Genomic DNA, 56635 nt, shown 5'->3' with positions numbered 1-56635 from the left:
AAAAGATTCTCACCCTGCTGTTCGTATTCTGCGGCCTGCTGCTAGCCGGCCAGACCATGGCCCAGGCTAAAAAGCCCGAAGACAAGAGCAAGCGCCCCAGCCCGCCGGCCACCGTCACGGGCCCCAACTTCACGATTGAGTATAGCCGCCCGTCCCTGAAGGGTCGCAAAGCCTTCGGTGGCTTGGAGCCTTACGGCAAAGTATGGCGCACCGGCGCCAACGAGGCTACCACCTTCACGACCACCAAAGACGTAAAAGTCAACGGTCAGGCCCTGGCCGCCGGCACCTACGCCCTGTTCACCATCCCCGGCGAGCAGGAGTGGACCATCATCTTCAACAAAACCGCCAAGCAGTGGGGGGCCTACGAGTACAAGCAGGCCGACGACGCCCTGCGTGTGCAGGCGAAGCCCACCAAAACCGCCGCTCCCGTAGAAGTATTCACCATTGCCGCCGACAAGGCCGGTGTGGTAACGCTGATGTGGGACAACACGCAAGTTACTTTCACAGTGAAGTAAAGCCATTCCCGGCCTAGCAGCCGAATATAAACCGGCCGCCGTTTCTGCTTTTCAGGGCAGAGGCGGCGGCCGGTTTTGGTCGGGGGGCTGAGCTGGATTATCGAATCTGAAACTTGACGGGTACTGCCATCAAAGCGGCTACCGGCTGGCCGGCCAGCATGCCGGGCAGCCATTCAGCGGGCAACTGCTGCACAGCCCGCAACGCTTCCTCGTCGCAGCCCAGGCCGATGCCGGACTTCACGCGGTGCCCGCTGGCGCGGCCGTGCTCATCCACCAGAAACTCAATCACTACCTCGCCGCCGGTGCGGTTGCGCAACGCCTGCGGCGGATAGCGCACCGAAGTGCCAATGGCCTGGTTCATGGCCTGCGGGCCTCCGATGTAGAGCGGCGGCCGGTCGAGAGTAACCTGCCGGGAGCTGGCGCCCTCCACAACGGTGTATTGCTTCTGCTGGTCGGCGGGCCGGATGCGCGCAAATTCCAGGAGGCGGGTGGAGTGGTTGTAGCGCTGCTCCAAGGTGTCGCCGAAAGCATAGTAGCTCCAGACGCCGGTTTTCTGGTCGTTGCGGTACTGCCCGGTGCCTTGGGGCCGGCCGTTCCAGCCATATTCTACCCAGGTGCTGTCGCGCTGGCCCTGCTTGTAGAAGCCCTGCTGAATAGGCTGGGCGCGTAAGCTGTTGCTTTGCTGCAGGTAGGGTCCGTGCTTCACATTTTTGTTGTCCTGCAGCACATAGTAAGTTTCCTGGCTCCAAGGATTAGACTGTTTGACTACCACTTTAGTGGTTTTCTGAGCGGTGGCCGCCAGCGGCAGCAGTGCGGCCGCCAGCAATAAGGTGTTGCGCATGGGTATGAATAGGGGATGAGGCAATGATTTAGAAAGATGATGGCCGCTGCGGGCTACTCAATCGTCAGCTGATACACCACGAAGTGCCGGATGCCGAACTTTTTGAACCACTCGGCGGGTGGCACTTTGCTCTGGGCCAGGTCGCAGTAGTACAGAAATCCGTCCTTGACGTAGGGCAGCGTGTACACCAGCAGCGGAAATTTCCGGCCCACCGGTACGCTGGCTTTCTGCTTTTTGTAGGCCTGAATGTCGGCGCGCAGACTGTAATCGGACGCTATAGCGCCGATTAGCGGTTGAAACTGCTGCCGCTTGCCAATGGTCGGGAAGAAGAACCGCACCTCCAGCCGCGCGTCGGTGGCGGCGCGGGCGTAGACGTTGAACGCCAGCCGGCCGGCTGAGTCCAGCTGAAACCGGCTCCGGTCTTTGCCCAGCAGGTCCTGCTCCGGCTGCGCCACGCCCTCCCGAAATTCCTAGTAGGTGAGGTGCAGCACCCGCCCGGCCAGCCGTGGGTCGGCTAGTTCAAAGTGCTGCTTTTCCACGCCCAGCATACTGTTCAGCTCCATGGCATCCGGGCCGATAAACCCGGTCTGGTTGGTGAGCAACGTGGTGCCGGCCTCGGAAGTTTGGGCGTAAGCAGGGGCTAGGAGCAGCCACAATAAAGCAGTCAGAATGACGCGCATACGGTAATAGCGGAAGGTAGAATAGGACACGATAAAGCCGTGAAAATGCAGCTGTCTGCGCTTTCACGGCTCTAGTATACAACCAATCTGCAATTACGCTCGCTCGGCTTCGCCCAGCACGCTTTCCACCCAGCCTTTGCCCCAGTCTTCGAGCTCCTGCGCGGTCCAGAGCTGGGGGTAGAAGATGCGGCGCTGGAACTTGGGAGGCAGGTACTTCTTCCAGTTGGTGCCGCCCGTGGCGGCCACGGCCGTGGGGTGCCGCTCCAGGTAGCGCACCGCCGACTTGAAGTGCATCAGCGGCCAGTTCACGTTCACGTTGATGTCGAGCTGCTTGAGCTGGCGTAGTAGGCGCGGGTGCTGCTGGTCTTCCAGGGGCAGGCGCTGCACCACGCTCCACGCGTTGCGGTGCTGGTAGTGGGCGGCGTGGGCGGTAAGCTGCTGGGTGTACTTCTGCTCGAACTGAATGAGGGTAAGGGCCTTTGCGCCAGTATCTTCTATGGTAGCACCGGCCTTCCAATAGATGCAGCCCATCAGCTCATCATGGGCAGCAGCTTCGCCCAGCAGGCGGCGCTTTTCCTTGTCGAGCAGGTTGCTCAGGTCGGTGCTGGCAATTTCGATCATGCGGTATTGCACGCTCTGGAAGCCCGAGGCCGGCATCAGCGCCATACGGAACTGCAGAAACTGCTGCTTGTCCATGCCGTCCACCATCACGTCGAACGAGTCGATCAGGTTCTCGAAGTAGCGGTTGATGCGGCCCAGGCGCAGCACCAGCTCCTGCAGCGTGGGCTGCTGCAGCTCCCCAATCTGCTCGTACTCGCAGAGGCAGAGCTTGAAATACAGCTCCGTAATCTGGTGGTACATGATGAAGATGCGCTCATCGGGAATGAGCGTGAGCGGACGCTGCAAGCTCAGCAGCGTGTCCAGGCTGATGTAATCCCAGTAGTTGATATACTTAGCGTGGAGCAGGCCTTCCAGGTAGGCGGCCAGGTCCTGGTGGTCAGCAGCGTACTTCTGCTGCAACAGGCGCAGCTGCTCGAAAACTGCGGGCGAAAATTCGTCCTCGGGGGTGGGCATGGGCTGGGGGAGTGGGAAAGGAAACGGGGTGGGAATCCGGCCACAAGGAACGAAAAAGCCGCCGAAACTGCCAGCTGCAGGCAACCCCAGCCCTATTGCCGGTATCCTTGTGAGCTGACGCGGCGCGTCAGGCAGCGGGCCTTGCTCGCAAACCGGCCGCTGCCCAACTCACAGTTGTGCTGGCGAGCCAAAACACCAGTCCACAAATCCGCCAATACTTCTACCTTTACCCCGTATATGGCCGAGAAAAGCAGCATCTTCGACATGATTGGGCCGGTAATGATCGGGCCCAGCTCGTCGCACACCGCCGGCGTAGTGCGCATTGCCCGCGCCGCCATCCGCATCCTGGGCAGCACGCCCACGCATGCCGTCATCACCTTCTACAACTCGTTTGCCCGCACCTATGAGGGCCACGGCTCCGACCGCGCCATTGTGGCCGGTCTGCTGGACATGCCCACCGACGACGTGCGCATTCGGGAGGCTTTCGACCATGCGGCCGCTGCCGGGCTACAGTACACATTTCAGGGCGTCGGCAATGCCTCGACCATGCACCCCAACACCATCCGGCTGCAACTGCGCGATGAGCGCACGGGCCACGCGGTGGAAGTCATTGGGCAGAGCCGGGGCGGAGGCGTTATCCGGATTGTAGAGGTCGATGGTTTTCCGTCGGACTTCTCCGGCAGCCTGCACACGCTCATCCTCGATGCCGACGATGCAAAGGGTTCTATTGCCTTCATTGCCTCGGTTATTGCCCACGACGACTGCAACATTGCCACTATGCTCGTGTCGCGGAAAGGCAAAAACGACGTGGCCCGGCAGTTCATTGAAATCGACTCGGAAATCAAGAAAATCACGCTGGAATACCTGCGTCAGTTAAGCTGGGTGCACCGCGTTACCTACATTCCGACCATCGATTAACGCACATCGGTCTTTAATTCGAGTTTCTGCATATTTGGCCTGAAATACCTGCGCAGGTCTATCGTTCTGTTTTTCGTTTCCTCTACTTACTCTATGAAATCACCTGCTACTCTGCCCCGGGCGCTGGCGCTGGCTGGTTCTACGGCCCTGCTGCTAGTTGCGGCCCGCCCTGCAGCGGCCCAGACTACGCCGCCCGCCCAGCCACCGGGCACGGCCCTGGCCCAGGCGCCTGCGGCGCCCGGCACGCCCTTTACATTGCAGCAGGCCGTGGATTACGCCGTAAAAAACAACCTCAACGTGCGCCAGAGCCAGCTCAATGCCGAGCTCAGCGACGTGACGCAGCGCGCCGGCCGCGGGGCGCTGCTGCCTACGGCCAACTTGAGCGGCAGCCAGACCTGGAACTACGGTACCGGCCTCGACCCGCTCACCAACGACTTCGTGAGCCAGACCATCCGGTCCAACAACTTCTCGGCCTTTTCGCAGCTGACCTTGTTCTCGGGTTTTCAGCTGCGCAACACCGTGAAGCGCAACGCCCTCGACTATCAGGCGGCGCTGATTGATATCGAGCAGGCCCGCAACGACTTATCGTTGAACGTGGCGTCGGTGTACCTGCAGTATGTGCTGGCCGAAGAGCTGATCCGGGCCAACCAAGCCCGCGTAAACAGCAGCCAGCAGCAGATTTCGCGCACCGAAAAGCTGCTCAAGGCCGGCGCTGTGGCCGAAAGCCAGCTGCTCGACAGCCGCGCCCAGCTGGCCTCCGACGAGCTGAACGTGGTGACAGCCCAGAACCAGCGCGACATTGCGCGCCTGCAGCTTGTTCAGCTGCTCAATCTGGATGCCGCCGGCGCGGCCGCATTCCAGATTGACATGCCCCAGGTGCCTGACCCCGACGAAAACGCCAACTTCAACGACGATCCGGCCGCCATTTTCGAGACGGCGCAGAGTGTGATGCCGGAAATCCGGGCTGCCGATCTGCGTGTGCGCTCCAACCAGCTGGGCGTTGAGGTAGCCCGCGGAGCTTACCTGCCGCGCCTGACGTTCGGGGCGGGTGTGTTCACCGGCTTTTCATCGTCGCGGCTGGCGCGCGTATTTAGCGGTGACTCCACGGCGGCCATTCCTATTCCGGTGGTGCAGTACGTGAACGGCCGGCCGGTGCCCACTACGTTTGCAGTGCTGCAGCCCCGGCAGGCCATTCCGGAGTTTCTGCCCGCTAAGTTCTCCAGCCAAATCAAGGATAACATTGGCCGGCAGCTGCAGTTCAACCTCAACATTCCGATTCTCAACGGATTCCAGGCCCGTACCACGGTGCAGCGGGCCCAGGTAGCCACCCGCCAGGCCGAGCTGCGCGCCGAGCAAACCCGCCTCACGCTGCGCCAGAACATTCAGCAGGCCGCTGCCGACGCACTGGCTGCCCAGCGGAAGTTCGCCTCGGCCAAGCGCCAGACCGAAGCCCTGACCACTGCCTACCGCAACGCCGAAATTCGCTTCAACAACGGCCTGCTCAACGGTACCGAGTTCAACATCGCCAAAAACAACCTCGCCGCCGCCGAATCGACCATGATTCAGGCCAAGTACGAGTACACGTTCCGCCGCAAGGTGCTGGACTTCTACCAGGGCCGCCCGCTGGCGCTCTAGCCGGTTGCCACGTTTCCAAGTCCGACAAGAATCCAAGACATAACTATGAAAAACAACCGCTTACTCTACATCCTTCTGGCCGTCGTGGTGGTGCTGATTGGAGGCTACGCTATCGGCAAAAAACAAGGCTGGGTGGGCAAGCCGGCTGGCACCGAGGTAACGGCAGCCAAAGCCGGTACCGTCAATATTGTGGAGCAGGTGAGTGCCTCGGGTAAGGTGCAGCCGGAAACGGAGGTGAAAATCTCGCCCGATGTATCCGGCGAAATTACCGAGCTGTATGTGCAGGAAGGCGACTCGGTCAAGAAAGGCCAGCTGCTGCTGCGCATCCGCCCCGACAACTACCAGGCGTTGGTAAACCAGCAGTCGGCCGTGGTGAACTCGCAACGCGCCAACGTGGGCCAGACCCAGGCCCGCCTGCAGCAGCTGATTGCCAACGCCAAGCAAACCGAGCTGACCTACCGCCGCAACGCCTCGCTGTACAAGCAAAAGGTGATTTCGCAGGCCGAGTACGAGGCCGCCAAAGCCGCTTACGACGCTTCGCAGGAAGAGCTCAACAGCGCCCGGGCCAGCATCCGCTCGGCGCAGAGCAGCGTGCAGAGCGCCCAGGCCGGCCTCGACGATGCCCGCCGCAACCTCAACAAAACCACCATTTATGCGCCCGTGAGCGGCACCATCAGCAAGCTCAACGTAGAGAAAGGCGAGCGGGTGGTGGGCACGTCGCAGATGTCGGGCACCGAAATCATGCGCATTGCCAACCTTAACTCCATGGAAGTGCGGGTGAATGTCAATGAAAACGACATCATCAACGTGCACCTCGGCGACTCGGTGGTGGTGGAAGTGGACTCGTATGCCAGCAAAGACGAGAAGTTCCGCGGCCTCGTGACCAGCATTGCCAACACCGCCAAAGACGCTCTCACGGCTGAAGCCGTTACCGAATTTGAAGTACGCATCCGCCTGCTGCCCGACTCGTACCGCCACCTGCTGCGCACCGTCAATGGCCGCACGGTAGTGCCTTTCCGCCCCGGCATGACGGCTTCCGTGGATATTATTACCGACCGCAAAACCGGCGTGCTGAGCGTGCCGCTGGCCGCCGTCACGACCCGTTCCGACAGCGCCATGACGGCCGCCGCCGGTGCCGGCAGCAGCAGCGGCCCCCGCGTGCGGGTGGGTGGTGTAGGAGGCCGCGGACGTAGCGGCGCCACGGAGGCTGCCAGCGCCAAGAAAACCACCGACGTGCAGGAAGTGGTGTTTGTCATCCGTGACGGCAAGGCTGTGATTACGCCCGTAAAAACCGGCATCAGCGACTTTCAGAACATCGAGATTCTGAGCGGCCTGAAAGTCGGCGACGAAGTAGTGAGCGGGCCGTTCCGGGCCGTGGCCAAAACGCTGAAGCCGGGCGAGGCCGTAGTGGTGAAAGATGCCAAAAGCCTCAACAAGGAGGCGCTGAAAGAAGGCCCCGAGGAGGCGAAGTAGCGTACAAGGCTCTGAAAAGCGAAATGCGGAGGCATTGCCACCCTATTTCGTTGGAACGTCATTCCGAGCGGAGCCGAGGAATCTTGCTAGTGGGGTACTCATTGAGCACCACGACCTCAGCACGCGAGATTCCTCGGCTTCGCTCGGAATGACGTTCTACTTTTTTACAAATTCCTTCTTAAAATTCCCCTGATTTGGAAAAAATAGCCATGCTCGGCGGCGGCTCCTGGGCCACTGCTCTCACCAAAATTCTGGCCGAAAACGGGTCCCGGGTAGGCTGGTGGCTGCGCTCCAAAGACGACGTGCAGCACCTGCGCACCACGCGCCACAACCCGCGCTACCTCTCGTCGGTGGCCCACGACCTTACGCGTGTGTTTCCGTCTACGGACCTGCAGGAAGTGGTGGAGGAAGCTGACTGGCTGGTGCTGGGTGTGCCGGCCGCCTTTGTGCAGGGCGTGCTCGATAAGCTGGACCGCGACTCATTGAAGAACAAGCGGGTGATTTCGGCCATCAAGGGCATGATTCCGGGCAAAAACGTGCTGGTGACCGACTACGTAGCCGACCGGTTTCGTCTGCCGCCTTCGCGCCTGGGCGTGGTGGCGGGCCCGTGCCACGCCGAGGAAGTGGCGCTAGAAAAGCAGAGCTACCTCACCATCGGCTCGCCCGACTCCACGCTGGCCGAGGACTTCTGCCGCTTGCTGCGCAACCGCTACGTGAAGGCCAATCCCGCCCAGGACCTCGACGGCATCGAGTACTTCGCCGTCATGAAAAACATCATTGCCCTCACCAGCGGCATTGCCCACGGCCTCGGCTACGGCGACAACTTCCAGGCGGTGCTGGTAAGCAACGCGGTGCAGGAGATGCGCCGTTTCGTGCACGCCCTCAACCCCACGCCCCGCGACCTGTCGGGCTCGGCCTACCTCGGCGACCTGCTCGTAACGGCCTACTCGCAGTTTTCGCGTAATCGCACCTTCGGCAATATGGTGGGCCGCGGCTACTCGGTGAAGTCGGCGCAGATGGAGATGAACATGGTGGCTGAGGGCTACTACGCCGTGAAGAGCATCTACGAGATAAATAAGCGCCTGCAGGTGCCCATGCCCATCACCTCAGCCGCGTACCATATCCTCTACGAGAAGATTTCGCCGGCCGTGGAAATCGAGCTGCTGAAGGAGAAGTTCCGGTAGGGCTTTATGTGGAACATTATAGCCAATCAAGTCGATGTTGATAATCTGATGCTAGCATATCGGAGTTTTCACGACAGCTGCATCAAAGAAATAGCAGTGCAAAATCGGGAGTTTGTGAGCGAACGTCTGGCTATGTCTTTTCATAATCAGACGTTTGTTAGAATGTTGTTTCAAAGCCAATTTCGCAGTACATCTGTTATTGAAATTCTATTTGAGGACGTTCAAACATTCAATTGGGTACAGGATGAAAGAAATGCCGATACTGGCTTAACTATCTTATTTGAGGCAGCCTGCTTTTGGCAGGGTGATATTCTGTACTGGGCCGAAGATCATGCATGGAATTTAGAATCAGATGACAAGAATGATTATCGCTGGATTGCCGCTAAGCAGGCTCGCTGGCGAATTGTAGAATCTGGTTTAGGACCTGCTACGATGCTTATGCAGCCAAGCGAGTCGTAGATTATTAGCATTTGCTGTTCTCTAAAAATAACATTCATGAGCACCTGGGACTACCACAACTTCGACAATGACGCCGCCGCTGACCTCGGCGAGAGTTTCCGCGAAACGCCTAATGAAGCTGCGCTCTACGAGGCGCTGGCCACGGCGGCCGAGGAAGAAGGCTATTTGGAGCTGGACGAAGCCAGCGAGGCGCTGGCCGCGGCCGAAATCGTAGCCGCCATCCTGGGCAAGCCCGCCGCCGACTTCCCGCCTGGCCTGCTGCCCGCTGTGGCTCACCTTGATGCCGCCGACAGCGAGGACTTGCGCGAGCTGGCCGAAGACGCCGTAGCGGCCGTGCTAAAGAACTCGGAGCTGCAGGAGCGGTGGGCAGAATCGGAAGACTATGCCAGCTGGCAGCAGCTGCAGCAAGACCTGCTGGCCCGCCTCCACGACGAGGCCGGTGAAGCCGATGATGAATCATAGCGGCAAATGAACTGGCTGTTGCTGGCGGCCTGCGCCGCCTTGTGCATGGCGCTCTACAACCTGCTGATCAAGGCCTCGGCCGGGCAGGTGCACGAAATGGTGGGCGCCGTGGTGCTGCAGGTGGTAGCCGCGCTGGTAGGAGCAGGTCTGCTGCTGGTGCTTTATCTGCGCGGCGCGCTGCCGTCGGTGCTGGCCACCAGCCGTGGCCTCACCCTGGCGGCTCTGGCCGGCGTGGGTATCGGGCTGGCCGAAATTCTGACGTTTGCGGTGTACAGCCGGGGGGCGCCTGCTTCAGTGGGTACGCCGCTGATTGTAGGCGGCTCGGTGCTGCTAACGGCGCTGCTGGGTGTGCTGGTGCTGCGCGAAACGCTGGGCTGGTCCCAGGCACTGGGCATGCTGCTTATCGTGGGCGGCATTGCGCTGCTGGCCCGTGGGCACTAGCGCAAGAAGGAAGGGTTGATTCTTATCGGTTAGCTAATAAATTAGAGTCGGTCAGGCGCGAAAGTTCTTCCCACACACGGTGCACCGGCAGGCCCATCACATTGAAGTAAGAACCTTCCAGCCGCGTCACGGCCACCATCCCAATCCAGTCCTGCGCGCCGTAGGCCCCGGCCTTATCCAGTGGTTGATGCTGATGAACGTAGTGCTCTATTTCTGAGTGGGATAATGCCCTAAATGTAACCCGCGTCTGGTCAGAAAAAACTACTTGCCGGCCGTCGCCACTGAGCAGGCAGACGCCGGTGAAGACGTCGTGGGTGCGGCCCTGCAGGCGCTGCAGCATCCGGATGGCTTCGGCCTCGTCGGCGGGTTTGTTGAGCACATCGTCGTCGAGGCACACGATGGTGTCGGCCGTCAGCACCACCTCGTCGGGGGCCAGGCCGGCGCGGTAGGCAGCCGCTTTGTGGGCAGCCAGGTACTCGGCTACTTCGGCCCGGCGCAGGTGCGCCGGAAACGACTCGTCTACTTCCTGCAAACGCACAGTATAGGCCAGGCCCAGGTCGGAGAGCAGCTGCCGGCGGCGCGGCGAATTGGAGGCCAGAATCAGCTTCATCTAGAGTGGGGCAGAAAACTCCCGCATAAACGGGTGCTGGGTTTCCTCGGCGCGGATACTGCTAAACAGAAAGCCGCCGATGGTTTTGGGGTAGAAAAACGTGGACTTGGGCGGCATCACGGCGCCCGAGTGGCACACCCGCTCCACTTCGTCCATGGTCACTTCGCTGGTAATAAAGGCGGCGCGGGCCTCGCCGTGGTCCACACGCTGCAGGCACTCGGGGAAGTTGCGCACGTACGCCACGCCCGGCCACTGCCGCTGCGCATCGGGCCCCATAATGCCGAGCACCTTTTCCAGCACGAAGAAGTGCAGCACCGTCAGATCCAGCGCTTTCACCTCGGGCGTGGTGTCCCAGTCGAGCTGAGCGTGCACCTCGGGCCGCAGCCGCAGCTTGTAGGTTTGGCCCTCGCCCAGATACAGCCCGAAAGCCCAGGGCTTGCCGGCAATCAGCTCGGGCAAGTCGTAGGGGTCTTCCTTGGGCATCACCAGAAAGTAGGCTTCCAGCCGCGCCAGTAGTTCCTCATTGCTGAGGCCATTGGGCAGTTCCAGTAGCAGCCGGTGCGTGGGCAGAATACGCAGGTCGTCGGCGGCCGCGTTGGTGAGGTACATCAGGTGGAAGTTCCAGCCTTCCTGGCCGGTGGCGGTGGGCTCGGCCGCCTGCCGCGCCTGCCGATACGCCAACGAGCCTTCATAACGGTGGTGGCCATCGGCCAGAATCACCTGCCGCGAAGCCAGCACCTGCTGAAACCGCTTGATAACGGCCGCATCCTGAATTACGGCCAGCACATCGCGGGCGCCCTGGTAGTCTTCCTCGGTCTGGTAGAGCGGCGTCAGGATGGCCTCGTCGAGGTAGCGCTCCAGCTCGAAGTCATCGTCGCGGTAGAGGCCGTGAGTGGCGCTGGTCTGAAATTCGGTGCAGGCCAGCAGCTCGGCCCGGTCGTTGACGGCCACAGGCAGCGTATTTTCGTGGCGCAGCACCACATCCTCAACCCAGTCGTAGGCCCGGATATGGCACATGAAGCCCTTGCGGCAGTACTCGCGGGTACTGCCCGGTAGCCGGAAATACTGGTAGTAAGCGTAGATGCCCGGCAGTTCATCCTGGCGCAGTACGCCGGTTTGCTGCCACTCCTGCAGCCGGATTCGGGCTGCTTCGGCTGGCGTGTCGCCGCGCGGCACTGAGAGGTGGATGCTGTTGAGCGGGTTGCGGTATAGCGCCTCCCGTTGCCGGGCCGATACTACATCAAAGAGTGGCGAAACAAAGTCATCGATGTTCTGGCTCAGCGTTGCATTGTAGCGCCAGCCACGGAGGGGTTGAATTTCAGCCAAATCTGTTTGGAGTGATGAGGTGATGAGGTAAACGGGGATGAGGTGAAGAGGCAAATGGTGATGGGGGATTGATAAAGAAGCAGGCTTCAAGGTGAGTGGCAAAGTGCCTACTATTCACCTGTTACCTGTCACCATTTACCTCATCACCTCATCACAATTAAGGCGCCAAGCGGCTCAGTCGCCAGCCGTTGCCCTCCAGTTCGTATACTATCCGGTCGTGGAGGCGGCTGGGGCGGCCCTGCCAGAATTCCACGCGGTGCGGCCGCAGAATGTAGCCGCCCCAGTTTTCGGGGCGCGGCAACGGATCCTGGTCGGCAAACTCGTCCAGCAAAGCTGCCTCACGCTGCTCCAACTGCTCGCGGCTCTCAATCGTCTGGCTTTGGGGCGAGGCCCAGGCTCCAATCTGGCTAGCACGGGGGCGGCTCTGGAAGTATTCGTCGGAAAGGGTAGCGGGCGCTTTTTCCACTCGGCCTTCCACGCGCACCTGCCGCTCCAGGCCTGGCCAGAAGAATGTGAGAGCCGCCAGCGGCCGCGCCGCCAGCTCCTGGCCCTTCCGCGACTCATAATTCGTATAGAACAGAAAGCCGTTTTCTTCGGGCAACCCTTTCAGCAGCACCACCCGTGCCGAGGGCTGGCCGGTTTCGCTGACGGTAGCCAGCGTCATGGCCGTAGGCTCGTCGAGCTGAGCGGCCAGGGCCTCATCCAGCCAGCGCCGGAACTGCGGCACAGCCAGCGGCAGAACATCAGTTTCCGAAAGGGTGCGCTGGGCGTAGGTTTTGCGCAAATCGGCCAGGTGCGGATCGAGCATGGTAAGCTAGGGAGAGAAAACGAGTATTGAGGATGCGGACAGCTATTTCAGGCCCAAATCGGGCGCAAGGTAGCATAATGTGGGCTTGGCGGAACCTGAGTTAGGGCAGCTCACGTACTGCAGGTAGTTTAGCAGGGCACCAACTGGTGCTGGCCGTTTGGTCGGCAACGGGTTGGGCGTTGCTTTTGTTTGCCAAGACCTGTTGCCATGCCTCGCCTACAACCCGGTAGTCTTCTGATTTCCCAGCCCTTTCTGGGTGACCCTAACTTCGAGCGTACCGTGGTGCTGCTGTGCCGCCACGACGACGACGACGGGACTTTTGGACTGGTCTTGAACCGCCCAACCGCCCTGCGCCTCGGCGATGTACTGGAGCTGCCCACACCGGCCGATGCTGGCTCACTTGGCCGCGCCCCACTGCTAATGGGCGGCCCCGTGCAACCCGATACGCTCCACTTTCTGCACCAGAGCCCCACTATTCCCGGTGCTATAGATTTAGGGCAGAATGTGTACTGGGGGGGCGACTTTGGCGTTTTGCTGGAACACCTGCTTAGTGGTGAGCTACTACCCGAAACCGTGCGCTTCTACGCCGGTTATTCCGGCTGGACTGCCGGGCAGCTGGCCGCCGAAGTCAACGAAAATGTTTGGATTGTGCACCCGAATGATGCCGGGAAAGTCTTTACTTTGGACCATGATGCCTTCTGGCAGGCCATTCTGCGCGAGAAAGGTGGCCGCTACCGTGCCCTGTCCAACTACCCGCTGGACCCCCGCCTCAACTGACCTTTTTTCTTCCCCTGCCGCCCGTGCCGTTGGTTTTCAACTGCCGGCCGGGCCTTTTCTCCTGAACTATGCTACCCGAAAACGATAACGCCACCCCCGCCGGCTCTGCTGCCGACTCTGAGTCGCCGATGAGCATCCTGGAGCGCCGGCTGGCTGAAATCCGCTCCCAGCAGCCCGACGCCCCAGCTACTTCCGGCAGCGCCCCGGCACCCGCCACGCCGCCGGCCGCCGATGACGATATAACTGAACGCCCCGCCACTGAAACTCACCCGCAGCCCGGCCAGCCCCAGGAAGCAGGTACTGCCGAAACGCCGTCCGAAGTGCCCGTTACGCCGGTTTCGGTAGCGCCTCCCGCGCACAGCCCTGCCATTTCCGACACCCAGGCGCGTGCCGAAAACCACTATGGCTCCTCCAACCCGGGCGTAGCAAGTGCCCAGGCCCAGGAATCCGGCGCCAGCGTTTCCGCCCCCGGTTATGTGGTAACTGCCGAATCGGTGCCCGTAACGCCAGAGCCGGAAGCCCTGACCGGCGACCTGCCGGAAGCTGCCGCCACGCTGGTTTCGCCGGAAACGGAAGCCCTGACTGGCGCAGGCACTGCGCAGGAGTCAGCTGAGTCGCCGGACCCCGAGCTGCCGGTTGCTGACATTCACGCCGCAGCCGAGCTGGAAACGGCTCCCGAGGAGCTGGCCACGCTGCCAACCTCATCGGAGACGCCACCACCGGCTACGGGCGCAACCCACGAAGAAGAAGAGGAGTTCGTGCCCGAAACGCCGGCCCTCGATTTCTCCACCCTGGACCTGCCCGCCCAGACGACGCACCTGCTGAGCTTGTTGCGCCGCCCTGATGCCCGCCAGAACCGCAAGCAAATCACCGACCTGTACCGGCAGTACGACACCGCCGTGCAGGCTGACCGCGCTGCGGCCCGCCAGCGCTTCACCGAAGCCGGCAACGAAGGCGACGACTTCACCTACTCCGGCCCCGAAGGCTACCAGGAACTCAGCAAGAGCATGCAGGAATTCCGCGAGAGCCGCGTGCGTGATGCTAAAGCCGAGGATGAGCAGCGCGCCCGCAACCTGCTGCATAAGCAGCACTTACTGTCGCAGCTGCGTCTGTTGGTAGAGTCGGCCGAAACCAAGGACAGCTCAGCCCGCATCAAGGCGCTACAAAACGACTGGAAGGCCACCGGCCCGGTGCCGCAAAAAGACACCCAGGAGTTGTGGAATTCCTACCACGCGCTGCTCGATATCTTTTACAACAACCGCGGTTTGTTCTTTGAGATGAAGGAACTGGACCGCCGCCGCAACCTGGAAGCCAAAGAAGCTCTGATTGTGCGGGCCGAGGCCCTGGCCGGGCAGTCGAGCATCAATAAGGCGCTAACGGATTTGCGTCAGCTCCACGAAGAGTGGAAGCATATCGGGCCAGTGCCTAATGAGCAGCGCGAGCCGCTGTGGCAGCGTTTCCTGCAGGCGTCGGAGCTGGTGCACGGCCGCAAGAAAGAATTCCTGGACACTCGTTCGGCCCAGGAAAATGCCAACATGACCCGTAAAGCGGCATTGCTGGAGCAGTTGCGTCCGTTTGGTGATTTTCAGACGGAGCGCGTGAATGAGTGGCGCGCCAAAACCGATGAGTTGCAGAAGCTCAAGGAAGAATGGGATGCCGCCGGCCTCGTTCCTCGCGACAAGGCTGAGAACATGAATAAGCAGTTCTGGAGCGCTTATAAAGGCTTTTTTCAGCGCAAGAATCAATACTTTAAGGCCCTCGACGAAGAGAAAAACGGCAACCTTAAGCGCAAGCTGGAACTGATAGAGCAGGCCGAAGCTGCCTTGGCTAATCCTGATTGGGAGCAAGGGCGTGAAGTTGTTATCCGGCTGCAGAAAGACTGGAAAACCATTGGTCGCGTGCCGGAAAAGCAGTCTGATAAGGTGTGGAACCGTTTCCGCACTGCCTGCGACTCATTCTTCGACCGCAAAAACCAAGAGCAGAAGCAGCGCCAGGAGCGTGTACAGCAGCTCAGCCAGGAACAGGCTGCCTACCTCGACCAACTGGCGGCCAGCACCGCCGCATTGTCAGCCGATCAGCCGGGTAGCCTCGACGGTTTCCGACTGCACGTACAGGAATGGCAAGCTTTTGGGGCTGATAGCCGCGCCGACGAACGTTTCCAGAGCGTGATGGGAAAATACCTCGACACGGTACCGGGCCTGGCCTATGAGGAGCGAACCGACCTGTTGTTCAATCTGCAAGTCGAGCGCTTGAAGTCCAGCCCTGATGCTCAGCAGCAGCTGTATAAAAAGGAGCAGACGTTGCGTCGGGAAATTAATGAGCTGGAAAATGACATTTCCACGCTGAAAACGAACCTGGAGTTTTTTGCCCGTTCTAAAAATGCTGCCCAATTACGCGAAGAATATCAGGGGCGTATTGATGAGGCACAACGCCGCATTGAAGGGTTGAAAAAGCAGTTGCGCGTTGTGCGCAGCTAGCCTGAATTAGGCTATTTAGGCTAGGTAGAAAAAGGGGCGAATCCGGCTAATTACCGGGTTCGTCCCTTTTTTATGCAGTCTGAATTACTAGAATTCATGGGAGTCAGTTAACGTATACATGAGCTGCTGGTAGTGCTTTAGTTGTCTGTAACTTGAACTTGTATAAAGGAAAGTCGAACGTATCTGGTATGGGGCTTTAAGATGTAGCCGATCCTGGAGTGCAGGTTGTGGCGTGGCTTAGTGCAGATTTTTTGCTGTCAATAATTCTCGCTACCCACACGGAATAGTGTAGCTGCTGGTAGCAAAGCAGTGATAGCAGAAAACAGAAAAGCTCCACGCTAGTGGAGCTTTTCTGTTTTCTGCCAGGTAGTAATTAGTTATTCACTGGCTGGTACAGCGTTTTTAGGCTTACGGCCACGCTTAGCGCCACCTGGTGTTACAGTGCGTGGCTTACGCTCTTTAGCTACCGGTTGGTAGTTATCAGCTAGAATAGCGTCCATATCTTCAACCGCCTGGTTAAGCGTACGAATAGCAGCCGTAACACCGCGGAGCGCCTTACGCAGGTCCTTCTTTACAATGTCGCTATTTTTAGCGTTTTTAATTACTTCTTCAAGTTGGCTGATGTCTAGGGCCATGGTGCGAGGATTTTAAAATGAACGTGAGCAGGGAGAATGAATGGTACAAACCTACCAGAATAATTCTCACTACGCTAAACGAATGCAGTAAGCTGCAGAAATTATTAAATAATCTTTCTCGCAGAATTAAGGTGGACACAAGTAAAATTAAATTAGCTGTTCATTTGAACGTCCTTGAATGATGACAATGAAGAACCATAACGTGTTGATAGTGTAAGGCTGGAATGAGGGGAAACTATGAAGCTGCAGTGAATTACTATTATCAGGTCGCTAATTACTGAACCTGTATTTAAATCAGGGATGACTTATCAGCTATCGGCTAAAACAAAAAACAGCAAGAAAGCCTGTTGTACCCCACGGACCCGACACAGTAGCGGAGTTTTTTAGGCGTTGAAAAACTTGTCGGGGGTTAGAGGCAGGGAGCGGAAGCGCCGGCCAGTAGCGTGGAATACGGCGTTGGTGATGGCCGCCGGAGTACCCACGCAGCCGATTTCGCCAATGCCGCGGGCGCCCAGCTCACTGATGAGCGGGTCAGGAATATTGAGCCATTCCACTTGGATGTCGGGTGTGTCGGCCATGCTGGGCACGTGGTAGTCGGCGAAGTTGCGCACCACGGCGCGGCCATTGCGCGGGTCGTAGGTGGTTTCCTCCATCAGCGTAGCTCCCAGCCCCATGGTCATGCCCCCGATAATCTGGGAGTGCGCCGTTTTGGGGTTCATCAGCCGGCCTACGTCGTAGACGCCACAGAGCCGGGCCACCCGAATTGTACCACTCTCTTCATTGACCCGCACCTGGGCAAATACTGCCCCGAAGGAATAGAACGAGAACTGTTCCCGCTCCGTACCCGGCTCGGCTTCGTTGGTGCCGACGATGGAAGGCAGCTTGGCCCGTCTCAGAATGGCAGCGTAAGTTTCGCCGGTAGCAGGCGTAACCTTGAGCTGCAGCCGGCCGTTGCGGGCCTCCACTGCTTCCGGAGCCGATCCGTACAGTGGCGACTTCGTGTCGCGGGCCGCCAGTTGCTGCAGGGCGCGCACCGCGGCCCGGCTGGCCTGCAGTACGGCTGGGCCCACGGTGGCCGTCGTGACAGAGCCGCCCGAGGTGGGCGTAGGAGGCAGGGCAGAGTCGCCCAGCTCAAACCGCACCTGCTCCACCGGCAAACCCAGCCCGTCGGCCCCGATCTGGCGGAAGATGGTATAGGCACCGTTTCCCAGCTCGTGGGTGGCGCTCTGCACCAGCGCGCGGCCATCGGCGAAGATAGTGGCCTTGGCAGCGGCCTTGCGACGCCCGGCCGGATACATAGTGGTGGCCATGCCGTAGCCGATTAGCTCGCGGCCTTCGCGCATGGAGCGCGGCTTGGGGTTGCGTGCATCCCAGCCGATCAGGGCCTTGCCGCGGGTGTAGCACTCGCGCAGGTTTTTGCTCGACCAAGGCTTGCCGGTTTCAGGATTTTTCTCGGCGTAGTTGCGCAGGCGCAGCTCCACCGGGTCCAGGCTCAACTCGGTGGCCAGCTCGTCGAGGGCGCACTCCAGAGCCCAGCCGCCCACAGTTTCGCCGGGGCCGCGCATGGGGCACGGCGAGGGCAGGTGCAGGTGGGCCAGCTGGTGCGAGAAGCCCAGGTTGGGCACGGCGTACATCATCCGCGACACGCGCGCGCACGGCTCCGTAAACCCGCTCGACTGCGAGGAGTGCGTGTGCGTGTCGTGCTGCAGCGCCGTTAGCTTACCGTCGCGGGTGGCGCCCAAAGCCAGGGTTTGATGCGTGGCGGCACGCTGGCCGGCTACCGTAAACATCTCCTGCCGGCGCCATTCCAGCTTCACGGGTCGTTTCACCACGCGGGCCGCCATGGCCGCCAGCAGCACCGGCGCAAACAGCCAGCCTTTGGCCCCAAACGCCCCGCCCACGAATGGGCAGATAACGTGCACCCGCTCCTTGGGCAGCCCCAACGACAGCGCCGCCACGGCCTGGGTGTTTTCCAGGCCGCGGGTAGTATCATAAAGCGTCAGAAAATCGGTGCCGCCGCGCAGCTCCCAGTGGGCAATGGTGGCTACCTGCTCAATGGGGCTGTGGTGGGTGATGCCGGACTCGTAGACCTGCTGAATCTTCACCGGAGCAGATGCCAGCGCGGACTTAGGGTCGCCGAGGGTTACCTGTAGCTTTTCTTCCTTGTTGCCGAGAAACGACTCCGGCTTGCTCTGCTGAGGAGCAGTCTGCTGGTTGAGCTGGGGCGGGCGCTCCTCATAAGCCACGCGCACGAGCGTAGCTGCGTGGCGGGCCTGTTCGTGCGTGTCGGCTACTACCAGGGCCAGGGGCTGACCGGCGTATTCTACGGTAGCATCCTGCAAGGGCTGGCGCGTTTCCGTGATGCCGCCTTCGCCCCGAAACAACGTTTCGCCCACCTTTTCGGGAATGGGCTGCAAACGAGGAGCATTTTCGTGGGTGAGTACTGCCCGCACGCCCGGAGCGCGCAGGGCCGCCGCCGTATCCAGCATACGCACGGTACCGTGGGCAATGGTACTGACCACTACCGCACCGTATACCAGGCCCGGCACGTCCCATTCAGCAGTGTAGCGGGCGTCGCCCATCACCTTCAGCCGACCATCTACCCGGTCGAGGGGTTGGCCAGTGGCTTCGGTCATTGTCATAGCAGTCTGAATAAATTAGCGGGGAGAAGAAATAAGGCCGCCCATGCCGCCCACACTGGCGGCAAAGGCCGTTCCGGCCGGCCCGGCCAGCGGCTGCAGGCCGCTGGTTTCCAGCAGGGCTCGCACCAACAGGTTGCGGCCCATCGGAATCTTATACGCGTTATGCTCCAGTGGCTTGGCATCGGCAAAAGCCTGCTCAGCGGCGGCCTGAAACAGCTTTTCGGTGGGCTTGCGGCCGGCTAGCAGGGCTTCAGCGGCTGGAACCCGCCAAGGCTTGTGCGCCACGCCGCCCAGCGCCACCCGAGCCCGCCGAATACGGGAGCCATCCATTTCCAGCGCCACCGCGCACGACACCAGCGCATAAGCGTAGGAAGCCCGGTCACGTATTTTGAGGTAGTGCGAGCGGCCCGCGAAGGTCGGTAGGTCGATGGCCGTAATCAGCTCGCCGTGCTCCAGTATTGTGTCCAGTTGCGGAGTGTTGCCGGGCAGGCGGTGCAGGTCGGGGAAGGCAATGGTGCGGTTGCCGCGGGGGCCAGTGGTTTGCACCTGCGCATCGAGGGCGGCCAGCGCAACGGCCAGGTCGCTGGGTTGGGTGGCCACGCAGCTGGCCGAGGCACCGAATATGGCGTGCACCCGGTTGAGGCCTTCGAGAGCGGCGCAGCCGCTGCCAGGAGTGCGCTTGTTGCAGGGCTGGCCCGGGTCGCGGAAATACGGGCAGCGGGTGCGCTGCAGCGGGTTGCCGGCCATGGTAGCCACGTTGCGGATCTGGGTGGAGGCGCCTGCCAGTAGGGCTTCACTCACGGCCGTGTAGCGCTGCCGGATTTCGGGGTGCGTGGCCGCTGCGCTGTTGCTCACGCCGGCCCCAAAGCGCAGCCCACCGCCACTGAGCGGGGCAATAGTGCCGGCCGGGAGTCCGGCCAGGTCTACCAAGCGGCTGGGCTGGTGCACGCCTTCTTTCAATAAATCAACTTCGGAGGTGCCGCCGGCAATAAACGTAGCGGCCGGGTCCTGGGCAACCAGAGCCACGGCATCGGCAGCGCTGCCGGCCCGCTGGTATTGGAAAGGAGTCATAAGCAGAAGTTAGGCACGCTGAGCGTCTTCGATGGCGGCAATAATGTTGGGGTAAGCGGCGCAGCGGCACAGGTTGCCGCTCATAGCCTCCCTGATTTCCACGGCCGAGCGCGGCTGCTTGTCCTGGACCAGGGCGGTGGCGGCCATAATCTGGCCCGGTGTGCAGTAGCCGCACTGAAACGCGTCGTGCTTCACAAAAGCAGCCTGCATTGGGTGCAGCGTTTCGCCGGCGGCCAAGCCTTCGATGGTGGTGATTTGCTGGCCCTGGCTCATCACGGCCAGCCGCAGGCAGGACAGCGCGCTTTGGCCGTCGAGATGCACGGTGCAGGCGCCGCACTGGCCATGGTCGCAGCCTTTCTTGGTGCCCGTGAGGTGTAGATTTTCACGCAAGGCGTCCAGTAGCACTACGCGAGGTTCCAGCTGCAATTGGTGCGTTTTGCCGTTGATATTCAGCGTGACAGGTACGGTGTCGGCGGTGGCGCTGGGGGTAGGTGCGTCGGGGCCGGCCGGGGCCGATTCGGCGGCAGCGGCGGCGTCCGTGTTGGGCAGCAGGAGCAGGGCCACCGTAGCCAGTAGGGCCGTCACGAAGGTGCGCCGCGACACTCCGCTGACGGTGGAGGTATCAGCTGTGGGAGCGGCTGTAGATTTGAGCTCCTCCAGCGCCGCCAGTAGCTGGCCGGGCCGGATACTTACGTTGGCATCTACTACCGTCTGCCAGCGTACTACGCCTTGCTCATCAAGTAAAAACAACGCCCGCTGGCCGCTCACACCAAACTGCTCTGCCAGCATCCCACACCAGTTCAAGGAATGCCAGTTCGCGCCGGCTGTATCCACAAAGGTTACCTCGCTATTGAACTCGCGCAGCAAGCGCGCAAACAGTGCACTTTGGTAGGCATGGCTAGGGTTCCACTCATCGGGAGAAAAAGCCAGCACCACAGGCTGGCCGCGCAAAGCAGAAAGGGGAGTGCCGTCGGGCAATAAGCCGTTTGGGGCAGGTGCGCCGGCTTGTAGAGGACAGGTTAAAGAGTGTTTCATCTGCGACAGATATACAACTAAGAGGCAGTAGGGAATACGCATTTGCCTGCTCATCGTTGGCCGAATGGCTTGCCTCTGCACTTACGCACTTAGAGGATTGGGTGCGTCGCCTTGTCTGCTCGCCTGTAGCCGTCGCGTACTAGCTGCAAGCGGGCAGAGCATAGAAAGAGTAGCAAACGGGGTTCACACTGGCCTATACACCGATTTCTGAGCAGGGCCTAGCGCTTAAGGCATGTTCGATGATGCGCATGTAATCCTTTTGGGCCAATAGCAAGCAACAATGAGCTGGCCTGACTTAAGCTTCACATATGCTACAAGTGGAAAATAGCTCACATACTACGAGAAGCTCTTATCAATGCTTCAGGAATAATGGCCGTAGACCGGCCTGCTCTCGTAGCTCTTAGTCTAACAAAATCACATTTATTCCTTTAAACGGGCACTTTCCAGGAAAGAAACAGGTTGTGTCAAAACCGGAAATAAAAAAATACCCGGAAAAATTGTTGTTGTAATTTTGGCAACATATATTTGGATTAAATATAGTGAATGAGGTATGCAGAATTAAACATGCATTCTATTCACTCACTTTCTGCTTCTTCTGCCTCTCTGTTTTTTGCTTTATTATGAAAACCATCGTCTTTACTCTCCTGCTGATGATCGGTCTGGTTGGTGTTGCGGCTGCGCAGAAGCAGGACCGTCATGCTGAGTTGCCGGGAATCGGCGAACCACCGGCTGCCTTAGTTGATGAAATGACCCGCCAGATGTCAAATTCACTGCATTTGAATGAGGCGCAGTTTATCCGTCTGCGGGCGGTCAATCAGATCAAGCTCACGCGCATGGACGAAATCAGCTGGCAATACAAAGATGACGTTGCGCAGCAGCGGGCCAAACTTGGTGAGTTGGAGGCCCAGTACGAGGTAGAATGCAGCCGCATTCTGACTCCTTCGCAGTTGAGCCTCTATCGTGCCGAACAGCATCAGGACACCGTTCCAGTGAAAACGGACCCCCAGGAAGGTGGCCTCGGCTAGTAGCCAGTTGGCATCTGGTCTTGTATGAAAAAACAAGCGGCATCTCCATTCAGGGGATGCCGCTTCTCGTTGGTGCCAGTGAGTTTGAGGACGTGTAAATGTGGGGGTGAAGCTTGCAAATAAAAAGTAAATATTGAATAAATTATATTTATAGTGTACTTGGGCGAGTTGTTATTACTTCAGTTACCGTTCCTAACGGGCCAAACCGAATGCTGAGCTTGTTGGCTGCTGAGCGTTGGTGCGGTGGCAGGCAATGGGGGCCCGATTCCAGATAATAGTTATAGATTTTTTCGGTCTGTTCGGCAAGTTCCTCCTCGTCGGGGCGGCCCAGTAGTTGCTCGATAACAGGAGTGCGGAGGCCATATAGCATTTCTTTGCTTTGCAACAGGCTTTTTAGCTGTGCAGGCCGTGAATCCTGGCAGCCGTAGGTGTCACGGCGCCAGACGGTGGCATCAAAGCCGGGCAAGTCGGGAACAGTGGGAGTACAGGCGGCCATAAGTGGCACGATAATGAAGGTGTAGGCAAATCTGCGGAAGTACATAAGCGGAAGGTACGGAACTGACTGCCTGCTAAAAAGGGTTGGCATCAGCAGGATTGAATGCGCTAAAATACTATTTTTGTAAACCCCAATCCGGGCCCGGAGTTTTTGCTTGCCTTCCCGACTTATTCTGCCTGTTCAGCCGATGACCTTTGCACCGACTGCCGTAGCCACGCTACTTCTTGCTGCCAGCCTCTTTACTGCTTCACCGGTTGCAGGCTCCCGTACCGATTCTGGGCCTGTAGGCGACATCAATAGCCGTGCTCTGCGCGTCCATTATCTGGCAGCTTTCGAGCAGTATACATTAAGTAGCTACACCGGGGCTCGGCTTACCAGCTATGGGCTTTCCCCGAATGTTTACCGAGAAGCCTTGCTTGGCTATTATAGCCTGCACCGCAGGGGCGTAGCCAAGCAGCCAGTGGTTACCATCATCGATTTTTCGTTGCCCAGCACCCAAAAACGGCTATGGGTGATTGATCTGAAGCAGCAGAAGGTGTTGTTTCATACGCTGGTAGCGCACGGCAAAAATACCGGCGACAACATGGCCCAACGCTTTTCCAATGTGGAGGGCTCGGAAATGAGCAGCCTCGGGTTCTACGTAACCGGCCAGACCTATCAGGGCAAGCATGGCCTGTCGTTGAAGCTGCACGGCCAAGACGCCCGCCACAACACTAACGCGGCCAGTCGGGCAGTGGTCGTGCATGGGGCTGAGTATGTGAGTGAGCAGTTTGTGCGTCAGCATGGCCGCCTGGGCCGGAGCCAGGGCTGTCCGGCGCTGCCGGTTACGCAGGCGCCCACCATCATTCGGGCTATCCGCAATGGGTCGGTGGTGTTTGCGCACGGGCCTAGTAGTGCTTCCTACACCTCAAGCTGGCTGCAGCTCGATCCGGCCTTGCTGGCTTTTGCGCAGTGGCGTGGCCTGCCGGGAGCATAATCCTGCCAAATTCTCTAATAAAATAATAGAAAGGGCCCGTCTGAATCCAGACGGGCCCTTTCTGCGGAGTAGCTATGGCGCTACGCCCGGTCGCCGGTTGCTTTCACCAGGTTGATGCCTGCAAAGAAGAAAATCAGGCCCACGGCAAACGGCACGATGGAATTGACTTTGCTCAGCGATACGCCAGCCATGTGCAGGAAGCCCAGTGCGCCATAAATGATACCGACGATACCCAGTATGGTGAGGATAGCGCCGAAAGTGCGTTTCTGATTCATGGGAGAGGAGGAATAGTGGTGAAAGAAGAGAAGGGAGAGGGGCCAGCCGGCCTGATGGGGACACATACGACGAAGCCAGCCTTTTGGGTATATAGGGTAGGCAACCCTGCCTGCTAGGGCCCGTTACAAGCCCAAATAGCCGTTAGAACGGCATATTCTCTCTTTCGCTCCCTTTTCAACTAACTCCAACCATGAGAGGAAATCTTCGCTTCATTATTGCCCTGCTGATGGCTGGCGTAACCCTTCTAACCTACTACTGCAAACGATCTGTGAATGAGGTGACTGGAGAGGTTCAGCACGTGGATATGACAGCCGAGCAGGAAATTGCGCTGGGTCTGCAGGCTGCTCCCGAAATGGCCCAGCAGTACGGCGGCCTGCACCCCGACCGCCAGGCCAGTGCCCGCGTCGAGCAGATTGGGCAGGATATCGTCCGGAACACCAAGGCGGGCCAGAGCCCCTACAAGTTTCAGTTTCATTTGCTGGCCGATGAAAACACCATCAACGCCTTTGCTCTGCCCGGCGGCCAGGTATTCATAACGGCTGGTTTGCTGAAAAACCTGCGGAGCGAAGGCCAGGTGGCTGGTGTGCTGGCCCACGAAGTTGGTCACGTAGTCGGCCGCCACTCTGCCGAGCAGATTGCCAAGTCGCAGCTGACGCAGGGATTAAGTGGCGCTGCCGCTATTGGCATGTACGACCCTGACCGCCCCGCTACAGCTGCCGGTGCTGCTGCCGCCGCCATGGTAGGCAAGCTAATGACGCTGCGCTTTGGCCGGGAAGATGAGTTGGAATCTGACCGGCTGGCTGTTTCCTACACTGCCAAGGCTGGCTACGACCCCCGGGCCATGATTCAGGTAATGCAAGTGCTGGAAAAGGCCGGTGGTGGCGGTGGCCAGCCGGAGTTTATGAGCACGCACCCCAACCCCGGCAACCGGATCGGCGAGCTGGAGCAGGCCATTGCTACCGAGTATCCGCAAGGGGTGCCGACCGGCCTGAAGCCCTAGCCACTCCTGATGTTCTTGCGTTACTGTCCTGTGAGGCCGGCCCTGTGGTCGGCCTCTGTGGTTTGGTAGATGTATATCTTTGTTTTCGCACACGCATTACCTTCCTTTGACATGTCTGTTCCTGTTTCAGTGCCACTACGCACCTTACTGTTTGTGTTGAACCCGGTGTCGGGGGATATCAGCAAGGCGGAACTGGAAAGCTCTATCACGGCCTATTGTACTGAGCGAGGCCGCACGGCTCATTTCCACCATACCACTGGCAAAAACGACCTGGAACACCTGCAGCAACACCTGCAGCAGCACACCTACGATGCCGTGTTTGCTGCCGGCGGCGACGGAACCGTAAGTCTGGTGGCGGAGGCCCTACTTGATGGAAGGATACCGCTGGGCATACTGCCGCTTGGCTCTGGCAATGGCTTGTCCAAGGATCTGGGAATTCCGCAGGACACGCAGGAGGCCCTGAAACTGACATGGCAGCACCAGATACACGCCATCGATACGCTGCAGATCAATGGCCGGTTTGCGGCGCATTTAGCTGATCTGGGCTTCAATGCTTTGATTGTGGAGCGGTTCAACCAAGGCGACACCCGCGGGCCTGGTGCATATGTGCGCATTGCCACGCAGGAGTATCTGAGCTACACGCCAGCCATTTACCAGATTGCAACCGAGCACGACCAGTGGGAGGGCCCGGCGTTCATGCTCACGATTGCCAACGCCCGCACGTTCGGCAGCAACGTCATCATCAACCCCGACAGCCACCTCGATGATGGCGAATTTGAGGTTTGTCTGATCGAACCTTTCCCTGGTACTGCTGCCCCCGGAATCCTGTATAACCTCTATACGGCTGGGTTTGACGCTTCAGAATATACTCGGCGGCTGCGGGGCCGGCAGGTTTGCATTACGGTTCCTGGTGCCACGCAGGTGCTGTGCCAGATAGATGGTGAGCCCTGCTACCTTACTACGCCCATTGAAGTGCAGATCCGGCCGCGTAGCCTTCGAGTGCTGGTGCCGGAGGCCCCGGTGCTATAAGGGCAGTTCTGCCGCCAGCGGCACCACCACCACCGACGGCACCAAGGGTGCTGCTACCATTGGGCTAGGGTAGAGGCGCTGGCGAAACACTTCGGGCAGCGGCGCGCCGGTAGCGTCAGGCTCCAGCGTACGCAGCCACGTTTCGCCGTTGGTATAATAGTCCAGGCTGAAAAATCCTTTGTTTTCGTGCACGAAAGTAGCTTGCCCGCCTTTCTGCACGAATGCCGTTTTGCTGCCAGCGCCACTCACGAGGTAGTGGCTGCCATGCTGCTCGAAATACTGCAGATTATGGTCGTGGCCGGCAGCGTACACCAAGTGCCGATGCTGATGCAGCACCCGTAGCAGGCGGCGGCGCATTTTTCGGTAGCGGGGGTGGGCCATATCTTCGGCGGCACCTACCAGCTTGCGGTACAGCGGCAGCAAAGAACCAATAAACGGCAGCGGTACATAGGCACGTTTATGCACGGTTGTGAGCGGAAACACGTGCTGCTTGGCCGTGAACTTGCCGCCGTGCAGGGCGTTGGAGTACAAGGGGTGATGCCCGGCCACCACAATGCGCTGGTGCTGGTTCTCTACCAGTAATTGCTGCAGCTGCCGGAACGGCTGCTTGGTATCAGACATCGGGCGCGGGCCCTGCTGCACCCACCATTGCGTGTTGAGCACCAGCAGCAGCACACCATCGGCTAGCTGCAGCGCCACGGGGCCGGGTGTGCCGCCCGCCGGCAAGTACTGCGCTGTCGGAAGCTTTTCGCGGATGTAGGCTTCCTGGCGCAGCAGGTACTCGTAGCCGTCCGGGCGGCCTTTGTTCCAGTCGTGGTTGCCGCTAAGAAATACCACCCGGCCAGGAAAAGGCCGGAGCACGTCCAGCAGCGCGTTCAGGTGCTTTTCGGCGGCGGCGCGGCCGATGTGCTCCGGTGCCGGCAGCCCTGTAGGGTAGACATTGTCGCCGAGGATGATGACGGTGCCGGCCGGGCCGGTTTCCTGCTGCCAGTGCTGCAGTAGTTTCAGTAAGTTGTCGGTGCCGTCAGTGGCCACGGCTCCCGGGTCGCCGAGCAAGGCCACGCGGTGCAGTAGCGGAGTTGCCGGGTCAGGCAGATGAAGCAGCCAGTCGTTGTGAGCCGGCGCCACATAAGGCCGCCGCCGATAGTGCCGTTCCTGGCGGTAGCGAACCAGCAGCCAGGCCGTGAGAGCCGCTGCCAGCGCCGCCAGCAAATACAAAAACAAGGTTGAGAAAGAAGCCACAGGCATGCCAATAGAACGCTACTTGCTATACGTAGGAAGGCCGCCTTATCGTTCGGGCCAGAACCAGTGGCTTTCGTGTCAGATCAGAAATTCGGCGGGGTCAGGTTTTTAAAATGCCCATTGAGGCGCACCCGTTCTTTAAGCCGCTCGGTTTCAAGCAATACCGGCAGAATGTGCTCTAAATGCTCCAGCACCAGTTCCTGACGCTCAATTTCAGTTTCGGCCTCCAGCAGTTGAAACTCCTGCTCGGTGCTTAGCCCCAGATGATGCGCAATGTCATACACCCGGTAGTTGGCCGGCAACTCTTGCATGAGCTTGCGCAGCCCCAGAATATCATATAGCTGCTCTACTTGTGCCGTGATACGCGCCTGCAGCAGTATATCGGGCGTGTTGTCGTCGGCTACTTCTTCTATCAGGCCACCGGCGTAGAGCTTGCCCGGTGCCTGCCGGTAAAACTCCTCGATGCGAAACACGCCAACGGCACGGGTGCGAATATCCAGCTCCCCGCTGTCGTAGCTTTTCTCGACGCCAATCAGCTGCATTTCAGTGCCCAGCATGCTCACGGCCTCGTTGCGGTAAGGTGGGATGCCGAAGGTAATGCCCTCACTCAGGCAGTCGCGCACCAACTGGCGGTAGCGAGGCTCGAAGATGTGCAGATTGAGCTTTTCCCCAGGAAAAACAACCAGATTAAGCGGAAATAAGGCTAGCAGACGCGACATGGCTTGTAAACAAAAGAACAGTGAAAAGGTAGTCGAAAACCAGAAACATGCCGGCCAATGGTCCCCAACATGCTACTTTTGCGCCAGATGAGGCCATTTTGGCTCCAGCAATTCTGCTAGATATTTTCAGCGAGGCGCCTGTGGCAACGGATTATAGCAAAGTGTGGCGGCAAACACGGCAAGTGGCATTACAGGTACTGGCAGCCCTTTTTCTGACCTCGGTGGCTTGGGTGCTCATCTACCGGTGGGTGGCGCCGCCGGCCACTTGGCTGATGCTGGACCGCCGCGCCCACGCGCCCGTGGGCTTCGGCTACTACGGCATTCAGGAACACGACCGGCGCATCAAATACCATTTTAAAAGCCTAGATGAAGTATCGGCGGAAGTGCCGCTGGCGCTTATTGCGGCCGAAGATCAACGCTTTCTGCTACACCATGGCTTCGATGGCAATGCTCTGTGGAAAGCGGCCAAAAACAACTTCGGTGGAGGCAAGCAGCTGCGTGGTGGCAGCACTATCACGCAGCAGGTAGCCAAAAATGTGTTTTTGTGGCACGGCCGCAGCTATATCCGCAAGGCGGCTGAAGCCTACTTCACGGTGCTCATTGAGCTGCTCTGGGACAAACGGCGCATCATGGAAATGTACTTGAGCGTGGCGGAAATGGGCGACTGCACCTTTGGGGTGGAAGCTGCCTCACAGCGCTATTTCCGCAAGCCGGCCAGCCGCCTCAACCGCCAGGAAGCTGCCCTGCTAGCAGGTGTGCTGCCCAACCCGCTGCGGTTCCGGGCCAGTAATCCTGGGCCCCAGGCTCGCGCCAAGCAGCGCCGGGTAGTGCGCAACATGCGCCGCCTGGGAGGTACCGCCTACGTGCGCGAACTGCTCAACTAATACTGCTGTCAGTCGGCCTGCTGGTAAACTCGGCGGGAGTCTTCATCTTCGTGACTTCTGCACGAGGGCGGCCACTGCTGGCCTGCTACGCTCCACTCACACTTCCTGTAATTACCTGTTTTATATGAATCGATTTGCAGTTCTGCCCCTGGGTTTGCTGCTGGCTTGTACTGCCAGCCGGTCTGGTACCTTGGTTGAGACTACCGCCGAAACGCCCGCTGAAGCGCGCCGGGCCATTGGGCAGCTGCTAACCACGCAGACTGCCGCCTGGAACCGTGGCGACGTGGCGGGGTTTATGCAGGGGTACTGGCAGAACGATTCGCTGGTATTTATCGGGAAAAGCGGCCTCACCTATGGCTGGCAGCGCACCCTCGACAACTACCGCCGCAGCTACCCCAGCGCCGAAGCCATGGGCCAGCTCCGCTTCGATGGCCTGCGCATCACGCCGCTCACTCCGGAAACGGCACAGGTGGTTGGCCGCTGGCACCTTACCCGCCCCACCGCCGGCAACCTGCAAGGCCATTACCTGCTAGTGCTGCGCCGCCTGAACGGCCAGTGGGTTATTGTCGCCGACCATTCGAGCTAGAGAGTGCAAGGAAAGGCTGCCCTCCCGAGTAGAGCAAGACACCTTATCATCTTGTAACGAGGACCTTCGGTGGCAGTCCTGGCGTGATAAGGTGTTTTGCGTTGTTCGGGAGGGCAGATTTAACTGAGTAAGATGCCCTAGCTCATCACCGGCTCGCCGGTGCCTTCGCCATCCAGGTCGTCCTCGGTATCAGCGGCTTCGTCTTTCTGCTTTTCCTGTTCTATGGCCGAAACAGCCTCCTGGAAGATAAACCCGGCCTTAACCGCATGCTCAGCGGCCTGCACAGTATCCTGCACCAGCAGCATTTCCACTTTTTCTCCGCGCAACTCTTCGGATACGCGCTCTACCAGGCTTGCGCGGTCGGGCAGGTTCACGTCGCGGATGTAGATGGCCAGTACGCGGCCCGGGTGGCGGCGCACCACTTCCCGATAGATATTGGCGTCTTCCTGGCCTGAGTCGCCGATGAGGATGAACGGTAAGGTAGGGTAGGTGAGCAGTAGATTGTCGATTTCCTTGAGCTTGTGGCCGTGGTGGGCTGAGGCATCACTGGATTTCTTGCCGGCTAGAGCCATATCCCGTAACAACAGCGGGCCGGGCGGAATGTCGTTGAGATTCAGAAAGTCTTCCAGCAGATCATACAGGTTCCAGGGAGAACTGCTGACGTAGAAGAAGGGGTTGTTGCGCTTGCCGTTGCGGCCCACCTGTAACTGCCGGTAAAACTCAGCCACACCCTTAAACGGCAAGCGTGAGCGAGCATTACGCACCAGCACCGTGCGCGCCATGCGCAGCAGATTGGTGGCTGAAGTCTGAATAACAGTATCGTCGATGTCGGAAATAATGCCGTATTCCGCATCGGCGGGCGGAATAAGCACCGGCGCCATAGTCTGCAGTTCGGCGGCAGTGTAGGGGTGAGGCACCTGCTGCAGCAGCACTTCCACCGGATACCAGAGGTAGTCGATTGGCTCCGGCAGGCTCCTGGGCTCCAGATTCAAACTGAAATACCCTTCCTCATCGGTCACAACCGGGTGCTGCGACCCATCGGCGGGCCGCACCAGCAGTTGCGCGCCGCCGATTTCGTTGCTGTCGAAACGGCGGTACATGTTCAGCAGGTTGTGCAGGCGCGAATCAGTGTCGTCAGGCTCGGTAATGCCTTTGTCTGTGAGCAGGCGGCCTTTCACGTAGAGCCGGGTGGGGGTGCCATAGCTGCGGTAAGGTATCAGCTGCAGCGGGTGCAGCAAGCCAAGCCGGGCCCGGGCACGGGTCAGCAGAGAATCGGCGCGTTCGGCCAGGTTGCCGAGATGGTTGAGCAGGGACATGCAGCCAAGTACGCGGAAATCCTCGGAATTGATACCTGATAGGTTGGCTGAACACATTTGCGCATAAAATAAGCCGGCCGCATGGGCGGCCGGCTTATGAAGTAAGCTTGCTGGTGCAACTCAAGCTAAATGATGCGCTTCAGCTCTTCGAAGTTGGTGTTGGATACTGAGCGGCTGCGGCAATTCAGTTGGTCGGCTTTGGCTTGGATTTCCTGGATGCGGGTGGCCGGGGCAGGGTGCGTGCTTAGGAAGGCGGGTGGGTTGCCGCTCTGGTTTTGGGCTTCCGCCTTTATAAAGAAGCCCGCCGCGCCGTCGCAGGCATACTGGGTTTTGTTGAGGTAAGTCACCGAATACTGGTCGGCCTCGCTCTCGTCGTCGCGGCTGAACTTGAGCTGGCTAAGGCCGGCAGCAATCTGCACCAACTGGTTGGGATTGTCGCCGCTTAGTAAACTCAGCAGCAAGCTGATGCCATACTGCTGCTGCAGCTGCTTGGATGTGTGGCGGCGGTCGGCGTGCGCAATTTCGTGGCCCAGGATGCCAGCCAGCTCGCTTTCATTATCCAGAAACTTAATCAAACCCGAAAACACGTAGATGTGGCCGCCGGGCGTGGCAAAGGCATTCTGCACGGCGTCATCTTTAATGATTTTCACGTCCCAGGGAAACTCGTTGCGGTAGCGCACCTCGCCGGAGTTCAGCACCTTATTCACTACGCCATCGAGCAGCTGGTAGGCGCGGGCGTTTTGGGTGTTGCGCTCCAGCAATTGCCTTTTGGCGCGGTACGTGGAGTCGGTCTGGTCGGCCACCTGCTGGCCTAAGGTTTTGTCGTCTTCCACGGAAAACAATACCACACCATCGCCGCCGTCAGAAGAGCAGGCTGCTGTGCCGCCAAGGGTAGCAGCCAGCGAGAAAAGAAGCCAGGGTTTAAGCAAGAATCGACGCATCGAAGCTGGAGTTAAGAGAAGAAAGGAAACAATAGGGTTGCTGACTGCCGAATGAAAAAACGGTGCCAGAATCACGCAGTCCGGTACGCTTTTGGCCAGCGGGTGTTGTAGCAGGCCGGAAAAGTGGCTGCATATGGCTGCAGATCAGGTATAAAAAACACTGCGTATATTGGTTGTCCTGGCAATATGCTGGTGGAAAAGCGCTTCATCTTTTCGGGTGATTTTGCGTACATGCAGCCTACCCGCGCTGTTTTGGCCGGGAATTACTCCGGCCATTTTATGTCTGCTACCGCTGCCCGCCCCAAAACCAAAAAAAAGCACTTGCCACCGCTTCAGGAGGCCCATGAGCTCTACAAGGACCCCGCCCGCCAGGCCGAGCTGGCCGGCCTGCGCTACTTTACGGACACCAAGCCGGGCCTGACCCGCAAAGCCACTCGGGCCGGCAAATTCAGCTACCACACAGCATCGGGCGAAAAAATCACAGACGAAAAAGTGCTGACCCGCATCCAGGGGTTTGTAATTCCACCGGCCTGGACCGAGGTCTGGATTTCGCCTTCGGCCAACACGCATCTGCAAGTCACGGGACGCGACGCCAAAGGCCGCAAGCAGTACCTCTATCACGCGGCCTGGGACCAGGCCCGCAGTCTCACCAAATTCAGCCGCCTGCGCGCTTTCGGGGAAAAGCTGGCCGACCTGCGCGCCCAGATGCATAAGGATCTGGCCCGCCCTGCACTCGACAAACCGAAAGTAGTGGCGCTGGTGCTTACCCTGATGGACAAGTCATTTATCCGGGTTGGCAACCGCGAGTACGCCGAGAAAAATAAAACCTATGGCCTTACCACGCTACGCGACAAGCACGTGCAGGTAAGCGGCAACGATGTGCGGTTTGCGTTTGTCGGGAAAAAAGGTGTGGCCCACGACCTCACGCTACACGACCGGAAGCTGGCTAAGCTGGTGCAGAAGTGCAAGGAAATTCCGGGCCAGCACCTGTTTCAATACTACACCCCGGACGGCCAGCGCCAGGAGCTGGAATCCGGCGACGTAAACGAATACCTGCAGCAGGTAACGGGCCTCAAGCTTTCGGCCAAGGATTTTCGTACCTGGGGCGGTACCGTGAAGATGGTGGAGTGCCTGGAGCGGGTGCTCGATGAAGAACCCGACTTCCCGAAGCCCAAAACGCTGAAGCGCGCCCTCAAGGATGTGGCTCACGACCTGGGAAATACCCCCACCGTTTGCTCGAAATATTATGTCCATCCGCAGGTGGTAGAGCTATTCAATTCCGATAAGCTCATTGACTACTTGCGCCGCCACGATGCCAACCCCGCCAAAAACGATTTGCTGACTCCCATCGAGCACATGGTGCTGGATATGCTGGCCGAACTGGAAGCCGCCAGCTAAGACTAGCTAACCTAAGTTGCGGAGAAGCCGCGTAGCGGCAGTAGGTGTGTAGTCCATCCATCGACCGCCGGCGAAAGCCGCGTAGCGGCGACAGATTTGCCGGCAGATAGTCTTACAACCTGCAGCCGCTATGCGGCTTGTTGCAGGTAACCGCTGATTTGCTACAACCCTGTCGCCGCTATGCGGCTCTTCCGCAACTTGGGTTTGCGAGTGCAATTACGAGCGTCCGGATTCCTGCTAAGTCAGCAGTAGTCCGGACGCCCTTATTTTATGGGAAGCTTCTTGTGTTGAATTAATTAAAAATATTATATATTTAATTATGTATTTGGTGCCGCTGTAGTGACCACCCGGGTAGGGCCACCCCCGCGAGTAGCTAAATGCATCATCCTGCAGACGGAAGCCGGCCGCGTGGCCGCGCTGTGTATGTCCGCTTTTCTGCACCATGGCCAGCCACCGCCGTGCTGCCTAGCCGCCGTATGCTCACCGACTTCCGGTAAGCTGGCGGTGCTCCCGCAGCATGGTGCCGACGTGGCTGGGGGCCCGCAGAAGCTGGCATTGTGCCAATCCAATTGGCGGTTACTACGGACCAGGAACGCCCGGTACTTCGGAGAAGCAGCGCTTGATAGTGCGGCGCACAGGTACGCAAATGGGCTGCACCCTGCCGAAGTATTCTCACTTCCTAACTCCCTCAATTCAATGAAAAAGCTCACATATGTACCAGTAGTGCTTGCGCGGCTTGTGACGGCTGTAGGCCTAATGTCTCTGGTGCCAGCCTGTTCTGAGCAAGATGCTATAGAGCCGGCTGCCAGTGTTACGGCCACAGCTGATTCCCGAGAAGAGCGAAATACCACGTTTTATGGCCCGGCCGTACCCATGGGCCAAGGCGTAGGCCGCGCCTGGGTGATAATGGGCAGCCGAAAGCAGCCTCTGGCTTTTGGTGTCGACATATCGGCCCGCGCGGCTCTCAACCAGGGCTCTGAGCCCCGAGAATATATATTTCAGCTGCCACGTCAGATACAGGTACCTCCCTTCGACCATATCGAGTTAGGGTGGAACCCACAGGGGCATGAGCCGGATGGAATCTATACTTTGCCACATTTTGATTTGCACGCCTACATGATCAGCTCGGCCGCTCAGGCTACCATTCCGTTTCTGGCGCCGCCAGCTTTCGATCTGCCGCTGGCTCCCCGCTACGTTGCCCCGGCGTATATCCAAACGCCGGGGTTGGTGCCAAATATGGGAGCTCACTGGGTGGATGTATTATCGGATGAGTTTCAACCTGGCGGCGTATTCACCAAGACCTTCATTTACGGGTCTTACAATGGCAACCTGACCTTTATGGAGCCTATGTTTACGGAGGCGTACCTGCGTCGTCGTCGCGTCGAAACCACGCCTATCCGGCAGCCGCAGGCCTTTCAGCGGGCGGGGTACTATCCCGCCAGTTATACCATTGGCTATGAAGAGTCTCCCCAGACCTTTCGGATTTCACTGGATAACCTAGCGTATCGTACAGCACAGTAGTCCAGCCCCAACTACCGCGCAGATCTGAAAAAAGCGCGAAAGCCGGCCGCCAACACTCCTGGGATAATGTGTTTTTATCCAAGAGTGTTGGCGGTTGTGTGCTGATAGATTAATAGATTAAGTTAAAGATCGGCTCACCTGCCCGAGCCGTCCCGGTCGAAGGCGTGGCTTTCGACGCCGTGCGAGGTTTTGTCCTTGAGTTCGGGGGCGGGCTCGAAATCGTTGTTGCGGCCAGTGTCGTAGAAGCGGGTTTTGCGGCGCAGGCCGGCTACGCGGGAGTTGTCGCGCACTTGGTCTTCGCCGGGGCCACCATAAATGTCAATGAAAGGGCTGCGGCGTACGGTGCCGCGTAGCTCAAAAACGTCGTCGCCCTGGAGGCCGTGCAGTAGCACTTGGTGAGTTTCGGCCGGGTTAAACACGCGGCGGTAGAGCAACGAATCGGGGCGCTTGGCCGGCGGTTCGAGTTCGTACACGGACACCACGGTAGTCGAGTCAGTAAGCCGCTCCACCACAAACCGTTCCTCTGCATCAGTGCCCGCCACCAGCACGGACTCAGCCCGCAGGTTATAGTAGTCGGCGGCGGCCTGGAGCAGCTGGTCGCGGCGGGCACGGAGGGCGGCTACCATCTCGGTGCCTTCCTGCTGATACACCTCCCGAGGCAGCCCCTGGCGGACCGCCTGCTCGATAACGGTATCTGTCAGGCGGCGCTGCAGGTCGCGGGCCGTACGCAGATAGGTGGCGCGGTCCAGCTCGGTCAGCACGTGCTCGTCGATGTAGCGGGAATTGCGAGTGTAGCCCTCAATACTCTGGTAACGCGGCCCGAAGGTGCGGAACTTGGCTACTGCTTTGCTGGCCAGCCACGAAATCAAGCCATCATCAAACCGAAAAAACACTTGGTCACGGTCTTGCGGGACGGGCACCCAGCGCGTACGGCCATCCACCTGTGGGTATGCCGCCCAGCTCCATTGGCCTTCGTGCCGGTCCCAGTCGCCGAGCAGAAGGTCAAGTAAACGAGCCCGTAAAAAGGCGGCCTCATCAACCCGGTGTTTTGGTGATTGGTAGCGCTCCGCCAGCATGCTGCCGCTTTCTTCCAGCTCGGTAGCGCCCGGCAGGCGGCCGGCAATGTTCTGCTTCCCTTCCAGCTTTTCTTCCAGCAGTACTACCCGGCCCCGGTAACGCTCCGAAGCTTCGCCCAACCCAGACTCGTCGGGGCGAATATAATAGGGCTTTGGGTTGGTGTGCGGCAGGCCGGCAGCCTCAGCCAGCGGGGGCACCACAAAAGCGCCATAGGGGTGGCCGGCGGCTGTGGCATCACGCACTAGGCCCAGCACAAACCCTTGGCGTAGCACTTTGGGAAGGGTGCGGTACGGGTCTTTATCCACGGACCGCAAGGCATAGCCACGGCCATCAGCGCCCACCACGGTCATGCTGATGGTTTGAAAGCCGCCACCTACCTTGCCGGCGCGCAGCCCGCCCGGCACAGTGGTAGCCAGGTCCAGCACGGGGACCATAACAGGCTGCACCCAGGCCGGCCGATGATGTCGGCCTAAAAAAAACCGGCCAAGAGTTCCGCGCTGGTAGTGGCGGCCAGCCGTAACCCGGGCACTGTCAGCCCCCGGCTGAAGCGAGGTAGTATCCAGCCGGGCATCGGCCTGAAAAAAGGGGTGGCGGGTGCAGCTAACGGCAGTCAGCAAAAGAACAGGAAGGGCGTAGCGAGAAATCATGCGGAGCGGAAAGCGCGGCTGGAGTCCTTGAACGTAGAGACTCGGCAGTAGTTAGGCAAGACCTTGGATAGGCAGTGGCCGGAGGTGGCAGCCAACCCCTACACCCGGGTTTACGCTATAAGGGCGGCTGTCTGTTCGGCTATCATCTTATTCGGTTTACCGCGTGTCGTTTTTTGTCTTGAATTTCCGCAGCCGAATTGCTGGGGGGGTGTGCACCGCTTCCTTGCTCTGCCATGCCTGCTCGGCTCCTGCAGCGCCGCCCGCTAAGCTCCCGGTACGGGTGCTGTCAGACTCCACGGTACAGGTGGCCGCCGGCCCACAATACGAACGCTCGGGCCTGCATAATTTCTTTTGGGGCAAGCACTACCGCGAACTGTGGGCATTGCCCGTTACGGTGCCCATCGTGCAGTTGCGCAAGGCTGTGCCCGGGGGCCTGAAACCGGTGCAGGAGGGCGGGTCTTTTCAAACCAAAAACCTGCGCCTAGTAGACCGAAACGGTGTGCAGTACGTGTTGCGCTCCGTAGACAAAGATGCCACCAAAGCCTTACCAGAGGGCTTGCAGAACGGTCCTGTAGGCCGGCTGATGAAAGACCAGACCAGTGTCATCAATCCGTATGGGGCGTATATCGTGCCTCGGTTGGCACAGGCTGCTGGTGTGTACCACACCAATCCACGCCTAGTATATATAGCCGACGACCCGGACCTGGGTGAGTTTCGCAAGAGCTTCGCCAATGCGCTGTACTTGCTGGAAGAGCGGCCCGAAGGCGACCAGCGTATGGTAGCCAGCTTCGGCAATTCCAGCCATGTGGAAAGCTCCCGTAAAGTGTTTGTCAATCTGCTCAATAATCCTCGTTTTCAAGTGGATGCCCGGCGCTACTTGCGGGCCCGCCTGTTTGACATGTGGCTCGGCGACTGGAGCCGCCGCGAAGACCAGTGGCGCTGGGCCAGCTTTGCGGTATCGGGCGGCGACATCCGCTACCGGCCTATTCCGCGTGACCGGGACCACGCGTTTTTCAAATTCAACGACGGTTTTTTCACGCATATTATTGGCTGGGTGAAGTCCAACTACCAGACGTTTGACAAGCAGATTCGGCTCTCCGATGTAGAAGGCCTCAACCGGGCCGCTCAGCCAATGGATAAATCGTTGCTGGTGTATCTCTCCCGCGAAGACTTTCGCCAAGTTGCCGATTCGCTGCAGCAGCAGCTTTCGCCGGCAGTCGTGAAGCAGGCATTGAGTGTGTGGCCCAGGGAAGTATATGGACTGGTAGGGCAGGAGTTCGAGCAGAAGCTCAACAGCCGAAGAGCCCAACTGCCGGCCGTAGCCGATAAGTTCTATACCCTATTGGCGCGCAATGTGGAGCTGCCAGGCACCGACCAGCCGGAGCGGTTTGTGATTGACGTTCCGAAACCAGCGCAGGTACGGGTACAGGTATATCAGCGCTTTTCGGCCCGGCCCGATAGTTTGATAGGCCAGCGTACTTTTCAGGTAGGAGAAACAGGCACTTTGAAACTCTTTGGGTTGGGTGGCAACGACGTATTTGAGCTGCAAGCGCTACCACCGACAGGTATAAGCGTCGGAATTTATGACGGCGCCGGGCAGGACGTGGTACGCAACTCCGTTTTATCTCCTTCCTCACACACCCGTACTACCGTTTTCGATAGTGGCGACGGTAGCACACTGTCTTTGCCGCGCGCGGTAAAAGTGGAAAAATACCGCCCGGCAGCCAACGAGTTTGACGCGGCCGGCTGGCTGCTCCGCCACCGGCTATACTAGCTGCCCGGCTTGGGCACTACGTACGCCTGCTTCCCCGCAGGCCACTTTTTCATCCTGCCCTGTGCTGTGCGCTACTTCAACAACGTTGGTATGATGCAGTGGCCGTGAGGGGCGCGCATAGTCGGAAGCCTTTAGCTTTTTTCAGATGCGCTGCTGAGCAACCACCGCGTTGCTGAATCAGGATCCGGAAAGTGGGACACGAGCAGAGGAGAATTGCGCTGAACACGGCGTGCCACCTCACTTGTGCTTAAATGGTTATATACATCATGGGAATCTATGATAGCGCAGTAGCGGTAGCTGCTTTCCCGCACCGCGCGCGGTGCCCAGTCGGCCGCCAGCCATTCCTGGTCGAGGGGCATAATAGCCGGCATCATCTGGTGGTCAGACAATACTTTACTTAGCTGCGACTCCTTCAGCAGCTGCAGCAGCTGCTCATACGCCTCGCGCAGGCCACTGCTGATCATGGGAACTGGCTGCCATTCTATTTGCACATAATGCCCGGGGTATTCTGTGATGATGGCCAGATTGCTGTGAAAATATAAGGATTTCTGGAATGGGTATAGCAGCTTGTCCATAGTAACAGGCATCAATAAAAAATCAGGCCATTTCCTGCGTATGGGTACTTATAAGAATAGGCAGATTGAATGCAAAGCCGACAGTAACTGAATATACAGGTTCTATCCTGACGAGCTTTGCACGAGGTGATTTTTATTTTCTGCGTTGCTTGAAAAGGCTACCTGTTATGGCTGCTAAGCAGGTGCTAGGCACAAAAAAGCCCCGCCTGTAAGACGGAGCTAAGGAAGTATCTGAAGTGAGCCTATTTATTTGAAAACTTTCACTTTGTCTTTGTGCTTGGTGCGCAGGTACTGGCGGATAATCTGTTGCGCATCCTTATTGTCGTTGTAGCGGGTAATCACCTGTTTAAAGTCTTCCAGACGCCTTGCCGAGAAGGTTTCGGTATCCACGTAGCCGAAGCCGAGGTAGCGGCCATGTTCCACCAGCACTACCGTTTTCTCGTCGTCGCGGCGGCCTGGCCCAATCACCACAAACGAGCCGTGCTCATACGTGAAACTCTCAATGGCCTCTTCTACGCGCTTATTGTACTCTTCTGCGGGCTCCAACCCCAGGCAGGCACCCTTACAGCGGTGCACTTGGTAGTCGAAACACGAACCATTGGTTTTGTACAGGTCGCAGAGCTTCTGGCAGAGGTTGAACTTAGACACCTTATGAAACAGAAAGCCTTTTGCCTTAAACTGATTGCCAAGAGCAATCAGCGGATGCGAGCCACTATGGTCGTCGGCACGGCCGTAGTACAGGCGTTTGTAGCCTTGCTCGTCGGTGCGCAGAAAGATGCCGGCCGGAAACACCGAGCGGCGCAGCTTGCGGTTGTAGAGCGGCTTGAGACGCTTGATTTCGTGCGACTCATACAGCAGCGCCACCAGCTCCGAGCCGGTTAGCTCCCAGGTAATATCCGAAATGGAATTCTTGAACTCAATGCTCTTGCGCGACTTGTAGTCGATGGCAAAGTGCTGCTGAATCCGCTTGTAGATATTGATGCTCTTGCCCACATAAATCACCTCGCCCTTTTCGTCGTGGAAGTAGTACACGCCCGCTGTGTGGGGCAGCGAAGCTACTTTCTCGGGCGTGATATTGGGCGGCAGCAGTGCCGTGCGAATAGCTTCCTGCACGGCTTTTACTTTGCGGGCCGAAGGCTGCTTGGTAGGTACTGCTACCACTGTTTCCGGCGTGGCGGCACTGCCCGTAGCACTCGTGCTGCGGGCCGGCACCGGACGGCGGCCCGCGGGGGCATTGGCATCTACAGCGGCCAGCGTATCAGCAGGCGACAGGCCAGGCTGCGTTAAGGCCTCTTCCTGCTGGCTGATTTTCAGTAGCCGGTCAAACAGAATGGCCGTGGCCGCCGCGTCGCCGGCGGCACGGTGGCGCCCGTGCAGTGGAATGCCAATATTCTGGCACAATTTGCCAAGACTATAGCTGGGCTGGCCCGGCATAAGTGAGCGGCTCAGGCGCACGGTGCAGAGCGTCTTGCGTGAGTAAGTATAACCCAAGTCGCCGAACTCCTTCTTCAAAAACGAGTAATCGAACCGCACGTTGTGGGCCACAAACACGCACCCTTCTGTCATTTCTACTACTTTGCGGGCCACCTCATGAAATTTAGGCGCGTCCCGTACCATCTCGTCGCTGATGCCCGTGAGCTGGGTGATAAAAAACGGTATGGGCCGCCCTGGGTTGAGCAACGTGTCGAACTGGTCCACCACTTTTTCCCCATCATGAATAAAGATGGCTATTTCAGTGATTCGGTCCTGCGTGGGCTGGCCCCCAGTGGTTTCAAGGTCAATGATGGCGTACAAAAGCGGCGCGATATCAGGTAAAAAACGATGCTAAGCTGATTGGTAACAAAGATACACGGCCGGAAGGTTGCACGCGCCACCTTACCGGGCTCTGCCCGGCAGCCTGCACAAAAAAAGCCCGCACAAGGCGGGCTTTTTTTGTGCTATGCAAGCAAGTTGTTAGCGGCTTGCCTTCTGCTGCGTTACCCAATTCTTGTCTGACAGAATTGCGCCGTGCTGTTTCTGGATTACCTCGCGGGCATCCGCGGGTAGTTCGTTGGACTTCAACGCTGTTTCGTACGACTGCAGTGCCACCGAGTCGCCGGTTTCACACTCGCCCAGAATAGCCGAATCATCCTGGCCTGTTACGGCCGACTTGATATTGATCCAGCCACGGTGTACGGCAGCGGCGGCTTCGGCAACTACACCTTCAATGGTGCTTTCCTGGTCGGGCTGAATACCTAATTGCTGGGCGTGCTGTGTGAGTTCAGCGGCAAACTGGGCGCGGTGCTGGCTCATCTGGCTTAGCTTGGACTTCAGCTCAGCGTTGGATACGCCTTCGGAAGCTTCTTGATAGCCTTTGGCAGCCGTTTTATTGATTTCTACGAGGTCGTTGTATGCGCGTGCGGTTTCGCCGGTAATAGCAGCCATGTTGGTTTGAATTTAGGTGGGAGAAAATTTCGAGCCCTGCCCAAGCAGGTCAAGCAGGTGGAAACTGAGTAAGTATACTAGGGTGCCGGGAGAGGAGTTGTGCGTAAGCTGAACAAAATTCTGGCCTGCTGTGCCAGTTAGTAGGCAAGCAGTGCCTGCGTTACCCAGCTACGTGCGTGGCATAACAAAGACAGAAGCACTACTTTTGGCTGATTAGTTTGCTGGTACTGCCGGCAGTTTTGCCTTTCCGCTTTTATGCTCCCGACGCCCGCCGTCTATTCAGTACCGTGTCTGCTGCCGCTGCCGCGCATCGGCAGCGCCGAAAGCGGCTTCACGGTTAGCGTGGCGTCTGCTGGCCTATTGCCTTTTACCGTTGCGCGGTCTTACTGGATTTATCACACTCCCAACCAAGTGCAGCGTGGCCACCATGCCCACCATACCTTGCAGCAGCTACTGGTGGCTGTTGGTGGCCGCCTGGACATAACGCTGGAAACTCCTGCCGGCCAGCAGCAGCATTTCGTGCTCGACCGCCCCGACTTCGGCCTCTATCTGCCCGGCCTTTACTGGCGCACGGTGCGTTTTCATGAGCAGGCAGTGTTGCTATGTTTGGTATCAGAGCCTTACTCTGAAGCCAGCTACATCCGCGACTATGCCACGTTCCGGGCGCTGGCACCCACGGCCACTCTAATTCCGCAACCCCGATGAGCGGCCTGCTGCCGGCGGCCATCCGGGTAGAGCAGTATCACCCCGGCCACACTGCTGCCTGGGACGCGTTTATTGGTGCTTCCACCAACGGTCCGTTTCTGTTTCGCCGCTCTTATCTAAACTATCACCAGGACCGGTTCGAGGATTGCTCGTGGCTGGTGTGGCAGGGTTCGCGGCTGCAGGCCGTATTTGTGGCTGGCCGGCCCCGCGATACAGCCACTCCGGCCTTGTTGATAGCGCACCCAGGCCTGGCCTACGGCGGACTCGTAACCACTGAATCAGTAAAGACCCTCGATATTCTGGCGTGGCTGGATGCGCTGCGAGGGGCCTGGCAGGCGGCAGGATATCGGCAGTTGCTGCTGAAGCCCGTGCCCCGCGTGTTCTGCCGGCAGCCCTCCGATGCCGTGCTGTTCTGGCTGCACCAGCAAGGCGCCCACCTAGCCGCCCGCGAGCTGAACTCGGTCATCGACCTGACCCGCCCGTTCCGGATTGGCACCTGGCGCCGCGGCAACCTGCGCAAGGCCCGCCACCACGGCGTAGCCGTAAGCTGCACCACTGCCGACGTCGACTACGCAGCCTTCTGGGAACTGCTGACTGATAATCTGGCGCAAAACCACAACCGCCGGCCAGTGCACACCCTGGCCGAAATCTGCCGGCTGCGCGACCAGAATCCGGCGAACCTGGAGTTGTGGGTGGCCCGCCTGGCCGAAACAGTGGTAGGTGGCGTGCTGGTGTTTGAGGATACCCGGCAGGGGTTTGTGCATACGCAGTACATTGCAGGCAGCCCTACTGGCAAACAGGTAGGAGCTGTAGATGCCGTGCTGGCGGCCGTGCTACGCCTCAAGCAGCCCACTTATCAGCGCCTGTCATTCGGCATATCTACGGTGCAGGGCGTGCTGAATTCGGGGCTTTTAAATCAAAAAGAGGGCTTCGGTGCTACGGCCGAAACCACAGACACCTACACCCTCGATTTGTAACACAAACAACTTTTATCTGGCTAAACTGGCTGCTTCGGCCAGAGGCGCGTCAGGTTTGGTTGGTGACGCGGTTCCAGATTTTGCGCAGGCCGCCGGGTTCCTGGTTGCCAGGCTTGGCGGAGTCCTCGCCGTCGGCGGTGTCGCCGAGCAGGAAGCCCCAGGGCTCGGTGGTTTTGTTGGCGTCCAGCACCACTTTAATCACGGCCATCAGCGGAATACTCAGAATCATGCCCGGCGTGCCCCACAGCTCGTTGCCCAGAATCAGGGCCAGAATGGCGGCTAGTGGGTTGATGCTCACCTGGGAGCCCGTAATCATGGGCGTAATAAAGTTGCCTTCCAGAAACTGTACTACCACAAATACCCCAATTACCAGCGCTGCCTGCACCGGCGAGCCGGTTTCTACCAGCGTAATAATGGCCGGAATGGTAGCCCCGATCAGGATGCCGATATAGGGGATGATGGCCAGCACCGAGGCAAAAATGGCGAAGAAGATGGCGAATTTCACGCCCAGCACCAGCAGACCGATGCCATTGAGCACGGCCACAATGATAATCACCTTGATCAGACCCGAAATGTAAGCTTGCACTACCGTCTGAATATTATCGACGGTATGCAGCACCGACGTGCGCTTGTCTGGCGCCACGAAGCGGAACATAAACTGCCGCAGATGGTCGCGGTAGAGCAGTAAGCAGAAGATATAGATAAGCACCTGCGCCAGGTTGCCAAGCACCGCCGAGGTAGTGTTGAGTGTAGTACCCAGGTAGGAGCCGCCCGACTTTTTGAGGGCTTTGATGGAGGTTTCCTTTACCTCCTCAATGCTCATGGGCTGGTAGCCGAACTTGGAATGCGCCCATTCCTGCGCGTTGTTGAAGAACTCCATCATCTTCACCTGCAGCTTCGGAATCTCGCTCTGGAACTGCGTGAGCTGCGAGCCAAACCCAATAATAAAGCCGGCAAAAATGGCTAGCAGCAGCAGCAAACACAGAATGATGGCCAGAATACGGTGTACGCCACGCGCTTCCAGCCACCGGCAAATCGGCAGCAAAAGCAGCGTGAAAACCGCCGAGAACAGTAGCGGCAGCAGAATATCATCCAATACTTTCAGCGAATACACCAACAGTACTGCCCCCAGAATAAAAAAGGCAAACTGAACAACGGGAGTCTGCCGGACTTCCTGGCTGGGTTTGTGGCCGGAAGGTGGTAAATGATGTTGAGTAGCGGGAGGAAACATTTGCTAAAGAAAATGGGAATGAGAGAAGCGGATAACGGCCAAACAGACCGCTTATTGGCAAGTTAGCCGGGAACGAACAGGCTCCGGGCTGGGTTTTGAAACAAGTATTTGCTAACTTCGCTAGCGAAATAAGCGCGCGGAAACCGCCGGTTTTCTGTGTTATTTTACCTCAAATTTCGATTTCCAGATTTCATGGCTGAAGAACTAGTACCCGCCACTACCCCCGACCACGGCTACACCGAGGACAGCATTCGTTCCCTGGACTGGCGTGAGCACATCCGGCTGCGGCCAGGCATGTACATCGGCAAGCTCGGGGATGGCTCGTCCTACGACGATGGTATCTACGTGCTGGTCAAGGAGGTGATTGACAACTCCATCGACGAATACGTGATGGGCCACGGCCGCACCATCGAAATCAAGATATCCGACCAGCGCGTGCAGGTGCGCGACTACGGCCGCGGCATTCCGCTGGGAAAGGTGGTGGAAGTGGTGAGCAAAATCAATACGGGTGGCAAATACGACTCCAAGGTCTTCCAGAAATCTGTGGGCTTAAACGGGGTTGGTACCAAAGCGGTTAATGCGCTCAGCAATTACTTTCTGGTACAGAGCGTGCGCGAAGGGCTGATGAAGTCGGCGGAGTTCACTCAGGGCATGCTCACCAGCGACCCTAAGCCGGTGAAAACCAGCCAGCGCAACGGTACGCTGATGACCTTTCAGCCCGATGATTCCATCTTCCGCAACTACCGTTTCATTCCGGAATACCTGGAAAACCAGATCTGGAACTACGTGTATTTGAACGCGGGCCTGACCATCAACTTCAACGGCCAGAAGTACTATTCCGAGAACGGCCTGCTGGATTTGCTGGCCCGCAAAATCGACCAGGACAGCCGCCGCTACGACATCATTCATCTCAAGGGCGAGGATATCGAACTGGCCCTGACGCACGGCAACGACTACGGCGAAGAGTATTACTCGTTCGTGAACGGGCAGTACACCACGCAGGGCGGCACGCACCTGGCGGCCTTCCGCGAGGCCGTGGTGAAGACGTTGCGCGAGTTCTACAAAAAGGAGTACGACGCCACCGACATCCGCGGCTCCATTGTGGCCGCTATTTCGGTGCGGGTGCAGGAGCCGGTGTTCGAGAGCCAGACCAAAACCAAGCTGGGCTCGATGAATATGGGTCCCGACGGCCCCACGGTGCGCGGCTTCATCCTGGACTTTGTAAAAGAGCACCTCGACAACTACCTGCACAAAAACCCGGCGGCCGCCGAAGCCCTCAAGAAGCGCATCGAGCAGAACGAGCGGGAGCGAAAGGACATGGCCGGCGTGAAAAAGCTGGCCAACCAGCGCGCCAAAAAAGCCAACCTGCACAACCGCAAGCTCCGCGACTGCCGCTTCCACTTCGGCGAAGGCAAGCAGGACGCCGAAGCCCTGACGACGCTGTTCATCACCGAGGGTGACTCGGCGTCGGGCAGCATCACTAAGAGCCGCAACGTGGAAACCGAGGCCGTATTCAGCTTGCGCGGCAAGCCGCTGAACTGCTTCGGGCTGAAGAAAAAGATTGTGTATGAAAACGAGGAGCTAAATCTGCTGCAGCACGCCCTCAATATTGAGGAAGGCATTGAAGGGCTGCGCTACAACCGCGTGGTTATTGCCACCGATGCCGACGTGGACGGCATGCACATCCGGCTGCTGCTGCTCACGTTCTTCCTGCAGTTCTTCCCCGACTTGGTGCGCAACGGCCACGTGTTCATCCTGGAAACGCCGCTGTTCCGGGTGCGCAACAAGAAAACCACCATCTACTGCTACACCGAGCAGGAAAAGCAGGCCGCCATGCGCCAGTTGGGCCGCAACCCCGAAATCACGCGCTTCAAAGGTCTAGGCGAGATTTCGCCCGATGAGTTTGGCAAGTTCATCGGCGACAACATCAAGCTGGAACCTGTCATTCTGCAGTCTGACCGCTCTATTCAGCAGGTGCTCACCTACTACATGGGCAAGAATACGCCGGCCCGCCAGGAGTTCATCATCGACAACCTGCGCCTGGAAAAAGACCTGATTACGTCTGACGTGCTGCCGCTGGCCGAAGTGGCCGAGGAAGACCTGGCGTAATCGTAGAACGTCCTGCTGAGCTTGTCAATGCAATTCTACCGCTGGCTAACCAATGCTTCTGCAACTAAGCGGTAGAGGTACTTCGATAAGCTCAGCATGACGCGCATCTCTGAAAAATTTAACCTTCGGGCGTTTGCCTGAGCCCCGGAGAGAGGTACAAGAACAACAATTCCCATGTCAGAAGAAACCAACCCCCAGACCCCTGATTCCGAAGAGCAGCCGGAAAACCTGTTCGGTGCCGGCGACTCGCTGGAATTTGGGGCCACGCCGGCCGAGGAGGCCGCGCCTTCGGTCGTGAACGAAGCCGGCGAGCTGTTGCTGGCTGAGTCCTCGGCCGATGTGCACGCCGTGACCGAGCCGGAGCCGATTGCGCCAGCTGAGGAAGCCGAGGAAGAGCCCAAGTTTGCCCCCGGCGAAACCATCCACGACGTGGCCACCGTGAATGGCATGTATCAGAACTGGTTTCTGGACTATGCCAGCTACGTGATTCTGGAGCGCGCCGTACCGGCCATCGAGGACGGCCTCAAGCCGGTGCAGCGCCGCATTCTGCACGCCATGAAGGAAATGGACGACGGTCGCTTCAACAAAGTGGCCAACGTCATCGGGCAAACCATGCAGTACCACCCGCACGGCGACGCCAGCATCGGCGACGCCATGGTGAACCTGGGCCAGAAAGACCTGCTGATTGAAACCCAGGGCAACTGGGGCGACATCCGGACCGGCGACGGCGCGGCTGCCCCGCGTTACATTGAGGCCCGCCTAAGCAAGTTTGCGCTGGACGTGGTGTTCAATCCCGACATCACGGAGTGGCAGATGAGCTACGACGGCCGCAAGCGCGAGCCCACCACGCTGCCCGTGAAGTTTCCGCTGCTGCTGGCGCAGGGCGTGGAGGGCATTGCCGTGGGCCTGAGCACCAAGATCATGCCCCACAACTTCCGCGAGCTGTGCAAGGCCAGTATTGATGTGCTGCGGGGCCGGGAAATCCAGCTGTTTCCGGACTTCCCAACCGGCGGCCTCTGCGACGTAACCAACTATAATGGCGGCTTGCGTGGCGCCAAAATCCGGCTGCGTGCCACCATCGAGAAGGCCGACAAGACCATGTTGGTCATCCGCGACATTCCGTACGGCACCACCACCACGGCGCTAATGGAAAGCATCGTGAAAGCCTCGGAGGCCAATAAAATCAAGATCCGGAAGGTGGTCGACAACACGGCCGCCGAGGTGGAAATCCAGGTGCACTTGCCTACCGGTGTGAGCCCCGACCTCACCATGGATGCGCTCTACGCCTTCACCGACTGCGAAATCAGCATTTCGCCCAACACCTGCGTGATTATCGAAGACAAGCCGCGCTTTGTGGGGGTGGAGGATATGCTCAAGCTCAGCACCCAGAAAACGGTGCGGCTGCTGGAGCGGGAGCTGGAAATCCGGCAGGACGAACTGCAGGAAAAGTGGCATTCGGCCTCGTTGGAGAAGATTTTCATTGAAAACCGCATCTACCGCAAAATCGAGGAGTGCGAAACCTGGGAAGACATTCTGGCTACCATTGACGCCGGGCTGCGCAAGTTTGTGCGCATCGAAGGGGAGAAGGAGAAAGCCAATGACGCGCGCATTGTGCTGCGCCGCGCCATCACCGAGGACGACCTCACGCGCCTCACCGAAATCCGCATCAAGCGCATCAGCAAGTTCGACGGCTTCAAGGCCGAGGAGTACATCCAGCGCCTGGAAACCGAGCTGGCTGAGGTAGCTGACCACCTGGTGAACCTCACGCGCTATGCCGTCAACTATTTTGAGGGGCTGCTGAAAAAGTACGGCCAGAACCGCGAGCGGAAAACCCAGCTGCGCACCTTCGACGTGGTAACGGCTCAGAAAGTGGCCGTGGCCAACCAGAAGCTGTACGTCAACTACACCGACGGCTTCATCGGTTACGGCCTCAAGAAAGACGAGAAAGCCGTAACCGTATGCGACTGCTCGGACCTGGACGACATCATCGCCATCCGCCGCGACGGCACGTTCACGGTCACCAAAATCGCCGAGAAGACCTTTGTGGGCAAAGACATCCTGCACGTGGGCGTCTACAATAAAAACGACGACCGGCTGGTGTACAACATGGTGTACCAGGACGGCGCCTCGGGCATCAGCTTCGCCAAGCGCTTCCTCGTCACGGGCATCACCCGCGACAAAGTATACGACCTGACCAAAGGCACCAAGGGCACCAAAACGCTCTACCTGACGGCCAACCCCAACTCTGAGTCGGAAATTGTGGGTATTCAGCTGTCCGACAAGGCGCCGGCCCGCGTGAAGCAGTTCGACTTCGATTTTGCCGAGCTGGCCATCAAAGGCAAGGGCTCGATGGGCAACATCGTTACCAAGCAGCCCATCAAGAAAATAGTCCAGAAAAGCCTCGGCGACTCCACGCTCGGCGGTCGGGAGGTGTTCTTCGACTCGGTGGTGGGCCGCCTCAACACGGCCGGCCACGGCCGCTACCTGGGCACCTTCGACACCGATAATACGATTCTGGTCGTGTTCAAGGACGGTTCCTACGAGCTGACCGCGCCCGACCCGGCCATTCACTTCGACGTGCCCAACATTGTGCTGCTGCGCAAGCTGGAGCCCGATACCGTGCTTAGCACCGTGTACATGGAGGGTGAAACCAAGGTGCACTACGTGAAGCGGTTCAAGATTGAAACCAGCACGGTGGCCAAGCGCTTCACTTTTATTTCGGAAACCAAAGGCTCCCGGATGCTGGCCGTAACGGCGAACCCCGAGCCGCAAGTGGAGGTGAAGCTGCAGCGCGATAAGAAGGCTGACAAGGAAACCGAGAAAATCAACCTGCACGAGTTCATCGACGTGAAAGGCTGGAAGGCCATGGGCAACAAGCTCAATTACTTCAAAATCCACAGCCTCGCGCTGCTCACCGATGAAGGGCCCGAGCCCGAGCGCCGCGAAGTGAAGCGCAAAGTTGGCCCGGCCACGCTGCCCCGGCCGGCTTCGGCCAGCCCGGCTTCGCCTGAGCAGCCATTACCCGAACCCAGCGGCGACGTGGACATTTCGGAGGCCGACATTGCGCAGGCCCAGGCTATTCTTAAAACGCCCAAGTCGCAGCTCAAGCTATTTTAGCGTAGCAGAAGCGCAAAAGCCTGTGACGCGCTTTTCAATTCTAAAACGCCCCGCCAACGCTGTTGGTGGGGCGTTTTGATGTTCAGGAAACTGGCTGGTGCCAACCGGTATTTGGAGCTATAGCCCGAAAACCCGCAGCTTTACCGTCCGGATTGTCGCTAGCAGGAAACGAGTATGCCGTTTGGCCGAATGATTTTGTGGGTGAGTGTGCTGCTGGGGCTGTGGTCGGTGCCAGTGGCGGCACAGTTCCGCAAGCCCAAACCCAGGCCGGCGCCCGTCCTCGAAACGCCGCCGCCTTCCACGGTGGTGCGGTTGCTGGCCGAAGCGCAGGCGTTGCAGGCCCAGTACAAGGAGTCGGAGGCGCTGGGCAAGTATGAGCAGGTGCTGGCGCTGGCCCCGGCTACCTACGAGGCACTGTGGCAGGCTGCCGTGCTTAGCGTCCGCATCGGGGCGCGCTACACCGACGATACCCGCAAAACCGCCTACTTCGCTGCCGCCCGGCTCTACGCCAACCGGGCCCTGGTAGTGCGCCCCAATGGCGCTGAAAGCAACTACGCCGAGGCCCTGGCTTTGGCCAACCAGGCCACGCTGCTCACGGCCCGCAGCCGGCTGCTCTCCTATAAAGTGATGAAGCCGCACGTGTTTCTGGCCGTGCAGCAGCGGCCCGATTTTGCGCCGGCCTGGCAGCTGCTGGGTCGCTGGCACTACCGCGTGGATCATTACAATATCCTGGAGCGGATTTTCAGCCGAATTTTTCTGGGCGGCATGCCGGGCGGGGCCAGCACCGGCGCGGCCCTGGATGCCCTCACCACCGCGCATACCCTCGACCCCCAGCAGATTCAGTACGCCTACGACCTGGCCCGCGTACACCTCAACCAGGGCCACAACCGGCAGGCCGTGGCGGCGCTGCAGGATGCCGTGGCCCTGACGCCCGTCACGGCCGAGGAGCTGGAAGTCAGCCGCCGCTCCCGCAACCTGCTCACCCAGCTCAACCGCCGGCTGGTGAAGCAGGTGCAGCGCCATATGCGGGGCATAGAGTAGGAGCGGGGCCTGGGCCGCCAACTGCCACAGTCGGCTGTGTATCTTTGCCCCCGATGCCTGCTTTTCTTTCTGCCTTTGCTTTCCTGCGGCGAGCTGCCCGGCCGCTGCTGCCACTGGCCGCCGGGCTGGTGACGGCCTGCGGCACCCCCGCGCCCGACCAGCCCGAAACCATGGTGAACCTGGCTACAGTGCAAAGCGGGCCCCACATCCAGGCTCAGGAGCTGGACGGCGCCATTGCCCGGCAGCCCCGCAATGCCTCACTCTACGCCCGTCGGGCGGCCTTCCGCCTCGATGCCGGCCAACTAGAGCTAGCCCTGCGTGACATCAACGAGGCCTTGGGGCTGGACGACACCCAGGGCGAATTTCACTTTATTAAAGCGCGGGCGTTGCGGGCTCAGGGCAAGCTGCGCAGTGCCCTGGCCGCCGCCGACGTAGCTTCCCGCCGTGGCTACGCTTCCGCCGAGTTGAACTTGCTGGTAGGCGAAACCCATCTGGCCGCCCGCGAATACCAGACCGCCGTCGATTACCTGGACCGCGCCCTGCAGCAGGAGCCCGACCACACCGCGGCTCTGTTCTACAAGGGCATGGCCTACATCGGGCTGCAGGACACCGCTCAGGCCCTCGACTACCTGCGCGCCAGCCTGGCCCGCGACCCGCGCCAGCCTGAAACCCTGCACCAGCTGGCCTTTCTGTCGAATGCCTACCGCCAGCCCGCCAACGCCGCCGTGTATGCGGCCCGCGGCCTGAAAGCAGCCCCCACCTACGGCCCGCTCTGGTACGACTACGGCCGCCAGTTCGAACTGCAAAACCAACCCGACAGCGCCGTGCGCATCTACGCCCGCGCCGTGCAGCTTGATACCACGTTCTACCGCGCCGATTACCGCTTGGGGCTGGCAGCTTACAAAGCCCGCCGCTATGCCGTAGTAGTGCCGCATCTGCAGCGGGCCCTACGCCGCTCGCCGCGCCTGGCCGGTGCCCGCCAGATGCTGGCCGAAAGTTTTGAAAGCCTGGGACGCTACCCTGAAGCGGCCGATCAATACCGCCTGCTGGTGCAGGAAAACCCCGGCAACCGCCACTGGACCTACAAAGCCTGGAAAGTCAGCAACCGGGCCCGCGGCATCGTCGTGGATGAAACTCCTGTGCGCCGTCCGGCCGTGGAGGCGGTGGAGCCCATCAGTCCGCAGCGCCCCTTGTCCGGGTTTTAGCGCCCTTGCCAATAGGCGGAATTGTGGCATTGGAAGGGTCGAGAGCCGCTAGAAACTTCTAACTTGCGCACTCACGGCTGTTTGTATAGCCATTATTTCCCCTCTTTTTTATGCTTAACATCACCCTCCCCGACGGCTCGGTGCGCCAGTTTGTAGATGGCGCCACGGGCTACGACGTTGCCGCCGGCATCAGCGAAGGCCTCGCCCGCAATGCCCTCGGCGTGCGCGTCAACGGCGAAGTGCGCGACCTGCACCGCCCCATTGACCAGGATGCCGAAGTAGCCATTCTGACCTGGAACGACCAGGATGGCAAGTCCACGTTCTGGCACTCCTCGGCCCACTTGCTGGCCGAAGCCCTTGAAGCCCTGTACCCCGGCGTGAAGCTCGGCATCGGCCCCAGTATCGAAAACGGCTTCTACTACGACATCGACCTGGGCGAAGGCCACACTATTTCCACCGACGACCTGCCGGAAGTCGAGAAGAAGATGCTCGAGCTGGCCAAGAAGAAAAGCACCTACGAGCGCAAAGAAGTGAGCAAGGCCGATGCCATTGCCTACTTCACCGAAAAGCAGGACCCCTACAAGCTGGATCTGCTGGAGCGCCTGGAAGACGGTTCTATCACCTTCTACACGCAGGGCGACTTCACCGACCTCTGCCGCGGCCCGCACATCCCCGATACGTCGCCCATCAAGGCCGTGAAGCTGCTCAATGTGGCCGGGGCCTACTGGCGCGGCGACGAGAAGAACAAGCAGCTCACCCGCATCTACGGCATCACCTTCCCCAAAGCCAAGGAGCTCACCGAGTACCTGGAGCGCCTCGAAGAAGCCAAGCGCCGCGACCACCGCAAGCTGGGCAAGGAGCTGGAGCTATTCACGTTTTCCGAGAAAGTAGGAGCGGGGCTGCCCCTTTGGCTGCCTAAAGGCACGGCCCTGCGCGAGAAGCTGGAGCAGTTTCTGCGCCGCGCCCAACTGCGGGCCGGCTACCAGCCCGTCGTGACGCCCCACATCGGCTCCAAGGAGTTGTACGTGACCAGCGGCCACTACGAAAAGTACGGCGCCGACTCGTTCCAGCCCATCAAGACGCCCAACCCCGGCGAGGAGTTCTTCCTCAAGCCGATGAACTGCCCGCACCACTGCGAAATCTATAAGAGCAAACCCCGTTCGTATCGTGACCTGCCGGTGCGCCTCGCCGAGTTCGGCACGGTGTACCGCTATGAGCAAAGCGGCGAGCTGCATGGCCTGACCCGGGTGCGCGGCTTTACCCAGGACGACGCCCACATCTTCTGCCGCCCCGACCAGGTGAAGGAGGAATTCTTGAAGGTGATTGACATCGTACTCTACGTGCTCAAAGCCCTAGACTTCCCTGACTTCACGGCCCAGATTTCGCTGCGCGACCCTGAAAACAAAGCCAAATACATCGGGTCCGACGAAAACTGGGAGAAAGCCGAGCGCGCCATCATCGAAGCCGCCGCCGAGAAAGGTCTGAGCACCGTCACGGAATTAGGCGAGGCCGCCTTCTACGGCCCCAAGCTCGACTTCATGGTGCGCGACGCCATTGGCCGCAAGTGGCAGCTGGGCACCATTCAGGTTGATTACAACCTGCCTGAGCGGTTCGAGCTTGAATACGTGGCCCCCGACAACTCGCGCCAGCGTCCCGTGATGATTCATCGGGCGCCGTTTGGCTCGCTGGAGCGCTTCGTGGCCGTGCTTATCGAGCACTGCGGCGGCAACTTCCCGCTCTGGCTCTCGCCCGAGCAGTTTGCCGTGTTGCCCATTTCGGAGAAGTACCACGACTACGCCCAGCAGGTCTACGACCAGCTGGTGCAGGCCGACATGCGCGGCACCGTAGACCACCGCGACGAAAAAATCGGCCGCAAAATCCGCGACGCCGAGGTTTCCAAGGTGCCGTACATGCTCATCGTGGGCGAGAAGGAGCAGGCCGAGGGCATCGTTTCCATCCGCCGCCACGGCCAGGGCGACGTGGGGGCCATGCCCATCGGGGCCTTCATTGCTGACTTCCAGCAGCAGGTGCAAACCATGATGGACGGCAACTAGCCCAACTACCCGTTTCGTTGTTGAAGAACTGGCCTCTGCTGCGTCATGTAGCAGGGGCCAGTTTGCGTTGGGAGGCTCCAAGGAAAGGCCCGCCCAGGGCACCCGACCGACGGGAAAAGACCAACTCATTCGGCAATTTTATATAGGCTTTCTTGAGCGTTCAGAAAAAATGCCGGATATTCGCACGCTGATTGAACCCACCAGGCACCCACCGTGTCTTATCAATCCTAGCTAAAACCGACGTCCACCTAAAGGAAAAACAGCCATAGCAACCCCCAACCGCCGTTATATTCCTCGCGCCCAGGTCGAGGAGCCGTTTAAAATCAATCAAAAGATTACGGCCCGCGAAGTCCGTCTTGTTGGCGACAACATCGAACAAGGTATCTATCCGATTGAGCAGGCTCGGCGCTTTGCTCAGGAGCAGAACCTTGACCTCGTGGAAATTTCGCCCACGGCTGTGCCGCCCGTGTGCCGCGTTATCGACTACTCGAAATTCAAGTACGAGCAGAAGAAGAAGACCCGCGAGCTAAAAGCTAAGCAAACCAAGGTTGTCATCAAGGAAATCCGTTTTGGACCCAACACCGATGACCATGACTTTGCTTTTAAACTCAAACACGCCCAGGAATTCCTGCGCGAAGGTGCCAAGATCAAAGCTTACGTGCACTTTGTAGGCCGTAGCATCGTGTTTAAGGAGCGGGGCGAAATCCTGCTGCTCAAGTTTGCTCAGGCTCTCGAAGATCTTGGCAAAGTAGAGCAGCTGCCCAAGCTGGAAGGCAAGCGCATGTTCCTGTATCTGGCTCCCAAGGCCATTGTACCGACAAAGCCCGCCAGCAAGCCCGCTGCTCCGAAAGAAGGCGGTAAGGAAGCCCCGAAAGAGGCAAAGCCCGCTGCCGCAGCTCCGGCTGCTACTGCTTCGGCCGAAACACCGACTGAATAGTTTTTGCGGGGCTTTGGCCCCATTGTACGCTGGCGCACCGGCCCTAGGCAGCCGACCGCCGCAGTTTTTCACCTTTTTTTCATCACCACAATGCCGAAAATGAAAACCAAGTCCGGTGCCAAGAAGCGCTTCGCGCTGACCGGTACTGGCAAGATCAAGCGTAAGCACGCTTACAAGAGCCACATCCTGACCAAGAAAACCACCAAGCAGAAGCGTAATCTTACGCACGTTGGTCTGGTTAGCTCGGCCGATATGAACCGCGTAAAAGACATGCTTACGATTTAATTGAAGATTTGGAATCAGAGGTGCCCGATTAGTCTGTCAGTCTTCTGCTTCCTGCTTTTCAATTTCCAATTCTTTCACCAGGCGTCCGGCTGAAATAAAAGATGCGGCACTAAACCCGCCGCCGGCCGCCAAAAAAAACTGGTTATGCCAAGAAGTGTCAACCACGCGGCCTCGCGCCACCGTCGGAAAAAGATTATGCGTTTGGCGAAAGGCTATTATGGCCGTCGCAAAAACGTATGGACCGTTGCCAAGAATGCCGTTGAGAAAGGCTTGCTCTATGCTTACCGTGACCGTAAGGTTAAGAAGCGTGAGTTCCGCGCCCTCTGGATTCAGCGTATCAACGCTGGTGCCCGCGAGCATGGCATGTCGTACTCGCAGCTGATGGGCGGCCTCAAGAAGGCTGGCATCGACCTAAACCGTAAAGTTCTGGCCGACCTCGCCCTGAACCACCCGGCTGCTTTCAAAGGCATCGTAGAGAAAATCAAGTAGTACTCTGCGGAGTCTGCTTGCAAAAAGAGCCTGATCTATTTGATCAGGCTCTTTTTTTATGCTTTACAACTGACGATACCAATGAGTAGGTCGCAGTCTGCTGTCAGGATTAGCTGGCTGAAGTCTGCTACAACTCTTTTAGCCTTGGCTAGCTTGCTGCTGGGCCTCACGAAGCCATTGTTGGGCCTCTGCTGCATCACTGAACATGCGCATGTGCAGGCGGCCACCAATGCCCAAAAACATAGACTGCGCGGAACTGGCAGCTAACGACTCGGAGCTGACAATATGAGCGAAATGCGTAAGACCCGCTTCTATGGCGCGGGGTGCCCAGTTTGTTGCAATCCATTCCACGGCGTGGTCCCAGGGGCCCAGCACCTGCCGGTTGTCGTTGAGCAGGTAGGGACAACTGTTGTCCCGGATCGGAAACAGGCAGGCATCGGCTCCGGCAATAACGCCGGTGTATGTCTGATAGCCTATCCAGTTGTTGCAGACCCAATGGTTGGCGGCGTCGTAGTCAATGGTTAGATATACTTTACCAAAGCCATTGGTTAGTTCTGAGAGCATTATGGAGGCGTGCAGAATGAGAAGAGAATGAAAGACTACGTTGGCCAGTTTTCCAACGAAGTGAACTGGAAGTGGCACAGTGGACCTAGCTGCAGAGGCCGCGCTGTAAAGCTACTGCAAATCAGGCCGGCAAATTCCCTGGACTTTTTATTAGCGTCCTGAAGGCGAAATCCTGATGTGCTTAGCCATAAAAAAAGCTCCTTCCTATGCAGGAGGGAGCTTTTTTTATGGCTAAGTGCAACCGGAGCAAGAAGTGGCAATACTGCGTTTACTGCTAGCACACGAGAACTGAGCGCAGTAGTTTGAAGCGTTTTAAACACCTCTACTTCAACTCCAGCTACTTCGTTCTCTGGCCACGACCAGTGAGATAAAACTCCCGGTTAGCGAGGTACTGTTCGAACTGGGCAGGCGAAAGGGCAGGCTTGAGGTTGTTTTCAAACTGGGCCACTGCCGCGTCCTTGTACTGGTCCCGGTCCCGTACGAGCGTCTCGGCGTACTGGCGCACAGCATCGCGCTGCCCGTTGTTAAGGCCACCTAGGCCTCTCTCGATACGCGTCACAATGGCACTGGCAGACTCGGCCTGTGTGCGTGGGCCAGTTGCAGCTTGTGGACGATTTCCTTTGCCGGTCATCACGAACTCCCGGTTAGCGAGGTACTGTTCGAACTGGGCAGGCGAAAGGGCGGGCTTGAGGTTGTTTTCAAACTGGGCCACTGCCGCGTCCTTGTACTGGTCCCGGTCCCGCACCAGCGTCTCGGCGTACTGGCGCACAGCGTCGCGCTGCCCGTTGTTGAGGCCGCCTACCACCTGCTCCAGCCGATTGGAAATGCCGGCCGCAGCGCCAGCCTGGGTCTGCGTGCGCGGACCAGCTGTTGGCTGTGGGCGAGGACGATTTCCTTTGCCGGTCATCACAAACTCCCGGTTGGCCAGGTACTGTTCGAACTGGGCAGGCGA

General features: G+C 58.9%; 52 protein-coding genes and 1 pseudogene (1 of these 53 cut by a window edge). 29 read left to right on the top strand and 24 right to left on the bottom strand.

Annotated elements, in window-relative coordinates:
- Window positions 1-515, top strand: partial view of a DUF2911 domain-containing protein gene (locus tag H8B14_RS14560; protein WP_187316385.1) — the 3' portion only. Its footprint begins 4 nt before the window's first position; 515 of the gene's 519 nt are visible here — the last part of the coding sequence; the start codon falls outside the window, past its left edge; it ends in the stop codon at window positions 513-515.
- A gap of 97 nt (window positions 516-612) precedes the next feature.
- On the opposite strand, the gene H8B14_RS14555 is transcribed toward H8B14_RS14560, so the two are convergent.
- The 4 genes from H8B14_RS14555 to H8B14_RS14540 all read right to left on the bottom strand — a co-directional run bounded on the left by H8B14_RS14555 (window position 613) and on the right by H8B14_RS14540 (window position 3110).
- Window positions 613-1356 (bottom strand): energy transducer TonB, encoded by a 744-nt coding sequence (locus H8B14_RS14555; RefSeq protein ID WP_187316384.1) that lies wholly within the window; start codon window positions 1354-1356, stop codon window positions 613-615.
- 53 nt (window positions 1357-1409) lie between these two features.
- On the bottom strand, window positions 1410-1811 hold the full coding sequence (locus H8B14_RS14550; protein WP_187316383.1) for a hypothetical protein: 402 nt from the start codon (window positions 1809-1811) through the stop codon (window positions 1410-1412).
- 15 nt (window positions 1812-1826) lie between these two features.
- Window positions 1827-2066: a hypothetical protein gene (locus H8B14_RS14545; protein ID WP_187316382.1), complete on the bottom strand. Its 240-nt coding sequence runs from the start codon at window positions 2064-2066 to the stop codon at window positions 1827-1829.
- Window positions 2067-2129: 63 nt separating this feature from the next.
- Window positions 2130-3110, bottom strand: coding sequence for a tryptophan 2,3-dioxygenase family protein (locus H8B14_RS14540; protein ID WP_187316381.1), 981 nt, complete (start codon window positions 3108-3110; stop codon window positions 2130-2132).
- A 237-nt stretch (window positions 3111-3347) separates the two neighbouring features.
- Between H8B14_RS14540 and sdaAB the strand changes: the two genes are divergently transcribed.
- The 7 genes from sdaAB to H8B14_RS14505 all read left to right on the top strand — a co-directional run bounded on the left by sdaAB (window position 3348) and on the right by H8B14_RS14505 (window position 9682).
- Window positions 3348-4028 carry an L-serine ammonia-lyase, iron-sulfur-dependent subunit beta gene (sdaAB, locus tag H8B14_RS14535; RefSeq protein ID WP_187316380.1) on the top strand — a complete coding sequence of 227 codons (681 nt, stop codon included), beginning with the start codon at window positions 3348-3350 and terminating at the stop codon, window positions 4026-4028.
- A gap of 93 nt (window positions 4029-4121) precedes the next feature.
- On the top strand, window positions 4122-5663 hold the full coding sequence (locus tag H8B14_RS14530; protein ID WP_187316379.1) for a TolC family protein: 1542 nt from the start codon (window positions 4122-4124) through the stop codon (window positions 5661-5663).
- 45 nt (window positions 5664-5708) lie between these two features.
- Entirely contained in the window at window positions 5709-7136 is a 1428-nt protein-coding gene (locus tag H8B14_RS14525; protein ID WP_187316378.1) for an efflux RND transporter periplasmic adaptor subunit, read from the top strand.
- Between the two features lie 194 nt (window positions 7137-7330).
- Entirely contained in the window at window positions 7331-8320 is a 990-nt protein-coding gene (locus tag H8B14_RS14520) for an NAD(P)H-dependent glycerol-3-phosphate dehydrogenase (protein ID WP_261990035.1), read from the top strand.
- 6 nt (window positions 8321-8326) lie between these two features.
- Complete coding sequence (locus H8B14_RS14515) at window positions 8327-8779, top strand: hypothetical protein (RefSeq protein WP_187316377.1); 453 nt, start codon at window positions 8327-8329, stop codon at window positions 8777-8779.
- A 36-nt stretch (window positions 8780-8815) separates the two neighbouring features.
- Window positions 8816-9241: a DUF4259 domain-containing protein gene (locus tag H8B14_RS14510; protein WP_187316376.1), complete on the top strand. Its 426-nt coding sequence runs from the start codon at window positions 8816-8818 to the stop codon at window positions 9239-9241.
- 6 nt (window positions 9242-9247) lie between these two features.
- Window positions 9248-9682: an EamA family transporter gene (locus H8B14_RS14505; RefSeq protein ID WP_187316375.1), complete on the top strand. Its 435-nt coding sequence runs from the start codon at window positions 9248-9250 to the stop codon at window positions 9680-9682.
- A gap of 22 nt (window positions 9683-9704) precedes the next feature.
- On the opposite strand, the gene H8B14_RS14500 is transcribed toward H8B14_RS14505, so the two are convergent.
- From H8B14_RS14500 to pdxH, 3 genes are all read right to left on the bottom strand, one after another.
- Window positions 9705-10292: a Maf family nucleotide pyrophosphatase gene (locus tag H8B14_RS14500; protein ID WP_187316374.1), complete on the bottom strand. Its 588-nt coding sequence runs from the start codon at window positions 10290-10292 to the stop codon at window positions 9705-9707.
- The gene (locus H8B14_RS14495; RefSeq protein WP_187316373.1) at window positions 10293-11618 is read right to left on the bottom strand and encodes a DUF1015 domain-containing protein; all 1326 of its coding nucleotides are present in this window, start codon (window positions 11616-11618) and stop codon (window positions 10293-10295) included.
- A gap of 157 nt (window positions 11619-11775) precedes the next feature.
- Window positions 11776-12426, bottom strand: a complete 651-nt coding sequence (pdxH, locus tag H8B14_RS14490; protein ID WP_187316372.1) for a pyridoxamine 5'-phosphate oxidase — start codon at window positions 12424-12426, stop codon at window positions 11776-11778.
- Between the two features lie 207 nt (window positions 12427-12633).
- Here pdxH and H8B14_RS14485 point away from each other — a divergent pair, with 207 nt between their 5' ends.
- Window positions 12634-13203 carry a YqgE/AlgH family protein gene (locus H8B14_RS14485; protein WP_187316371.1) on the top strand — a complete coding sequence of 190 codons (570 nt, stop codon included), beginning with the start codon at window positions 12634-12636 and terminating at the stop codon, window positions 13201-13203.
- Window positions 13204-13271: 68 nt separating this feature from the next.
- On the top strand, window positions 13272-15680 hold the full coding sequence (locus tag H8B14_RS14480) for a DUF349 domain-containing protein (RefSeq protein WP_187316370.1): 2409 nt from the start codon (window positions 13272-13274) through the stop codon (window positions 15678-15680).
- Between the two features lie 377 nt (window positions 15681-16057).
- Here H8B14_RS14480 and H8B14_RS14475 read toward each other — a convergent pair whose 3' ends face one another.
- The 4 genes from H8B14_RS14475 to H8B14_RS21365 form a co-directional block, all read right to left on the bottom strand.
- Complete coding sequence (locus H8B14_RS14475; protein ID WP_187316369.1) at window positions 16058-16315, bottom strand: hypothetical protein; 258 nt, start codon at window positions 16313-16315, stop codon at window positions 16058-16060.
- Window positions 16316-16698: 383 nt separating this feature from the next.
- Entirely contained in the window at window positions 16699-18957 is a 2259-nt protein-coding gene (locus H8B14_RS14470; RefSeq protein WP_187316368.1) for a xanthine dehydrogenase family protein molybdopterin-binding subunit, read from the bottom strand.
- Window positions 18958-18972: 15 nt separating this feature from the next.
- Window positions 18973-20028 carry an FAD binding domain-containing protein gene (locus H8B14_RS14465; RefSeq protein WP_187316367.1) on the bottom strand — a complete coding sequence of 352 codons (1056 nt, stop codon included), beginning with the start codon at window positions 20026-20028 and terminating at the stop codon, window positions 18973-18975.
- Window positions 20029-20037: 9 nt separating this feature from the next.
- Window positions 20038-21063: a 2Fe-2S iron-sulfur cluster-binding protein gene (locus H8B14_RS21365; protein ID WP_315984835.1), complete on the bottom strand. Its 1026-nt coding sequence runs from the start codon at window positions 21061-21063 to the stop codon at window positions 20038-20040.
- 620 nt (window positions 21064-21683) lie between these two features.
- Between H8B14_RS21365 and H8B14_RS14455 the strand changes: the two genes are divergently transcribed.
- A complete protein-coding gene (locus H8B14_RS14455; RefSeq protein ID WP_187316366.1) occupies window positions 21684-22088 on the top strand; it encodes a hypothetical protein in 405 nt (134 codons plus the stop codon).
- Window positions 22089-22236: 148 nt separating this feature from the next.
- Here the strand turns inward: H8B14_RS14455 and H8B14_RS14450 are convergent, their stop codons facing one another.
- Entirely contained in the window at window positions 22237-22629 is a 393-nt protein-coding gene (locus tag H8B14_RS14450) for a hypothetical protein (RefSeq protein WP_187316365.1), read from the bottom strand.
- A gap of 142 nt (window positions 22630-22771) precedes the next feature.
- On the opposite strand from H8B14_RS14450, the gene H8B14_RS14445 reads away from it, so the two are divergent.
- Window positions 22772-23560 carry a murein L,D-transpeptidase catalytic domain family protein gene (locus tag H8B14_RS14445; protein ID WP_261990034.1) on the top strand — a complete coding sequence of 263 codons (789 nt, stop codon included), beginning with the start codon at window positions 22772-22774 and terminating at the stop codon, window positions 23558-23560.
- 80 nt (window positions 23561-23640) lie between these two features.
- On the opposite strand, the gene H8B14_RS14440 is transcribed toward H8B14_RS14445, so the two are convergent.
- A complete protein-coding gene (locus tag H8B14_RS14440) occupies window positions 23641-23835 on the bottom strand; it encodes a hypothetical protein (RefSeq protein ID WP_187316363.1) in 195 nt (64 codons plus the stop codon).
- Between the two features lie 191 nt (window positions 23836-24026).
- Here H8B14_RS14440 and H8B14_RS14435 point away from each other — a divergent pair, with 191 nt between their 5' ends.
- Together H8B14_RS14435 and H8B14_RS14430 are read left to right on the top strand one after the other, a co-directional pair.
- The gene (locus H8B14_RS14435) at window positions 24027-24836 is read left to right on the top strand and encodes a M48 family metallopeptidase (protein ID WP_187316362.1); all 810 of its coding nucleotides are present in this window, start codon (window positions 24027-24029) and stop codon (window positions 24834-24836) included.
- Window positions 24837-24947: 111 nt separating this feature from the next.
- A complete protein-coding gene (locus H8B14_RS14430; protein ID WP_187316361.1) occupies window positions 24948-25865 on the top strand; it encodes a diacylglycerol/lipid kinase family protein in 918 nt (305 codons plus the stop codon).
- On the opposite strand, the gene H8B14_RS14425 is transcribed toward H8B14_RS14430, so the two are convergent.
- A complete protein-coding gene (locus tag H8B14_RS14425) occupies window positions 25860-27107 on the bottom strand; it encodes a metallophosphoesterase (protein WP_315984834.1) in 1248 nt (415 codons plus the stop codon). The genes H8B14_RS14430 and H8B14_RS14425 overlap by 6 nt on opposite strands.
- Before the next feature lie 83 nt (window positions 27108-27190).
- On the bottom strand, window positions 27191-27826 hold the full coding sequence (locus tag H8B14_RS14420; protein ID WP_187316359.1) for an LON peptidase substrate-binding domain-containing protein: 636 nt from the start codon (window positions 27824-27826) through the stop codon (window positions 27191-27193).
- A gap of 182 nt (window positions 27827-28008) precedes the next feature.
- On the opposite strand from H8B14_RS14420, the gene mtgA reads away from it, so the two are divergent.
- Both mtgA and H8B14_RS14410 read left to right on the top strand, forming a co-directional pair.
- A complete protein-coding gene (gene mtgA / locus H8B14_RS14415; RefSeq protein WP_315984833.1) occupies window positions 28009-28710 on the top strand; it encodes a monofunctional biosynthetic peptidoglycan transglycosylase in 702 nt (233 codons plus the stop codon).
- Window positions 28711-28834: 124 nt separating this feature from the next.
- Window positions 28835-29296: a YybH family protein gene (locus tag H8B14_RS14410; RefSeq protein WP_187316357.1), complete on the top strand. Its 462-nt coding sequence runs from the start codon at window positions 28835-28837 to the stop codon at window positions 29294-29296.
- A 137-nt stretch (window positions 29297-29433) separates the two neighbouring features.
- Here the strand turns inward: H8B14_RS14410 and H8B14_RS14405 are convergent, their stop codons facing one another.
- Window positions 29434-30612 (bottom strand): App1 family protein, encoded by a 1179-nt coding sequence (locus H8B14_RS14405; RefSeq protein ID WP_187316356.1) that lies wholly within the window; start codon window positions 30610-30612, stop codon window positions 29434-29436.
- A gap of 125 nt (window positions 30613-30737) precedes the next feature.
- Window positions 30738-31553 carry a M48 family metalloprotease gene (locus H8B14_RS14400; RefSeq protein WP_187316355.1) on the bottom strand — a complete coding sequence of 272 codons (816 nt, stop codon included), beginning with the start codon at window positions 31551-31553 and terminating at the stop codon, window positions 30738-30740.
- A gap of 279 nt (window positions 31554-31832) precedes the next feature.
- Here H8B14_RS14400 and H8B14_RS14395 point away from each other — a divergent pair, with 279 nt between their 5' ends.
- Window positions 31833-32951 (top strand): DNA topoisomerase IB, encoded by a 1119-nt coding sequence (locus H8B14_RS14395; protein ID WP_187316354.1) that lies wholly within the window; start codon window positions 31833-31835, stop codon window positions 32949-32951.
- 1104 nt (window positions 32952-34055) lie between these two features.
- Window positions 34056-34472 (top strand): hypothetical protein, encoded by a 417-nt coding sequence (locus H8B14_RS14390; RefSeq protein ID WP_187316353.1) that lies wholly within the window; start codon window positions 34056-34058, stop codon window positions 34470-34472.
- Between the two features lie 134 nt (window positions 34473-34606).
- Here the strand turns inward: H8B14_RS14390 and H8B14_RS14385 are convergent, their stop codons facing one another.
- Complete coding sequence (locus tag H8B14_RS14385; protein ID WP_187316352.1) at window positions 34607-36196, bottom strand: hypothetical protein; 1590 nt, start codon at window positions 36194-36196, stop codon at window positions 34607-34609.
- 208 nt (window positions 36197-36404) lie between these two features.
- On the opposite strand from H8B14_RS14385, the gene H8B14_RS14380 reads away from it, so the two are divergent.
- Window positions 36405-37970, top strand: a complete 1566-nt coding sequence (locus H8B14_RS14380; RefSeq protein WP_187316351.1) for a hypothetical protein — start codon at window positions 36405-36407, stop codon at window positions 37968-37970.
- Between the two features lie 131 nt (window positions 37971-38101).
- On the opposite strand, the gene H8B14_RS14375 is transcribed toward H8B14_RS14380, so the two are convergent.
- From H8B14_RS14375 to H8B14_RS14365, 3 genes are all read right to left on the bottom strand, one after another.
- Window positions 38102-38545 (bottom strand): hypothetical protein, encoded by a 444-nt coding sequence (locus H8B14_RS14375; RefSeq protein WP_187316350.1) that lies wholly within the window; start codon window positions 38543-38545, stop codon window positions 38102-38104.
- Window positions 38546-38791: 246 nt separating this feature from the next.
- The gene (locus tag H8B14_RS14370; RefSeq protein WP_187316349.1) at window positions 38792-40339 is read right to left on the bottom strand and encodes an exonuclease domain-containing protein; all 1548 of its coding nucleotides are present in this window, start codon (window positions 40337-40339) and stop codon (window positions 38792-38794) included.
- A 159-nt stretch (window positions 40340-40498) separates the two neighbouring features.
- On the bottom strand, window positions 40499-40969 hold the full coding sequence (locus H8B14_RS14365) for a PA2169 family four-helix-bundle protein (protein ID WP_187316348.1): 471 nt from the start codon (window positions 40967-40969) through the stop codon (window positions 40499-40501).
- A gap of 255 nt (window positions 40970-41224) precedes the next feature.
- Here H8B14_RS14365 and H8B14_RS14360 point away from each other — a divergent pair, with 255 nt between their 5' ends.
- Window positions 41225-41674, top strand: coding sequence for a sugar 3,4-ketoisomerase (locus H8B14_RS14360; protein ID WP_187316347.1), 450 nt, complete (start codon window positions 41225-41227; stop codon window positions 41672-41674).
- A complete protein-coding gene (locus tag H8B14_RS14355; protein ID WP_187316346.1) occupies window positions 41671-42651 on the top strand; it encodes a GNAT family N-acetyltransferase in 981 nt (326 codons plus the stop codon). The genes H8B14_RS14360 and H8B14_RS14355 overlap by 4 nt, the downstream gene beginning before the upstream one ends.
- A gap of 49 nt (window positions 42652-42700) precedes the next feature.
- Here the strand turns inward: H8B14_RS14355 and H8B14_RS14350 are convergent, their stop codons facing one another.
- Window positions 42701-43882 carry an AI-2E family transporter gene (locus H8B14_RS14350; RefSeq protein WP_187316345.1) on the bottom strand — a complete coding sequence of 394 codons (1182 nt, stop codon included), beginning with the start codon at window positions 43880-43882 and terminating at the stop codon, window positions 42701-42703.
- A gap of 192 nt (window positions 43883-44074) precedes the next feature.
- On the opposite strand from H8B14_RS14350, the gene H8B14_RS14345 reads away from it, so the two are divergent.
- The 8 genes and pseudogenes from H8B14_RS14345 to rplT all read left to right on the top strand — a co-directional run bounded on the left by H8B14_RS14345 (window position 44075) and on the right by rplT (window position 55119).
- Window positions 44075-45991: a DNA topoisomerase IV subunit B gene (locus H8B14_RS14345; protein ID WP_187316344.1), complete on the top strand. Its 1917-nt coding sequence runs from the start codon at window positions 44075-44077 to the stop codon at window positions 45989-45991.
- 174 nt (window positions 45992-46165) lie between these two features.
- On the top strand, window positions 46166-49108 hold the full coding sequence (locus tag H8B14_RS14340) for a DNA gyrase/topoisomerase IV subunit A (protein ID WP_187316343.1): 2943 nt from the start codon (window positions 46166-46168) through the stop codon (window positions 49106-49108).
- A 174-nt stretch (window positions 49109-49282) separates the two neighbouring features.
- On the top strand, window positions 49283-50149 hold the full coding sequence (locus H8B14_RS14335) for a tetratricopeptide repeat protein (protein ID WP_187316342.1): 867 nt from the start codon (window positions 49283-49285) through the stop codon (window positions 50147-50149).
- 53 nt (window positions 50150-50202) lie between these two features.
- Window positions 50203-51354 (top strand): tetratricopeptide repeat protein, encoded by a 1152-nt coding sequence (locus H8B14_RS14330; protein WP_187316341.1) that lies wholly within the window; start codon window positions 50203-50205, stop codon window positions 51352-51354.
- Between the two features lie 110 nt (window positions 51355-51464).
- Window positions 51465-53408 (top strand): threonine--tRNA ligase, encoded by a 1944-nt coding sequence (gene thrS / locus H8B14_RS14325; protein ID WP_187316340.1) that lies wholly within the window; start codon window positions 51465-51467, stop codon window positions 53406-53408.
- A gap of 265 nt (window positions 53409-53673) precedes the next feature.
- Window positions 53674-54231, top strand: a pseudogene (infC, locus tag H8B14_RS14320) (translation initiation factor IF-3); the annotation flags it as partial.
- A gap of 204 nt (window positions 54232-54435) precedes the next feature.
- On the top strand, window positions 54436-54630 hold the full coding sequence (rpmI, locus tag H8B14_RS14315; RefSeq protein ID WP_187316339.1) for a 50S ribosomal protein L35: 195 nt from the start codon (window positions 54436-54438) through the stop codon (window positions 54628-54630).
- A gap of 144 nt (window positions 54631-54774) precedes the next feature.
- Window positions 54775-55119 carry a 50S ribosomal protein L20 gene (gene rplT, locus H8B14_RS14310; RefSeq protein WP_044017736.1) on the top strand — a complete coding sequence of 115 codons (345 nt, stop codon included), beginning with the start codon at window positions 54775-54777 and terminating at the stop codon, window positions 55117-55119.
- Between the two features lie 138 nt (window positions 55120-55257).
- Here rplT and H8B14_RS14305 read toward each other — a convergent pair whose 3' ends face one another.
- Together H8B14_RS14305 and H8B14_RS14300 are read right to left on the bottom strand one after the other, a co-directional pair.
- Window positions 55258-55683 carry an STAS/SEC14 domain-containing protein gene (locus tag H8B14_RS14305; protein ID WP_187316338.1) on the bottom strand — a complete coding sequence of 142 codons (426 nt, stop codon included), beginning with the start codon at window positions 55681-55683 and terminating at the stop codon, window positions 55258-55260.
- Window positions 55684-56020: 337 nt separating this feature from the next.
- On the bottom strand, window positions 56021-56635 hold a 615-nt coding region (locus H8B14_RS14300; RefSeq protein ID WP_187316337.1), incomplete at its 5' end, for a hypothetical protein.

The organism is Hymenobacter puniceus (assembly GCF_014333525.1).
Lineage (GTDB): Bacteria > Bacteroidota > Bacteroidia > Cytophagales > Hymenobacteraceae > Hymenobacter.
This window is presented reverse-complemented; position numbering and strand designations above follow the sequence as displayed.

Bases quoted from the DNA above. Each gene is read 5' to 3' on its own strand.
- H8B14_RS14555 (WP_187316384.1), bottom strand. From the start codon at position 1,356: ATGCGCAACACCTTATTGCTGGCGGCCGCACTGCTGCCGCTGGCGGCC.
- H8B14_RS14540 (WP_187316381.1), bottom strand. From the start codon at position 3,110: ATGCCCACCCCCGAGGACGAATTTTCGCCCGCAGTTTTCGAGCAGCTG.
- sdaAB (WP_187316380.1), top strand. From the start codon at position 3,348: ATGGCCGAGAAAAGCAGCATCTTCGACATGATTGGGCCGGTAATGATC.
- H8B14_RS14530 (WP_187316379.1), top strand. From the start codon at position 4,122: ATGAAATCACCTGCTACTCTGCCCCGGGCGCTGGCGCTGGCTGGTTCT.
- H8B14_RS14525 (WP_187316378.1), top strand. From the start codon at position 5,709: ATGAAAAACAACCGCTTACTCTACATCCTTCTGGCCGTCGTGGTGGTG.
- H8B14_RS14515 (WP_187316377.1), top strand. From the start codon at position 8,327: ATGTGGAACATTATAGCCAATCAAGTCGATGTTGATAATCTGATGCTA.
- H8B14_RS14510 (WP_187316376.1), top strand. From the start codon at position 8,816: ATGAGCACCTGGGACTACCACAACTTCGACAATGACGCCGCCGCTGAC.
- H8B14_RS14505 (WP_187316375.1), top strand. From the start codon at position 9,248: ATGAACTGGCTGTTGCTGGCGGCCTGCGCCGCCTTGTGCATGGCGCTC.
- H8B14_RS14500 (WP_187316374.1), bottom strand. From the start codon at position 10,292: ATGAAGCTGATTCTGGCCTCCAATTCGCCGCGCCGCCGGCAGCTGCTC.
- pdxH (WP_187316372.1), bottom strand. From the start codon at position 12,426: ATGCTCGATCCGCACCTGGCCGATTTGCGCAAAACCTACGCCCAGCGC.
- H8B14_RS14485 (WP_187316371.1), top strand. From the start codon at position 12,634: ATGCCTCGCCTACAACCCGGTAGTCTTCTGATTTCCCAGCCCTTTCTG.
- H8B14_RS14480 (WP_187316370.1), top strand. From the start codon at position 13,272: ATGCTACCCGAAAACGATAACGCCACCCCCGCCGGCTCTGCTGCCGAC.
- H8B14_RS14475 (WP_187316369.1), bottom strand. From the start codon at position 16,315: ATGGCCCTAGACATCAGCCAACTTGAAGAAGTAATTAAAAACGCTAAA.
- H8B14_RS14470 (WP_187316368.1), bottom strand. From the start codon at position 18,957: ATGACAATGACCGAAGCCACTGGCCAACCCCTCGACCGGGTAGATGGT.
- H8B14_RS14465 (WP_187316367.1), bottom strand. From the start codon at position 20,028: ATGACTCCTTTCCAATACCAGCGGGCCGGCAGCGCTGCCGATGCCGTG.
- H8B14_RS21365 (WP_315984835.1), bottom strand. From the start codon at position 21,063: ATGAAACACTCTTTAACCTGTCCTCTACAAGCCGGCGCACCTGCCCCA.
- H8B14_RS14455 (WP_187316366.1), top strand. From the start codon at position 21,684: ATGAAAACCATCGTCTTTACTCTCCTGCTGATGATCGGTCTGGTTGGT.
- H8B14_RS14450 (WP_187316365.1), bottom strand. From the start codon at position 22,629: ATGTACTTCCGCAGATTTGCCTACACCTTCATTATCGTGCCACTTATG.
- H8B14_RS14445 (WP_261990034.1), top strand. From the start codon at position 22,772: ATGACCTTTGCACCGACTGCCGTAGCCACGCTACTTCTTGCTGCCAGC.
- H8B14_RS14440 (WP_187316363.1), bottom strand. From the start codon at position 23,835: ATGAATCAGAAACGCACTTTCGGCGCTATCCTCACCATACTGGGTATC.
- H8B14_RS14435 (WP_187316362.1), top strand. From the start codon at position 24,027: ATGAGAGGAAATCTTCGCTTCATTATTGCCCTGCTGATGGCTGGCGTA.
- H8B14_RS14430 (WP_187316361.1), top strand. From the start codon at position 24,948: ATGTCTGTTCCTGTTTCAGTGCCACTACGCACCTTACTGTTTGTGTTG.
- H8B14_RS14420 (WP_187316359.1), bottom strand. From the start codon at position 27,826: ATGTCGCGTCTGCTAGCCTTATTTCCGCTTAATCTGGTTGTTTTTCCT.
- H8B14_RS14410 (WP_187316357.1), top strand. From the start codon at position 28,835: ATGAATCGATTTGCAGTTCTGCCCCTGGGTTTGCTGCTGGCTTGTACT.
- H8B14_RS14405 (WP_187316356.1), bottom strand. From the start codon at position 30,612: ATGTCCCTGCTCAACCATCTCGGCAACCTGGCCGAACGCGCCGATTCT.
- H8B14_RS14400 (WP_187316355.1), bottom strand. From the start codon at position 31,553: ATGCGTCGATTCTTGCTTAAACCCTGGCTTCTTTTCTCGCTGGCTGCT.
- H8B14_RS14395 (WP_187316354.1), top strand. From the start codon at position 31,833: ATGTCTGCTACCGCTGCCCGCCCCAAAACCAAAAAAAAGCACTTGCCA.
- H8B14_RS14385 (WP_187316352.1), bottom strand. From the start codon at position 36,196: ATGATTTCTCGCTACGCCCTTCCTGTTCTTTTGCTGACTGCCGTTAGC.
- H8B14_RS14375 (WP_187316350.1), bottom strand. From the start codon at position 38,545: ATGGACAAGCTGCTATACCCATTCCAGAAATCCTTATATTTTCACAGC.
- H8B14_RS14365 (WP_187316348.1), bottom strand. From the start codon at position 40,969: ATGGCTGCTATTACCGGCGAAACCGCACGCGCATACAACGACCTCGTA.
- H8B14_RS14360 (WP_187316347.1), top strand. From the start codon at position 41,225: ATGCTCCCGACGCCCGCCGTCTATTCAGTACCGTGTCTGCTGCCGCTG.
- H8B14_RS14355 (WP_187316346.1), top strand. From the start codon at position 41,671: ATGAGCGGCCTGCTGCCGGCGGCCATCCGGGTAGAGCAGTATCACCCC.
- H8B14_RS14350 (WP_187316345.1), bottom strand. From the start codon at position 43,882: ATGTTTCCTCCCGCTACTCAACATCATTTACCACCTTCCGGCCACAAA.
- H8B14_RS14345 (WP_187316344.1), top strand. From the start codon at position 44,075: ATGGCTGAAGAACTAGTACCCGCCACTACCCCCGACCACGGCTACACC.
- H8B14_RS14340 (WP_187316343.1), top strand. From the start codon at position 46,166: ATGTCAGAAGAAACCAACCCCCAGACCCCTGATTCCGAAGAGCAGCCG.
- H8B14_RS14335 (WP_187316342.1), top strand. From the start codon at position 49,283: ATGCCGTTTGGCCGAATGATTTTGTGGGTGAGTGTGCTGCTGGGGCTG.
- H8B14_RS14330 (WP_187316341.1), top strand. From the start codon at position 50,203: ATGCCTGCTTTTCTTTCTGCCTTTGCTTTCCTGCGGCGAGCTGCCCGG.
- thrS (WP_187316340.1), top strand. From the start codon at position 51,465: ATGCTTAACATCACCCTCCCCGACGGCTCGGTGCGCCAGTTTGTAGAT.
- rpmI (WP_187316339.1), top strand. From the start codon at position 54,436: ATGCCGAAAATGAAAACCAAGTCCGGTGCCAAGAAGCGCTTCGCGCTG.
- rplT (WP_044017736.1), top strand. From the start codon at position 54,775: ATGCCAAGAAGTGTCAACCACGCGGCCTCGCGCCACCGTCGGAAAAAG.
- H8B14_RS14305 (WP_187316338.1), bottom strand. From the start codon at position 55,683: ATGCTCTCAGAACTAACCAATGGCTTTGGTAAAGTATATCTAACCATT.